Source organism: Sulfuricella sp. (genome assembly GCA_041651995.1).
Taxonomy (GTDB): domain Bacteria; phylum Pseudomonadota; class Gammaproteobacteria; order Burkholderiales; family Sulfuricellaceae; genus Sulfurimicrobium.
In genome coordinates, this window is record JBAZID010000008.1 from 57,295 (window position 1) to 112,270 (window position 54,976).

Annotated in this window: 52 protein-coding genes (1 of these 52 cut by a window edge); 41 read left to right on the plus strand and 11 right to left on the minus strand. The window is 59.9% G+C overall.

Translation table 11 applies throughout. The features are described 5' to 3' along the window. From dapF to WC392_11055, 6 genes are all read left to right on the plus strand, one after another. Positions 1-597 carry the 3' portion of a diaminopimelate epimerase gene (gene dapF, locus WC392_11030; protein ID MFA5242894.1) on the plus strand. 234 nt of this gene lie to the left of the window's left edge, so 597 of the gene's 831 nt are visible here — the last part of the coding sequence; the start codon falls outside the window, past its left edge; its stop codon occupies positions 595-597. Positions 598-615: 18 nt separating this feature from the next. Continuing rightward, positions 616-1,290, plus strand: a complete 675-nt coding sequence (locus tag WC392_11035; GenBank protein ID MFA5242895.1) for a DUF484 family protein — start codon at positions 616-618, stop codon at positions 1,288-1,290. Then, positions 1,290-2,201, plus strand: a complete 912-nt coding sequence (gene xerC / locus WC392_11040) for a tyrosine recombinase XerC (GenBank protein MFA5242896.1) — start codon at positions 1,290-1,292, stop codon at positions 2,199-2,201. Before WC392_11035 ends, xerC begins: the two co-directional genes overlap by 1 nt. Positions 2,202-2,314: 113 nt before the next feature. Further along, positions 2,315-2,884 (plus strand): alkyl hydroperoxide reductase subunit C, encoded by a 570-nt coding sequence (gene ahpC / locus WC392_11045; GenBank protein ID MFA5242897.1) that lies wholly within the window; start codon positions 2,315-2,317, stop codon positions 2,882-2,884. A gap of 105 nt (positions 2,885-2,989) precedes the next feature. Next, positions 2,990-4,534 (plus strand): alkyl hydroperoxide reductase subunit F, encoded by a 1,545-nt coding sequence (gene ahpF / locus WC392_11050; GenBank protein ID MFA5242898.1) that lies wholly within the window; start codon positions 2,990-2,992, stop codon positions 4,532-4,534. 167 nt (positions 4,535-4,701) lie between these two features. Further along, complete coding sequence (locus tag WC392_11055) at positions 4,702-5,196, plus strand: Dps family protein (GenBank protein MFA5242899.1); 495 nt, start codon at positions 4,702-4,704, stop codon at positions 5,194-5,196. Here the strand turns inward: WC392_11055 and WC392_11060 are convergent. The 6 genes from WC392_11060 to WC392_11085 form a co-directional block, all read right to left on the minus strand. After that, entirely contained in the window at positions 5,193-5,801 is a 609-nt protein-coding gene (locus WC392_11060; protein ID MFA5242900.1) for a class I SAM-dependent methyltransferase, read from the minus strand. The genes WC392_11055 and WC392_11060 overlap by 4 nt on opposite strands. A 3-nt stretch (positions 5,802-5,804) precedes the next feature. Then, positions 5,805-6,533 carry a DsbC family protein gene (locus tag WC392_11065; protein ID MFA5242901.1) on the minus strand — a complete coding sequence of 243 codons (729 nt, stop codon included), beginning with the start codon at positions 6,531-6,533 and terminating at the stop codon, positions 5,805-5,807. 45 nt (positions 6,534-6,578) lie between these two features. Next, positions 6,579-7,754, minus strand: a complete 1,176-nt coding sequence (locus WC392_11070; protein ID MFA5242902.1) for a UbiH/UbiF family hydroxylase — start codon at positions 7,752-7,754, stop codon at positions 6,579-6,581. Further along, entirely contained in the window at positions 7,754-8,923 is a 1,170-nt protein-coding gene (locus tag WC392_11075; GenBank protein ID MFA5242903.1) for an FAD-dependent monooxygenase, read from the minus strand. The genes WC392_11070 and WC392_11075 overlap by 1 nt, the downstream gene beginning before the upstream one ends. 90 nt (positions 8,924-9,013) lie before the next feature. Next, positions 9,014-9,301, minus strand: a complete 288-nt coding sequence (locus tag WC392_11080) for a GIY-YIG nuclease family protein (protein ID MFA5242904.1) — start codon at positions 9,299-9,301, stop codon at positions 9,014-9,016. 84 nt (positions 9,302-9,385) lie between these two features. Beyond that, positions 9,386-10,765, minus strand: coding sequence for an aminopeptidase P N-terminal domain-containing protein (locus WC392_11085; protein ID MFA5242905.1), 1,380 nt, complete (start codon positions 10,763-10,765; stop codon positions 9,386-9,388). Between the two features lie 23 nt (positions 10,766-10,788). Between WC392_11085 and WC392_11090 the strand changes: the two genes are divergently transcribed. The 17 genes from WC392_11090 to hslU all read left to right on the plus strand — a co-directional run bounded on the left by WC392_11090 (position 10,789) and on the right by hslU (position 25,279). Continuing rightward, positions 10,789-11,760 (plus strand): septal ring lytic transglycosylase RlpA family protein, encoded by a 972-nt coding sequence (locus WC392_11090; protein MFA5242906.1) that lies wholly within the window; start codon positions 10,789-10,791, stop codon positions 11,758-11,760. Between the two features lie 78 nt (positions 11,761-11,838). Beyond that, positions 11,839-12,801 carry a Fic family protein gene (locus tag WC392_11095; protein MFA5242907.1) on the plus strand — a complete coding sequence of 321 codons (963 nt, stop codon included), beginning with the start codon at positions 11,839-11,841 and terminating at the stop codon, positions 12,799-12,801. Positions 12,802-12,859: 58 nt separating this feature from the next. Beyond that, positions 12,860-13,993: a D-alanyl-D-alanine carboxypeptidase family protein gene (locus tag WC392_11100; protein MFA5242908.1), complete on the plus strand. Its 1,134-nt coding sequence runs from the start codon at positions 12,860-12,862 to the stop codon at positions 13,991-13,993. Further along, positions 13,990-14,844, plus strand: coding sequence for a D-amino acid aminotransferase (locus WC392_11105; protein ID MFA5242909.1), 855 nt, complete (start codon positions 13,990-13,992; stop codon positions 14,842-14,844). Before WC392_11100 ends, WC392_11105 begins: the two co-directional genes overlap by 4 nt. Continuing rightward, complete coding sequence (locus WC392_11110; protein MFA5242910.1) at positions 14,841-15,107, plus strand: DUF493 domain-containing protein; 267 nt, start codon at positions 14,841-14,843, stop codon at positions 15,105-15,107. Before WC392_11105 ends, WC392_11110 begins: the two co-directional genes overlap by 4 nt. A 24-nt stretch (positions 15,108-15,131) precedes the next feature. Beyond that, positions 15,132-15,860 (plus strand): lipoyl(octanoyl) transferase LipB, encoded by a 729-nt coding sequence (gene lipB, locus WC392_11115; protein MFA5242911.1) that lies wholly within the window; start codon positions 15,132-15,134, stop codon positions 15,858-15,860. Positions 15,861-15,872: 12 nt separating this feature from the next. Further along, a complete protein-coding gene (gene lipA / locus WC392_11120) occupies positions 15,873-16,802 on the plus strand; it encodes a lipoyl synthase (protein ID MFA5242912.1) in 930 nt (309 codons plus the stop codon). A gap of 36 nt (positions 16,803-16,838) precedes the next feature. Beyond that, complete coding sequence (locus WC392_11125; protein ID MFA5242913.1) at positions 16,839-17,321, plus strand: DUF1456 family protein; 483 nt, start codon at positions 16,839-16,841, stop codon at positions 17,319-17,321. Continuing rightward, complete coding sequence (locus WC392_11130) at positions 17,318-18,166, plus strand: PA4780 family RIO1-like protein kinase (GenBank protein MFA5242914.1); 849 nt, start codon at positions 17,318-17,320, stop codon at positions 18,164-18,166. The genes WC392_11125 and WC392_11130 overlap by 4 nt, the downstream gene beginning before the upstream one ends. A gap of 115 nt (positions 18,167-18,281) precedes the next feature. After that, positions 18,282-18,572 carry a YkgJ family cysteine cluster protein gene (locus WC392_11135; GenBank protein MFA5242915.1) on the plus strand — a complete coding sequence of 97 codons (291 nt, stop codon included), beginning with the start codon at positions 18,282-18,284 and terminating at the stop codon, positions 18,570-18,572. Positions 18,573-18,611: 39 nt separating this feature from the next. Beyond that, positions 18,612-18,932: a DUF2946 family protein gene (locus WC392_11140; GenBank protein MFA5242916.1), complete on the plus strand. Its 321-nt coding sequence runs from the start codon at positions 18,612-18,614 to the stop codon at positions 18,930-18,932. Between the two features lie 62 nt (positions 18,933-18,994). Then, complete coding sequence (locus WC392_11145; GenBank protein MFA5242917.1) at positions 18,995-20,356, plus strand: hypothetical protein; 1,362 nt, start codon at positions 18,995-18,997, stop codon at positions 20,354-20,356. Positions 20,357-20,365: 9 nt separating this feature from the next. Next, positions 20,366-21,274, plus strand: coding sequence for a zinc ABC transporter substrate-binding protein (locus tag WC392_11150; protein ID MFA5242918.1), 909 nt, complete (start codon positions 20,366-20,368; stop codon positions 21,272-21,274). Then, a complete protein-coding gene (locus WC392_11155) occupies positions 21,271-22,053 on the plus strand; it encodes a metal ABC transporter permease (GenBank protein ID MFA5242919.1) in 783 nt (260 codons plus the stop codon). The genes WC392_11150 and WC392_11155 overlap by 4 nt, the downstream gene beginning before the upstream one ends. A gap of 29 nt (positions 22,054-22,082) precedes the next feature. Continuing rightward, positions 22,083-23,276 carry an STAS domain-containing protein gene (locus WC392_11160; GenBank protein MFA5242920.1) on the plus strand — a complete coding sequence of 398 codons (1,194 nt, stop codon included), beginning with the start codon at positions 22,083-22,085 and terminating at the stop codon, positions 23,274-23,276. A 60-nt stretch (positions 23,277-23,336) separates the two neighbouring features. Continuing rightward, entirely contained in the window at positions 23,337-23,873 is a 537-nt protein-coding gene (gene hslV / locus WC392_11165) for an ATP-dependent protease subunit HslV (GenBank protein ID MFA5242921.1), read from the plus strand. Positions 23,874-23,965: 92 nt separating this feature from the next. Continuing rightward, the gene (gene hslU / locus WC392_11170) at positions 23,966-25,279 is read left to right on the plus strand and encodes an ATP-dependent protease ATPase subunit HslU (GenBank protein ID MFA5242922.1); all 1,314 of its coding nucleotides are present in this window, start codon (positions 23,966-23,968) and stop codon (positions 25,277-25,279) included. A 37-nt stretch (positions 25,280-25,316) separates the two neighbouring features. Here the strand turns inward: hslU and WC392_11175 are convergent, their stop codons facing one another. Next, positions 25,317-26,003, minus strand: coding sequence for a carbonic anhydrase (locus WC392_11175; GenBank protein MFA5242923.1), 687 nt, complete (start codon positions 26,001-26,003; stop codon positions 25,317-25,319). Between the two features lie 242 nt (positions 26,004-26,245). On the opposite strand from WC392_11175, the gene WC392_11180 reads away from it, so the two are divergent. Both WC392_11180 and WC392_11185 read left to right on the plus strand, forming a co-directional pair. After that, positions 26,246-26,590, plus strand: a complete 345-nt coding sequence (locus WC392_11180) for a hypothetical protein (GenBank protein ID MFA5242924.1) — start codon at positions 26,246-26,248, stop codon at positions 26,588-26,590. A 182-nt stretch (positions 26,591-26,772) separates the two neighbouring features. After that, positions 26,773-27,552 carry a hypothetical protein gene (locus WC392_11185; GenBank protein MFA5242925.1) on the plus strand — a complete coding sequence of 260 codons (780 nt, stop codon included), beginning with the start codon at positions 26,773-26,775 and terminating at the stop codon, positions 27,550-27,552. Positions 27,553-27,753: 201 nt separating this feature from the next. Here the strand turns inward: WC392_11185 and WC392_11190 are convergent, their stop codons facing one another. Beyond that, positions 27,754-29,610, minus strand: a complete 1,857-nt coding sequence (locus WC392_11190; GenBank protein ID MFA5242926.1) for an ATP-binding cassette domain-containing protein — start codon at positions 29,608-29,610, stop codon at positions 27,754-27,756. A 230-nt stretch (positions 29,611-29,840) separates the two neighbouring features. Between WC392_11190 and WC392_11195 the strand changes: the two genes are divergently transcribed. After that, entirely contained in the window at positions 29,841-30,419 is a 579-nt protein-coding gene (locus WC392_11195) for a cytochrome b/b6 domain-containing protein (protein ID MFA5242927.1), read from the plus strand. Here WC392_11195 and WC392_11200 read toward each other — a convergent pair. The 3 genes from WC392_11200 to WC392_11210 form a co-directional block, all read right to left on the minus strand. Beyond that, positions 30,383-33,034, minus strand: a complete 2,652-nt coding sequence (locus WC392_11200; GenBank protein ID MFA5242928.1) for a diguanylate cyclase — start codon at positions 33,032-33,034, stop codon at positions 30,383-30,385. The genes WC392_11195 and WC392_11200 overlap by 37 nt on opposite strands. 87 nt (positions 33,035-33,121) lie before the next feature. Then, a complete protein-coding gene (locus tag WC392_11205; GenBank protein MFA5242929.1) occupies positions 33,122-33,679 on the minus strand; it encodes a response regulator transcription factor in 558 nt (185 codons plus the stop codon). Then, the gene (locus WC392_11210) at positions 33,676-34,950 is read right to left on the minus strand and encodes an ATP-binding protein (protein ID MFA5242930.1); all 1,275 of its coding nucleotides are present in this window, start codon (positions 34,948-34,950) and stop codon (positions 33,676-33,678) included. Before WC392_11210 ends, WC392_11205 begins: the two co-directional genes overlap by 4 nt. 161 nt (positions 34,951-35,111) lie before the next feature. On the opposite strand from WC392_11210, the gene WC392_11215 reads away from it, so the two are divergent. From WC392_11215 to WC392_11285, 15 genes are all read left to right on the plus strand, one after another. After that, the gene (locus WC392_11215) at positions 35,112-35,582 is read left to right on the plus strand and encodes a tetratricopeptide repeat protein (GenBank protein MFA5242931.1); all 471 of its coding nucleotides are present in this window, start codon (positions 35,112-35,114) and stop codon (positions 35,580-35,582) included. A gap of 205 nt (positions 35,583-35,787) precedes the next feature. After that, positions 35,788-38,079: a TonB-dependent receptor gene (locus tag WC392_11220; protein MFA5242932.1), complete on the plus strand. Its 2,292-nt coding sequence runs from the start codon at positions 35,788-35,790 to the stop codon at positions 38,077-38,079. 11 nt (positions 38,080-38,090) lie between these two features. Further along, the gene (locus WC392_11225) at positions 38,091-39,620 is read left to right on the plus strand and encodes a PepSY domain-containing protein (GenBank protein MFA5242933.1); all 1,530 of its coding nucleotides are present in this window, start codon (positions 38,091-38,093) and stop codon (positions 39,618-39,620) included. Positions 39,621-40,086: 466 nt separating this feature from the next. Continuing rightward, on the plus strand, positions 40,087-42,531 hold the full coding sequence (locus WC392_11230; GenBank protein MFA5242934.1) for a TonB-dependent receptor: 2,445 nt from the start codon (positions 40,087-40,089) through the stop codon (positions 42,529-42,531). An 11-nt stretch (positions 42,532-42,542) separates the two neighbouring features. Beyond that, a complete protein-coding gene (locus WC392_11235; protein MFA5242935.1) occupies positions 42,543-43,757 on the plus strand; it encodes a sialidase family protein in 1,215 nt (404 codons plus the stop codon). A gap of 11 nt (positions 43,758-43,768) precedes the next feature. Beyond that, complete coding sequence (locus tag WC392_11240; protein ID MFA5242936.1) at positions 43,769-44,227, plus strand: hypothetical protein; 459 nt, start codon at positions 43,769-43,771, stop codon at positions 44,225-44,227. 280 nt (positions 44,228-44,507) lie between these two features. Next, positions 44,508-45,158: a TonB family protein gene (locus WC392_11245; GenBank protein MFA5242937.1), complete on the plus strand. Its 651-nt coding sequence runs from the start codon at positions 44,508-44,510 to the stop codon at positions 45,156-45,158. 7 nt (positions 45,159-45,165) lie between these two features. After that, positions 45,166-45,822, plus strand: a complete 657-nt coding sequence (locus WC392_11250; protein MFA5242938.1) for a MotA/TolQ/ExbB proton channel family protein — start codon at positions 45,166-45,168, stop codon at positions 45,820-45,822. 10 nt (positions 45,823-45,832) lie between these two features. Next, positions 45,833-46,237 carry a biopolymer transporter ExbD gene (locus WC392_11255; GenBank protein ID MFA5242939.1) on the plus strand — a complete coding sequence of 135 codons (405 nt, stop codon included), beginning with the start codon at positions 45,833-45,835 and terminating at the stop codon, positions 46,235-46,237. A 26-nt stretch (positions 46,238-46,263) separates the two neighbouring features. Next, positions 46,264-48,537, plus strand: a complete 2,274-nt coding sequence (locus WC392_11260) for a TonB-dependent receptor (protein ID MFA5242940.1) — start codon at positions 46,264-46,266, stop codon at positions 48,535-48,537. A gap of 342 nt (positions 48,538-48,879) precedes the next feature. Next, positions 48,880-50,151 (plus strand): glutamate--cysteine ligase, encoded by a 1,272-nt coding sequence (gene gshA, locus WC392_11265; protein MFA5242941.1) that lies wholly within the window; start codon positions 48,880-48,882, stop codon positions 50,149-50,151. 469 nt (positions 50,152-50,620) lie between these two features. Next, on the plus strand, positions 50,621-52,378 hold the full coding sequence (msbA, locus tag WC392_11270) for a lipid A export permease/ATP-binding protein MsbA (GenBank protein ID MFA5242942.1): 1,758 nt from the start codon (positions 50,621-50,623) through the stop codon (positions 52,376-52,378). After that, a complete protein-coding gene (locus WC392_11275) occupies positions 52,375-53,481 on the plus strand; it encodes a glycosyltransferase family 4 protein (protein ID MFA5242943.1) in 1,107 nt (368 codons plus the stop codon). Before msbA ends, WC392_11275 begins: the two co-directional genes overlap by 4 nt. Beyond that, entirely contained in the window at positions 53,478-54,302 is an 825-nt protein-coding gene (locus WC392_11280) for a polysaccharide deacetylase family protein (protein ID MFA5242944.1), read from the plus strand. Before WC392_11275 ends, WC392_11280 begins: the two co-directional genes overlap by 4 nt. A gap of 40 nt (positions 54,303-54,342) precedes the next feature. Continuing rightward, positions 54,343-54,976, plus strand: a 634-nt coding sequence (locus tag WC392_11285) for a hypothetical protein (GenBank protein ID MFA5242945.1), incomplete at its 3' end; no start/stop codon positions are given.

Sequence of the window (54,976 nt, forward strand, 5' to 3'; positions counted from 1 at the left end):
GCGCGCTGCTTTGTACGCTTCGTGCACGACAAGGGGCTGACGCAGAAAACCGAAATCAGCGTCGAAACCGCTTCAGGCACCATTTACCCGCGTCTGGAAGCGGATGGACAGGTCACGGTCAACATGGGCGCGCCGCGCTTCGAGCCGGAGCAAATTCCTTTTGCCGCGCCCCAGCGAGCGCTGACTTACCCGCTACCGGTGGATAATCGGACACTGGATATCAGTGCGCTTTCCATGGGCAATCCGCATGCGGTGCTGGTGGTACATGATGTGGATTCCGCGCCGGTCGGCGAACAAGGGCCGCGGATCGAAAACCACCTGGCTTTTCCGGCACGGGTCAATGTTGGCTTCATGCAAATCGTGGATCGCAGCCATATCCGGCTACGGGTATTCGAACGCGGCACGGGCGAAACCCTGGCCTGTGGAACGGGCGCCTGTGCCGCGGTGGTTGCCGGCATCACGCGCGACCTGCTGGATTCGCAAGTCACCGTCATCACGCGAGGCGGCGAACTTGTCATCCGCTGGCAGGGAGAGGGGCAGGCCGTGTGGATGACCGGTCCGGCTGAAACCGTATTTGAAGGCGAAATCCATCTTTAATCTTTTAGGATCAAAAAAATGAATTTGAGTGCAGAAGCCATTGTTGAATTCCTGCAGGAGAACCCGGCGTTCTTCGAGGACAAACCCGGCCTGCTGGAGCAGATCGTCATCCCCCATCCGCACGGCGGACGCGCCATTTCCCTGGCCGAGCGGCAGCAATTGCAGTTGCGCGAGAAAAACAAGCTGCTGGAATCCAAACTGCGCGAGCTGCTGCAATTCGGCGAGGAAAATGACGCCATCGGCGAGAAAGTTCATCGCTTCAGCCTCTCCCTGCTGACCGCGCGCACAATCGAATCCCTCCTGCCGACCATTACACTCAGCCTGCGCGACGATTTCGCCGTGCCGCATGTCGCCCTGCGCATCTGGGCTGCACCGGCACAAGTCACCGGGCAGGTCGAGTTTTCCGATGTCAGCGCCGACCTCAAGGCTTTCGCCGATACGCTGGTGCGCCCTTATTGCGATACCCAGCCTCCGTTTGAAGTCGCCTCATGGTTCGGCGATGTGGCCACCCTGCTGCAATCTTTTGCCGTGGTTGCCCTGCGCAGCGAGCACGCGTTTGGCCTGCTGGTGCTGGCGAGCGAGGATGCCCAGCGTTTCTACCCGGAAATGGGCACGCTGTATCTGAAACGCATCGGCGAACTGGTCACGGTTGCCCTCATGCCCTATATCAACGAGGACCGGGACGCCGCCTGATGAATACGGGAGAGGGCGGAGCTGCCGGTCACGGACTGCTGCAGGCCTACCTCTCCCATCTTCAGTACGAACGCCGCCTGTCGCCGCTGACGAGCAAAAACTATGGGCGCGACATCGAGGCGCTGCTTGGCCTGGCGGGTGAAACCCCGCTTGACCAGCTGCAAATCCACCACATCCGCCGTTTTGCCGCCCAGCTCCATGCCTCGGGCCTCGGCAGCCGCACCCTGGCGCGCATGCTTTCGGCGTGGCGCGGTTTTTATCAATATCTGGGCCGCCAGCACGCCTTTTCGCACAATCCCTGTGCCGGTCTCAGCGCGCCCAAGGCCGCAAAAACCCTGCCCCAGGCACTCTCCCCGGAGCAGGCCGCGCATCTGATGGAAGTGGAAGAGGACGGGCCGCTGGCCGTGCGCGACAAGGCCATGCTGGAACTCTTTTACTCCTCCGGCCTGCGTCTGGCCGAACTGGTCGGCACCAATCTGGAGGATATGGATTTCACCTCGGGCGAGATACGCGTGACCGGCAAAGGCAGCAAAACGCGCATCGTGCCGCTGGGGCGGCTTGCCATCGAAGCCGTCCAGGCCTGGCTGGCCTGCCGGACACAACTTGTTGCAGCAGGCGAACGGGCCGTGTTTATCGGCCAGCGCGGCACCCGGCTCTCGCCGCGCGCGGTGCAGTTGCGGATCAAGCAATGGGGCATCAAGCTTGGCATCAACGCCAGTGTCCACCCCCACATGCTGCGCCACTCCTTCGCCACTCATGTACTGCAATCCAGCGGCGACCTGAGGGCCGTGCAGGAAATGCTGGGGCACGCCAACATCTCGACTACCCAGGTCTATACCCATCTCGACTTCCAGCATCTGGCCAAGGTTTACGACGCGGCACACCCGCGGGCGAAAAAACGTCCAAAGTAATAGTCCTTGGCTATTGATTTAATATATACAATCAATTGGAGTTATTAAATCAAGGCGTTTAACATTCGTTTCAGCGTAGTGATTTATTTCAACCCAACCCAAGGAGAGTCCTGATGAATACCACCATGATCAACACCGAAGTTCAGCCATTCAAAGCCACCGCCTTCCACAACGGCAAGTTCGTGGATGTCACCGAAGCCTCGCTCAAGGGCAAGTGGTCGGTGATGTTTTTTTACCCGGCAGACTTCACCTTTGTCTGCCCGACCGAGCTGGGCGACCTGGCCGACAATTACGCCGAATTCCAGAAAATGGGGGTGGAAATTTACGCGGTCTCCACCGACACCCACTTCACTCACAAGGCCTGGCACGATACTTCCGAAACCATCGGCAAACTCCAGTTTCCGATGATCGGTGATCCGACCGGCACCATCAGCCGCAACTTTGGCGTGATGATCGAGGAAGCGGGTCTGGCAGAACGCGGCACCTTCGTCATGGATCCGGATGGCAAGATCCAGATCATCGAGATCAACGCCGGTGGCGTAGGCCGCGATGCGTCCGAATTGATCCGCAAGATCAAGGCCGTTCAATATGTTGCGGCACACCCGGGTGAAGTCTGCCCGGCCAAGTGGAAAGAAGGCGCGGCCACGCTGGCTCCGTCCCTGGACCTGGTCGGCAAGATCTGATCTGTTTTGCAGTTCCCGGAGTAAATTCCGGGAACTGGATTTCAACGCAAAGGCGCCAGTGCCGTAGCGGCGCCTTTCCATTGCAATCCACGTAGGGAGAAAATCATGCTCGATGCCACCGTCAAGACCCAGCTCGCCGCTTACCTCGAAAAACTTCAGCACCCCATCGAGCTCGTCGCCACGCTTGATGACAGCGATGCCGCGCTCCAGATGCGCGAGCTGCTCGCCGATATCGCCGCGCTTTCGCATCTCGTCAGCCTGCGCGAAGATGGCCATGATGCGCGCAAGCCTTCATTCACGGTCGGACGTTCCGGTGAGGCTGCGCGTATCCGCTTTGCCGGCATCCCCATGGGGCACGAATTCACCTCGCTGGTGCTGGCGTTGTTGCAGAGCGGCGGTCATCCGCCCAAGGTCGAGCCTGCGCTGATCGAGCAGATCAAGGCGATCCCCGGCAGCTTCCGCTTCGAGACCTTCATTTCCCTGTCCTGCCACAACTGCCCGGACGTGGTGCAGGCCCTGAACCTCATGGCCGTGCTCAATCCCGGTTTCGAGAGCGTGATGATCGATGGCGCGTTGTTCCAGGACGAAGTGAATACGCGCCAGATCATGGCCGTACCCAGCGTGTTCCTCAACGGCAAATCTTTCGGCCAGGGCCGCATGACGGTCGAGGAAATCGTTGCCAAGCTGGATACCGGCACGGCGGCTCGTGACTCAGAAAAACTGGACGCAAAAGAAGCTTTTGACGTGTTGGTCATCGGCGGCGGCCCCGCCGGCGCCGCGGCGGCGATCTATGCCGCACGCAAAGGCATTCGCACCGGCGTGGTGGCGGAGCGCTTCGGCGGCCAGGTGCTCGACACCCTGGCGATCGAGAATTTCATTTCCGTGCAGCACACCGAGGGCCCGAAGCTCGCCATGGCGCTGGAGCAGCATGTCAAGGAATACGAAGTGGATATCATGAACCTGCAACGTGCCGAGGCGCTGATCCCCGGCGAGGGCATGCACCAGGTGCGCCTTGCCAGTGGCGCCACCCTCAAGGCCAGGACCGTGGTGCTTGCCACCGGCGCGCGCTGGCGCGAAATGAATGTGCCGGGCGAGCAGGAATACCGGGGCAAGGGCGTGGCCTACTGCCCGCACTGCGACGGCCCGTTATTCAAGGGCAAGCGCGTGGCGGTGGTCGGCGGCGGCAACTCGGGCGTCGAGGCGGCGATTGATCTTGCGGGCATCGTGGCGCATGTCACCGTGCTCGAGTTCAACGACAAACTGCGCGCCGACGCGGTGCTGCAGAACAAGCTGAACAGCCTGCCCAATGTCACGGTGATCAGGAACGCCCTGACCAGCGAAGTTACCGGCGATGGCAACAAGCTCAATGGCCTGGTCTATACTGACCGGGTCAGCAAGGAAAGCCATCGCATTGAGCTTGAAGGTGTCTTCGTGCAGATCGGACTCTTGCCGAACACCGACTGGCTCAAGGGAACGCTCGATCTCTCCAGGTTTGGCGAGATTGAGGTTGATGCGCGCTGCCAGACTTCGCTGCCCGGTGTCTTTGCAGCAGGCGACGCGACCACTGTGCCCTACAAGCAGATCATCATCGCCATGGGCGAGGGCGCCAAGGCCAGTCTGTCGGCTTTTGACCACCTGATCCGCACCTAGGCACACCGTAGTTATTGACCTGGCCCTTAATGTCAGGGGATGTAGGAGGCCCGCCCCGGGCCGATCCAAGCGGCCAATCGCGGCGAGGGCGCCGCTCCTACCCGTGAATTTGGCGGCCAGGTTAATCAGCAATTTATGTGTTTTATTCTGACCAGGAGGACTGAATCATGGCTACCAAGAAAATCAAGACCCCTTCCATCGACATCGGCATCAATGCCGCCGACCGGGAGAAGATTGTGCGCGGCCTGTCGGTGCTGCTTGCCGACAGCTATACGCTTTACCTGATGACCCATAATTTCCACTGGAACGTGACCGGCCCGCAATTCAACAGCCTGCACCTGATGTTCATGGCGCAATACACGGAACAGTGGAATGCCCTTGACCTGATCGCCGAGCGCATCCGCGCGCTGGGACATCCCGCGCCCGGTACCTACAAGGAATTCGTCAAGCTGGCGTCGATCAGGGAAGTGGAGGGCGTACCCAGGGCCGACGACATGATTCGCCATCTGGTCGCGGCACAGGAAGCGACCGCGCGAACCGCACGCAAGATTTTCCCCGTGGTAAGCGCCGCCGATGACCAGCCGACGGCGGATCTGTTGACACAGCGCCTCGAAGTGCATGAAAAAACGGCGTGGATGCTGCGCAGCCTGCTCGAAGATTAAGCCGGTTTTTTACGCGCCACCAGGTCCACCAGCGCCGACATGCCGCTGTGGCCTGGGCCCTCGCTGATTTCCATATCGTGTTCGCGCAATTGCAGGATTTCCATGGCGCCAAAATCACGCCGCAGATCTTCTGCCGTATACAGGTTGTCGATATTGGAAGGGCCGCCGGTCCTGTATTCGAGCTGTTTCGGCGTATAGCCCTGCAGCAGCAGCAAGCCGCCCGGTTTGAGCGCCTGCTGGATGGCGCGATGCAGGGCAGGGCGCTCCTGCGATGAGGCGAACTGGATGAAAATCGCCACGATCACGTCGAAACGTTTTTCACCCCAGTCCCAGGTGTGCACATCGACCAGTTCAGTCTTAAGCGACACGCCGCGGGAAGCTGCCAGACGGCGTGATTTCTCCAGCGCCTGCTCGGAAAAATCCACCGCCAGCACATCCAGCCCCTGCTCCGCCAGCCACACGCCATTGCGCCCCTCGCCATCGGCTACCGAGAGGACGGACTGCTCCGCCCGTAGCAGATGTTTTTGGGAAGCCAGGAAGGCGTTCGGCTCGGTGCCGTAGAAATACTCGGCACCGCCGAAGCGTTCGTTCCACAGCGCTTTCATGAATTACTTCTTGGCAGCTGGCTTTCCGGCTAGGAGTTGTTCCAGTTTTGCAGCCGGGATCATGCCGGGAACACGGCGTCCGTCGGCAAAAATGATGGTAGGCGTGCCCTGAACTCCCAGCTTCTGTCCCAGCTGGACGGTTTTGGCCACCGGGTTGTCGCAGCTGCCGTCGTTCTTGGGCAGCGTACCTTTCAACATCCAGTCATCCCATGCCTTGACCTTGTCGGGCGAGCACCAGATCTGCCTGGATTTCTTGCCTGCATCGGGGTGCAGCTGTTCAAGCGGCATGAGAAAATTGTAAACCGTGATGTCGGTCACATTGACCAGTTCCTGCTCGAATTTCTTGCAATAGGGGCAATCCGCGTCGGAAAACACCGCAATCTTGCGGCTGCCGTTGCCTTTCACCACCTTGATGGCGTCGCCCAGCGGCAGGGTGTCGAATTTGACCGCAGTCAGCTTCTGCATGCGTTCTTCGGTCAGATTTTTCTGCGCATCAAGGTCGAGCACCGCGCCCATGAAGACATATTTTGCCTTGTCGTCGGAATAGATCAGTTGCGGGCCGTCCACCAGCACCTCATACAAACCGGCGTAAGGCGTCTTGGTCACGCTTTGCACCTTGGCGCCGGGAAATTTGGCCTCGATGTTTTTCTTGATGGCGGCGTCATCGGCGTGCGCGGTGGCTGCAGCAAGACCGAACAGCAGGGGGAGGGCAAAGCGGTGGAGAGAAAGCATGAGGTTTCCTGAGATAGAGATTGAAATGATAAAGACTGCCGGAGTTTACCCGAGTTCCCCGATGGCATGGCGCATGAGCCGGTTTTTCAGCCCGCCGAGGTGATTGGTCAAGCTCAGGCCGGTGTTGCGTAGCGTCCGCAGCAGCGGGTCCGGGTTGTTGAAAAGTTTCTGCAAACCATCGGTGACCAGCTGCATGGCCAGGATATCCTCCTTGCGCGCGCGCTCGTAGCGGCGCAGCAGGAGATGGTCGCCGCAGTCGCGCTGCGGCTCCCTTTGCAGCAGCACCCGGGCGAGTTGCTGCGCATCCTGAAAACCCAGGTTGACGCCCTGCCCGGCCAGCGGATGGACGTTGTGCGCGGCATCGCCGATCAGTGCCACGCGCGGCTTGACCAGTTGTTCAAGATTGAGCAGGCGCAGCGAAAAGGCGGCGGGCGGGGTGATCAGGCGCAGCTGGCCGAGGGTGTTCCTGCCTGCTTCCTGCACGCGGCGGCAGAACTCGTCCGGCGGCAGCGCCATCAGCTCCTGCGACAGGGCATCGAAGGCCGACCAGACAATGGAGATGCGGTTGCCGGGCAGCGGCAGGCAGGCGAGGATGCCGTCCTCCCTGAACCACTGGTAAGCGCAGTTGCGGTGCGGCTTTTCCGTTGCGAAATTGGCCACCACGCCATCCTGCCCATAGGCGCGCGGACTGGCTTCGATGCCGGCGTTAGCGCGCACCCAGGAGTCGCGCCCGTCGGCGCCGACGATCAGTTTGGCATGCAGCGTGCGGCCATCCTGCAAGGTGAGCATGGCGGCGTCCTCGCTCACATCCAGCGCAGCGCAGGCGGCGGGGCAGAAAATCTCCACATTGGACTGTTCCTGCAATGCCCGCCACAAGCCGTCCTGCATCAGGCGGCTCTCGGCGATGAAGGCCAGCTCTTCCACCCCGGCCTGGTAGGCGCTGAAATCCAGCTTTGCGGCCGCATCATCGCCCCAGATGTGCATCTCGTGCACCGGCGCGATGCGGCTCTGGTCCAGGCTGCTCCATACTCCGCCCTGGTCGAGGAAGCGTGCATTGGCGGGGTTGATGGCATAGATGCGATTGTCCCAGCTTTCGTCCTGGGGAAGGGCCGCCGGGGCGCGGCCCTCGATCAGGGCGATACGCAGGCCGCTGTCTTTCAGCGCCACGGCCAGGGAAGCGCCCACCAGGCCCGCGCCAACGATAATGACATCAAAATCCATCAGCCTTTTGCTCCAAAAATCATCTTGCGCGCCACCAGGCGCTTCGCCGCCGGCAGCAGATCCAGCGCCGCCAGGCCCAGGCCGCGGCCGATATTGATGCCATGGTAGTCATTGGAAAACACCCGTATCAAGGCATCGGTAAACAGGATGCTGCCCGTCGTATCCGGGCCGCGGCCTTCGCGGTAGCGCGCCAGCATCGCGGCATTGCCGATTTCAGCGCGCGGCACGCGCATGATGGCTTCGCCCAGCTCCCAGGCATCGCGCAAGCCCAGGTTGAATCCCTGCCCCGCCACTGGATGCATGGTCTGCGCCGCATTGCCGATCAGGGCCATGCGCTGCGCCGTGACCGGGCGGGCATATTTCAAACTCAAGGGAAAACTGGCGCGCCGCCCGGCGCTGGTGAAGGCGCCGAGGCGGTCGCCGAAGCGTTCGTGGAGCTTGGCCAGGAAAGCCGGATCATCGAGCTGGAGCAGGGCCTCGGCCTCTTCCGGCACGGCCGTCCATACCAGGTCAAAACCCTCGCCCGAAGGCAGCAGCGCCAGCGGCCCGTAAGGCGTAAAGCGCTCGTAAGCGGTATTGCGGTGCGGCAGCGCGGTGGTGACGTGGCAGATCACCGCTGTCTGGCCGTAATCCACCACCTGCCGTTCCACGCCATGCACCTGGGCCAGGCTGCGCCCGCCGTCGGCCAGCACCAGCAGACTGGCGGTCACTTCGTGCTGCTGGCCGGCGTGGCTGAATTCGGCCAGCGCGAAGCCCGGCGTGCTCTTCACCGCATGCACCGTGGCGCCGGTCAGGTAATGTGCGCTGTTTGCCGCCAGGGCCTGGCGCAGCGCCATGCTCAGGGCGGAATAATTGACCACATGGCCGAGGGCGGGCAGGCCGCATTCCGATGCCTGCAGCACGGCACGCCCGAAGCCGCCGCGCTGGGAAATATGGATGGTCTCAATCGGGGAGGGCGCCTCGATGGCGCCCCACACTCCCAGGCGCTGCAGCAGAATTTTTGCACCCTGCGACAAGGCCAGGGCGCGCGGGTCGGCGGGACGGGAAAAATCGCTATTGGCTTCCAGCACCATCACCGCCAGGCCGCTGTCTTTCAGCGCCAGCGCCAGCGCTCCTCCCGCCGGGCCGCCACCGGCAATGAGCACGTCTACGTGATTTGGAATTGTCATTGCGAGGAGGCGCCAGCCGACGAAGCAATCTCGTTTTTCTCCAGGCACACAAGAAGCGAGATTGCTTCGCTACGCTCGCAATGACAGGCATTAAATATCATCATACAAATCTTTCCAGTCCGGGTTGAAATCCTTGATCAAATCCAGCTTGTCCTGCCTCGAACCACCCTTGATCTGCTTTTCGCGGCTGATCGCACCGTAAGCTTCCTCTCCGACTTCAAAATATACCAGCTTATGCACGCGGTAGCGTTTAGTGAAGCCTTCATGAACATCCGTTTTATGCTCATACACCCTGCGTTTCAGATCATTGGTAACGCCGGTGTAAAGCACTTTGTTGTTTTTATTGGTGAGAATGTAAACAAAGAACTGGCGCGGCACTCTCCCCACTCCGCCGTCATTGCGAGGAGCAAAGCGACGAAGCAATCTCGTTCTTCGGCCGCAGAGAAAAACAGGATTGCTTCGTCACTGCGTTCCTCGCAATGACATTAGAGCCTCGATCTCCGCGACAGTCTTGGGCGCGCCGTGGGTCAGCACCTCGCAGCCCTGCTCGGTCACCACCACATCGTCCTCGATGCGGATACCGATATTCCAGAAGCGCTCCGGCACGTCGTCAGCAGGGCGGATGTAGCAGCCCGGCTCCACCGTCAGCGCCATGCCCGGTTGCAGCAGACGCCACTCGCCGCCCTGCTTGTATTCGCCCACGTCGTGCACGTCCATGCCCAGCCAGTGGCCGGTGCGGTGCATGTAGAAGCGCTTGTAGCTTTCCTGCTCCAGCACCTCGGCCAGCGTGCCCTGGCACAGGCCCAGGTCGATGAAGCCCTGCGCCAGCACTTTCACTGCGGCATCGTGCGGCGCATTCCAGTGGCTGCCGGGGCGGACCTGCTCGATGGCCGCGGCCTGCGCCGCCAGCACCAGTTCATACACCGTTTTCTGCGCGGCACTGAATTTGCCGTTGACCGGGAAAGTGCGGGTGATGTCGGCGGCGTAACCATCCAGCTCGCAGCCGGCGTCGATCAGCAGCAGTTCGCCACTTTTAAGCGGGGCATCGTTGAACACGTAATGCAGCACGCAGGCATTCGCCCCGCCCGCCACGATCGAGCTGTAGGCCGGCGCCTGCGCGCCGTGGCGGCGGAACTCGTGCAGCAGTTCAGCCTCGATCTCGAATTCGCTGCGCCCTGGCCGGGTCTGGCGCATGGCACGCACATGGGCCGCGGCGGAAATCTCTGCGGCGCGGCGCATGGTGGCAATCTCTGCGGCATCCTTGATCAGGCGCATCTCGTCCAGAACAGCGCGCACGTCCAGGATCGCCCCTGGCGCGCTGATGCCGCTCCTGACCTGCTCGCGCACGCTGTTCAGCCAGCCCACGGCGCGGGCGTCCCAGGCGCTGTCGGCGCCAAGGTGGAAATGCAGGCTGGGCTGATCGGCCAGCAGTTTGGGCAGCATTTCGTCCAGCTGGGCAATGGGGTAAGCCTCGTCGAAACCGAAAGCCTCTTTCGCGCCTTCCGGGCCATGGCGGAAACCATCCCAGATCTCGCGTTCCAGGTTCTTTTCACGGCAAAACAGGATGCTTTTAACTTTTCCATCGCGTAGCGGTGGCACTGCATCCCCCTCGCCCGCAGGCGGGAGAGGGCTAGGGGAGAGGGCAACACCCGCTACCAGCACCAGCACGGCTTCCGGTTCGACAAACCCGGTCAGGTAATGAAAATAGCTGTCGAAGCGGTAGGGATAGTGGCTGTCGCGGTTGCGCGGCCGCTCCGGCGCGGTGGGAATGACGGCGACACCGCCGCCCATGGCAGAGGCAAGCCGGATGCGACGTTGCTGGTATAATTGGAAATTATGCATGAACTGAAATGGAGAGAATTCTCATGATTATTCAGGATTTACCCGGCAAAAGCAAAATGGCGGTGGCCTGGCAGGCGGGCTTCCTGATTTTCTCCGCGGCGGCGCTCCTGCTCTCCGGCTGCTCTTCCGTCGCGCCGCGCAGCGAACGCGCCGCATCCGCCCCGGTTGCCAGCAAGCCCGCCAAGGGCGGCGGCTATTACCTCGATGACGGCCCCGGTGACAACCCGCCCGCCAATCTCGACGCCATTCCTGATGCCGAACCCAGGGCCGAAGCGCTGCACAAATTCGCCAACCGGCCCTACACCGTGCTGGGCCAGAGCTATACCCCCGCCACCCGGCTAGCCCCTTACAAGGTGCGTGGCATCGCCTCGTGGTACGGGCGGCGCTACCACGGCCAGAAAACCGCGACCGGCGAAACCTACGACATGTACGCCATGAGCGCCGCGCATCCCACCTTGCCGATTCCGAGCTTCGCCCGCGTGACCAACACCGGCAACGGCAAATCGGTGATCGTGCGCGTCAACGACCGTGGCCCGTTCCTCAGCAGCCGGCTGATCGATCTTTCCTACACCGCCGCCTACAAATTGGGCGTGCTCAATGGCGGCACCAACAAGGTTGAAGTGGAAAGCATTGATCCATCCGATTCTCAACTCGCCGCCGCGCAGCCTCAGCCGCAACCCATACAAGCCACGCCGCTTGCTGTAGCGCTTCCAGCAACGCCCATCGCCGCCACCCCGGAAGCCACCCCGCCCGTCAGCGGCGGCGACGGCAACGTATTCCTGCAACTGGGCGCATTCAGTTCGCGTGACAACGCCGAGAATTTCAGCAACCGCATGAAGCTGAGCCTCGGTGCCATGGTGGAAAAACTGCACATCAGCGGCAGCGGCGGAATGTTCCGCGTGCGCCTCGGCCCTTACGCCAGCCGCGGCGAAGCAGGTCAGGCGGCTTCGCAGATCAGCCAGGCGGCGAATATTTCTCCCGTCATTGCGCGTTAGCTGGAGCCCGTATGACGGCCCCTGCTGAGCGCAAAACAACGACACCATGCACAACTTAAACGCCATGATGGGCGCGGCATGAGTTACCAGCCGCCCTTTACCATCACCCCGGCGATTTTGCAGCAGGCGGCCGATATCTGCGAGTTGCTGGGCAGGTGGTCGGTAACGGCCGATGCCGCGCTGTCTCCCCGCTTGCGCCGCGACAACCGCATCCGCACGATTCAGGCCTCCCTCGCCATCGAGAACAACACGCTCAGCCTGGAGCAGGTGACGGCTGTGATTGAAGGCAAGCGCGTGCTGGGCTTGCCGCGCGAAATCCAGGAAGTGCGCAACGCCTTCACGGCTTACGAACATCTTGTGGACTGGCGGGCCGACCGGATTGATGATCTGCTAGCCGCGCACGGGAAGCTGATGGCGGGGCTGACCGACGATGCCGGCGTCTTTCGCGCGGGTGGCGTGGGCATTTATCGCGGCCGGGAGCTGGCGCACATGGCGCCGCCGCCGGGCCGCGTGCCGCACCTGATGGCGGATTTGCTTGCCTGGGTGGCGCGCGCCGACGTTCACCCCCTGATTGCCAGCTGCGTCTTCCATTACGAATTCGAGTTCATCCATCCCTTTTCCGATGGCAACGGGCGTATGGGGCGGCTGTGGCAAACCTTGATCCTGAGCGAATGGCAAGCCCTGCTGGCCTATCTGCCGGTCGAGACCGTGATACGCGACCGGCAGGCGGATTATTATCGCGCCCTGGGCGAGGCCGATGCGGCCGCCGACGCCACGCCATTTGTGGCTTTCATGCTGCAAGCCTTGCTCGCGGCGATGCGCGAGGCCGTGACGCAAGCAGGTTCGGAGAAAAGTTCGGAGAAAAGTTCGGAGAAAATCCTCGCCTGCCTGCGCCAAACGCCAGGCATGTCAGCCCGGGACATCGCCATGAAGCTGGATCTGAGCCCGCGCGCGGTGGAAAAACAGATTGCCGCGCTCAAGCAATCCGGCCGCCTGCGCCGGGTCGGGGCGGCCAAGGGCGGATATTGGGAAGTGTTGTGAACCCGGACGCCGGATGGTGGTCTGCTATAATTCCGCTTCCCCGAATCCAGGAAACCCCATGAAACATCTGCTGTTGCTGTTCACCCTTTTCTTTTCCTTCAATGCCGTGGCCGAACAGGTCCTGCCGCTCCCGCCCGCGCCGCCCATCGCCGCGCGCGCCTATCTGCTGGCCGATTTTTCCAGCGGCCGCCTGCTGGTTCAGCAAGGCATCAACGATCGGGTCGAGCCCGCCTCCCTGACCAAATTGATGACCGCCTACCTGACTTTCACCGCCATCAAGCAGGGCAGGCTGAAAATGAACCAGGTGCTGCCGGTTTCGGAAAAATCCTGGCGCACGGAAGGCTCGCGCATGTTCATCGAGCTGGACCGGCCGGTCACGGTGGATGAATTGATCCATGGCATGATCATCCAGTCCGGCAATGATGCCTGCGTCACGCTGGCGGAAGGCATTGCGGGCAGCGAGGAGGTGTTTGCCCAGATGATGAACCAGCAGGCGGCGCGATTGGGGATGAAAAACACCCATTACATGAATTCGACCGGCCTGCCGCACGCGCAGCACTACACCACGGCTTACGATCTTTCGCTGCTGGCGGCGGCGATCATTCGCGACTTCCCCGAGGATTTCAAGTACTACTCGATGAAGGAGTACCGCTACAACAACATCACCCAGCCCAACCGCAATCGCCTGCTGTGGCTGGACCCCAGCGTGGACGGGATGAAGACCGGGCACACCGAATCCGCCGGCTACTGCCTCATCGCCACCGCGAAGCGCGATCCGATGCGGCTGATCTCGGTGGTGCTGGGCGCCTCCTCCGACAATGTGCGCGCGACGGAAAGCCAGAAATTGCTGAATTACGGCTTCCAGTTTTTCAGCAGCCATCGCGTCTATGCCAAGGGGCAGACCGTTTCCAGTCTGCCGGTGTGGAAGGGAAAGGAAAAAATCCTCAAGACGGGCGTCAGCCAGGATCTTCTCCTGACCTTGCCGAAAGGCCACTACAGCCGGGTCAAGGCTAGCGTGGTCAGCAAGCAGCCGCTGCTTGCCCCGATCTCGGCGGGTCAGGCCGTGGGCACTCTGCGGCTCACCCTGGATGATAAACCGCTGGTGGAATACCCCCTGGTCGCCCTGGAAGAAATGCCGCTCGCCAACATCTTCAGCCGCACTTTGGACAGCATCAGGCTATGGTTCAAATAGTCCATCTCAACGGGCAGTTTCTGCCCCTGGAAGAGGCCCGCGTCCCGGTGCTGGACCGCGGCTTCATCTTCGGCGATGGCGTGTATGAAGTTATTCCGGTCTATTCGCGCCACCCGTTTCGTTTGCAGGATCATCTGACACGTTTGCAGTACAGCCTGGACGGCATACGTCTCGCCAATCCGCATAGTGATGCGGAATGGGCCGCGCTGGCGGGTGAGCTGGTCGCCCGGAACGAGGGCGAGGATCAGTACGTTTACCTGCACATCACGCGCGGCGTGGCTAAACGCGATCATGCTTTTCCCAGGGATACGCCGCCCACGGTGTTCATGATGAGCAACCCGCTGCTGCCGCCCGACCCGGCCTTGCGGCAAAACGGCGTGGCAGCCGTCACGGCGGTGGACAACCGCTGGCTGCGCTGCGACATCAAGGCTATTTCGCTGCTGCCCAACGTGCTGCTGCGACAGCAGGCGGTGGATGCCGGTACGGCGGAAACCGTGATGCTGCGCGACGGCTTTTTGAGCGAGGGCTCGGCCAGCAATATTTTCGTGATCAAGGATGGCGCGCTGCTGGCACCGCCGAAAGGGCCGCTCATGCTGCCCGGCATCACTTACGACGTGGTGCTGGAGCTTGCCGCCGCAAACGGCATCGTGTTTCACGTGGAACCCATTGCCGAAAGCACCCTGCGCAGCGCTGACGAGATCTGGCTCACCTCGTCCACCAAGGAAATCCTGCCCGTCACCCTGCTGGATGGCCATGCCGTCGGCAGCGGCGCTCCAGGGCCAATCTATCGCAAGCTGGACCAGCTCTATCAGGACTACAAGGCCACCATCATGCGCCAGCCATCACCATGAACGAGCCGGAAACCCTGCTGGAATTTCCCTGCGCCTTCCCCATCAAGATCATGGGGCGGACAGAGGACGGCTTCGCCAATGCCATGCTGGAAATGGTGCTGCGTCACGCCCCGGACTTCGACGCCGCGCTCATGACAATGAAGGTCAGCAGCGGCAACAAATATCTCTCCCTCACCTGCACCATCAATGCGACCTCGAAACAGCAGCTGGACGATCTGTACCGGGAAATCACGGCGCATCCGATGGTGGTGATGGCGCTGTGAAACGTGAGGGGTGAGGGGTGAGGGGTGAGGGGTGAGGAGGAAAAACCACTGGTGGATGGCTTACCGCTCACCCGTCGCTTGGGCCTGGTGGATTTCCTGCCCACCTTCGAGGCCATGAAAGCCTTCACGGCGCAGCGCGGGCCGGATACGCCGGACGAGATCTGGCTGTTGCAGCACCCGCCGGTCTATACCCTGGGCCTGGCCGGCAAGCCTGAGCACCTGCTGCGCGGCACGGACATCCCGGTGGTGAATATCGATCGTGGCGGTCAGATCACTTACCACGGGCCGGGCCAGGTCGTGGTCTATCTGCTGCTGGATCTGAAGCGGCGCGGCATCGGCGTCAAGGAGCTGGTGCGGCGCATGGAGCAGGCCATCATCGACCTGCTGGCAGAATATGGCATCCATGCCGTGCGGCGCGACAAGGCGCCAGGCGTGTATGTCAACGATGCCAAGATCGCCGCCCTGGGCCTCAGAATCAGGAACAACTGCAGCTACCACGGCCTGTGCCTCAACGTGGACATGGATCTCGCCCCCTACGCCAGCATCAATCCCTGCGGCTACGCCGGGCTGCAAGTCACGCAGACGCGCGACCACGGCATCCATGCCGCTGCGGCTACGCTGGCAGAAGAACTGGCGCGGCAGTTGCAGTTGCAGTTGGGATATACTGGAAAACCGATTAACCACGGAGGACACGGAGAGCACGGAGATTCTTCCATGCAAAACTCCGTGTCCTCCGTGCTCTCCGTGGTTTAAATCAAATATCACATGGCAGACCCCAAACTTCATAAGGGCGCGGCCAAGACGTCGCGCATCCCGATCAAGATCGTGCCCCAGGAACCGTTGCGCAAGCCGGCCTGGATTCGCAGCAAAATATCGTCCGGCGGGAAATTCGGCGAGATCAAGCAGATTCTGCGCGAGAACAATCTGCACACGGTGTGCGAGGAAGCCGCCTGCCCCAATATCGGCGAGTGCTTCAGCCACGGCACTGCCACCTTCATGATCCTCGGCGATCTGTGCACGCGGCGCTGCCCGTTCTGCGACGTGGGCCACGGCAAGCCCCTGCCGCCCGATGAAAATGAACCGGCGCAACTGGCGCGCACCATTGCCGCCATGAAGCTGAAATACGTGGTCATCACCAGTGTTGACCGCGACGACCTGCGTGACGGCGGGGCAGGGCATTTCGCCGCCTGCATCCGGGCCGTGCGCGAAGCGTCGCCAAACACCCGCATCGAGACCCTGGTGCCGGACTTCCGTGGCCGTCTGGAAAAGGCACTGGAGATTCTCGGCAACGAGCCGCCGGACGTGCTCAACCACAACCTCGAAACCGTGCCGCGCCTCTACAAACAGGCCCGTCCCGGCGCCGATTACATCCACTCGTTGCAACTGCTGCGCGACTTCAAGCAAGCCCACCCCGCCATCCCCACCAAATCCGGCCTGATGGTCGGCCTGGGCGAAACCGACGAGGAAATTCTCGAGGTCATGCGCGATCTGCGTGCCCATGAGGTGGACATGCTCACCATCGGCCAGTACCTGCAGCCCTCGCGCCACCACCTGCCCGTCACGCGTTTTGTGGCGCCGGAGCAGTTCGATGCTTTTACCCGGGCGGCCAGGGAAATGGGTTTCAGGAATGCTGCCTGTGGGCCGATGGTGCGTTCGAGCTACCATGCTGACTTGCAGGCGCATGATGTGGCCTGACTACAGTGTTCATTTGCGCAAAGCCCGGAGTAAATAGTGATTAACAATGATGTATTACGCAGTATCCGCTATGCGCTGGACCTCAGCGATGCAAAAGTCGCGGAGATGATCCGGCTGGCCGAGCGCGAAATCGCTTTATCCGACGTCGAGAACCTTCTCAGGAAAGAAGACGAAGAAGGTTTTGTCGAGTGTGGTGCAGATGTTCTGGTGTCATTTCTGGATGGCCTGATCGTTCACAGAAGAGGCAAGATGGAGCCCCGGCCGGAAGAACAGGCCAAGAAGCCGGAACGGCGTCTGACCAATAACGCCATCCTGAAAAAGCTGCGCGTGGCCTTTGAACTGAAGGAAGAGGACATGCATAAAACGCTGGAACTCGCCGGATTCAGTGTTTCCAAGCCGGAACTGAGTGCCCTGTTCCGGCAAAAGGGGCATAAAAACTACCGTACGTGCGGCGATCAGCTTCTGCGTAATTTCTTGAAAGGCCTGGTCATCCGGCACAGAGGCAGTCAAGCGCAATGAAAATTCCCAACAGACTCCAGCCGCTGGTCGACGATGGCCTGGTCGACGATGTCGTCCGCCAGCTCATGAGCGGCAAGGAGGCGATGGTCTTCGTAGTGCGTTGCGGTGAAGAGGTTCGCTGTGCCAAGGTTTACAAGGAAGCCAATAAACGCAGCTTCCGCCAGAGCGTGGATTATACCGAAGGCCGCAAGGTCAAGAACAGCCGCAAGGCGCGCGCCATGGAGAAGGGCTCCCGCTATGGCCGCAAGGCGCAGGAAGAGGCCTGGCAGAGCGCAGAGGTGGATGCCATGTACCGCCTCGCTGCCGCCGGCGTGCGCGTGCCCAAGCCCTACAATTTCCATGAGGGCGTGCTGCTCATGGAACTGGTGACCGATATCGACGGCAATGCCGCGCCACGGCTGAATGATGTGGTGCTGACGGAGGAGCTGGCGCGCGCCTACCATCACGCCCTGCTTCGGGAAGTGGTGCGCATGTTGTGCGCCGGAGTTGTTCACGGCGACCTGTCCGAATTCAACATCCTCGTCGGTAGCGACGGGCCGGTCATCATCGACCTGCCGCAAGCAGTTGACGCCGCTGGCAACAAGCACGCCAGCAGCATGCTGGAACGGGACGTTGAAAATCTGGCGAACTATTTCGGGCGTTTTGCTCCCGATTTGCGCAAGACGGATTATGGCAAGGAAATCTGGTCTCTCTACGAGAGTGGCGAGCTGCATACCGAGGTCAAGCTGACCGGCCGCTTCGAGCGTATCGAAAAGCCGGCCGACCTTGGTGGCGTGATGCGGGAAATCAATGCCGCGCTTGCCGCCGAGGCGGCGCGACAGCGCCCGCAGGAAACGGAGCAATAAATCCCAAAAAATCGGTTATTAACCCGGCCCTTGAATATCCGTGGGTGTAGGAGGCCCGCCCCGGGCCGATCCAAGCGGCCAATCGCGGCCTACCCCGTTCCCTTTGCGGTAAAGAATGAATACAACCACTGATCCCGCAGCCGTCACCTGCGCTACCTGCGAAGCCTGCTGTTGCCGGCTGGAAGTGTTGCTGCTGGCTGGCGACGACATCCCGCTGCGGTTGACGGCAGAGAACCCGTGGGGCGGGCAGGTGATGGCGCGCCTGGAGGATGGCTGGTGCGCGGCGCTGGACCGAAGCACCATGCTGTGCAGGATTTACGGGCAGAGGCCGGGGATCTGCCGCGATTATCAGGCGGGGGAGCCCGACTGTCTCGAACAGCGCGCCCAGCTTGGCTCTCGCGCATGACATTGTCGCAGCAAAAATAATCGTGTAGGGTTAGGCCCCATGAAATCCCGCTTGACACTCCTGCCACTTCTGCTGCTGGTCTTCGCCTTGCTGTTCAGCCAGCAAGGCGCGGCGATTCACGCCCTGTCGCACCAGGGCGAGTCTCTGCCCGGCCACTCCCGGCAGGATAAACAACTTCCGCACTCGCCCGCCTGCGATGAATGCCTGGCCTATGCTGGCGTCGGCAATGCCGTTGCGGCCAGCAGCCTGTTTATCCCCTCCGCAACCGTTCACCGCCAGCAGGTTGCGGCAAACCATCCGTCACCGCTGTTTCAGCCAGTTCGCCTTTACCGCGCCAGAGCCCCGCCTGTCCTCGTCTGAGTAACATCTTCAAACGGCCTTGATGGCCTTGTATTGAACCTTTGTTGTGACGAGGTACCCCCATGTTTAGACACAAACTTATTGTGTCCGGCATCTCATTGATGCTGGGCGCTCCCTTGTCCGTGCTGGCCGCGGACAATACGGAAATTCTGCAAATCCGCGACGAAATAAAAGCTATGAAGCAGGGCTACGAGGCACGCATCGAAGCGCTGGAACAACGCCTGCAGCGCGCCGAAGCGGGTGCCGAAAAAGCAGAGACCCGAGCCACCCAGGCCGAGCCAGTCATGGCTCCAGCCACAGCCGGAAATGCTTTCAATCCGGCTATTTCGCTGATTCTGTCCGGCACTTATACCAGCCTGTCACAAGATCCGGCGGACTACCGCATTACCGGCTTCATGCCGGGCGGAGAGATTGAGCCGGGGTCGCGCGGCTTCAGCCTGGCCGAATCAGAGCTGATAGTGAGCGCCAACATTGACCCCAACTTCCATGGTTATCTGACTCTTGCCCTGTCACCGGAAAACACGCTGGGCGTGGAAGAGGCCGCGATCCAGACCACCACCCTGGGGCATGGTCTCACCGCCAAGGCCGGGCGCTTTTACTCCGGCATCGGCTACCTCAACGAACAGCATCCCCATGTGTGGGATTTCGTTGATGCGCCGCTCGCCTACAAGGCTTTTCTTGGCCGCCAGTATGGCAATGACGGGGTGCAACTGAAATGGATCGCGCCAACCGACACCTTCCTTGAATTTGGCGCCGAAGCCGGACGTGGCAGCAACTTTCCCGGCTCGGAGCGCAACAAGAACGGTGTCGGCTCCTATGCCCTGTTCGCTCATCTAGGTGATGATGCCGGTACGGATCATAGCTGGCGCGCCGGCATTTCCTGGCTACATAACACGGCCAAAGCACGCGAATACGAGGATCTCGACATTGCGGGCAATACGGTCACTAACGCGCTGGATGGCAGCAGCAAGCTGTGGCTGGCGGATTTTGTGTGGAAATGGGCGCCCAACGGCAATCCTGCCTATCGCAACTTCAAGTTGCAGGGCGAATATTTCCGCCGCCAGGAGGATGGTGACCTGACTTTTGACACCGCCAGCCTGGCAAGCATCGACCGCTACAGCGCAACCCAGTCTGGCTGGTACCTGCAAGGGGTTTACCAGTTCATGCCGCACTGGCGCGTGGGCCTGCGTGCCGACCGGCTCGATAGCGGCACGGTGGATTACGGCGTTGTCAATAGCGCGAATCTGAGCGGGTCCGCCTACAATCCATCACGCAACAGCCTGATGGTCGATTATTCCCCCAGCGAATACAGTCGCGTGCGCCTGCAACTGGCCCAGGACAAGTCGCGCGAGGGCGTCACGGATAACCAGCTTTTCCTGCAATACATCATGAGCCTGGGCGCTCATGGCGCGCACAAATTCTAGGGAGCAATCATGCTGAAGCAAATGCTGAAAATTTCACTGTTGCCCGTGCTGGCAGCCATTTCATTACCTGCGCTGGCAGGACTCAATATTGTTGCCTGCGAGCCCGAGTGGGGGGCGCTCGCCAGCGAATTGGGCGGCGACAGGGTAAAGGTATACAACGCCACCACCGCACAGCAGGACCCGCACCACATCCAGGCCAGACCCATCCTGCTCGCCCGCTCCCGCAACACTGACCTGCTGGTCTGCACGGGAGCGGAACTGGAAGCCGGCTGGCTGCCGATACTGCTGCGCCAGTCGGGCAACGGCAATATCCAGCCCGGCAAACCGGGTTATTTCGAGGCTGCGGCTTACGTGCCGAAACTGGAAATTCCGGCTCGCCTTGACCGTGCCGAAGGGGATGTCCATGCCGCGGGCAATCCCCACATCCACACCGATCCGCGCAACATCGCCCTGGTGGCGGATGCGCTGGCCAAGCGGCTGGCCCAGCTCGACCCCGCCAGTGCCTCGCACTATCAGGCACGTCACCAGGCCTTTGCCGGCAAATGGCAGGTAGCCATCCAGCGCTGGGAAAAACAGGCTGCCCCGCTCAAGGGTATGCCGGTCGTGGTGCAGCACAAGGCGTTTCCCTACCTCAGCCACTGGCTGGGGCTACAGGAAATCGCCGTGCTGGAACCCAGGCCCGGGGTTGAGCCCGGCAGCGGCCATTTGGGCGAAGTGCTGACACAGATCTCGCGGCAGCCGGTCAAAATGGTTCTGCGGGCGGCCTATCAGGATGGGCGGCCTTCGGAATGGCTGGCTGAAAAAGCCAAAATCCGGGCGGTGGCGCTGCCCTTTACCGTGGGCGGGTCGGAACAGGCGCGGGATCTGTTCAGCCTGTTCGACGATACCCTGCAGAAATTGCTGGCAGCCGCAAAATGAATATTGATTTGAGCCTGCTGCTGCCCGCCTTACTGGCGGGTCTGCTGGTGCTCGCTACCCACGTGCCCATGGGCATGCAGGTGCTGGCGCGGGGAATCGTCTTCATCGATCTCGCGGTGGCCCAGATCGCCGGTCTGGGCGTTATCGCGGCAGACCGCCTGGGCTTCGAGCCCCAGGGCTGGGCGGTGCAGCTTTCCGCCGTGAGCGCGGCGCTGGCCGGGGCGGCCATCCTCACCTATAGCGAGAAGCGCTGGCCGGAAGTGCAGGAAGCGCTGATCGGAACCCTGTTCGTTCTGGCCGCCAGCGGCGGGGCTTTGCTGCTGGCGGATAATCCACACGGCGGCGAGCACCTCAAGGATTTGCTGGTCGGACAGATTTTATGGGTCAATCCATCACAGCTGTGGCCGGTGGCGCTGCTGACCGCGCTGCTGCTGGTCGCATGGGGGCGCTGGCGGGATCGTCTGGGGAGCTTCGGGTTTTATGGGCTTTTCGCCTTTGCGGTAACGGCCTCGGTGCAGCTGGTTGGCATCTATCTGGTTTTTGCCAGCCTGGTCATTCCGGCGCTTGCCACCCGTCATTATCCGTCGCGCCAGCGCGTGCCCGTGGCCTACCTGCTGGGCGGCGCCAGTTATGCAGCGGGTTTGGCAGTTTCTGCCTGGGCAGACTTGCCGCCGGGCGCCGTTATCGTCTGGGTCATCGCCCTGTTTGGAACTTTTATCTACTGGGCCGGGCCGGATTCAGGCAATCCCCTATTGAGTGTACCGCCTGATCGGGCCTAGAATACCCTGCTAATTTGTTGGATAACATCGTGCTTTCATTTTTTCGTAAATCCAAACAGCAGGAACCCGCAGCCGCCAAGCCGGTGGCCGCCGTGCCCGCAAGGCCAAAGGCGGCGGAAGCCGCTCCCCCGGTTGCTCCGCCGCCGGTTGCCGCCCCACAAGCTGTGGCTGCAACACAGGTACAGTCCTGCGACGAGCTGGTGGTCTTTGAAAAAATCAGTGCCGAAACCGGCACGATCGTGGAAGAAGCCGCTGTTTATTACGCCAACAACATGGCTGCCCAGGCGGTTGCCGCCCTGAACCAATATATTCACGATTACCCCGACAAAAAGGAAATGCAGCCCTGGCTGATGCTGTTCGATCTTTACCAGCTAATGCATAACAGTCAGGCGTTCAACGAATTGTCGATGCAGTTCGTGGTCAAATTCGAGCGTTCGGCGCCGATCTGGAAGGCGCCCGCCGCGCCTGCGCCGGTCAAGAAGGCCGACGTGGCGCACAAGGACCTGATTTCCCTGGGTGTTCGTCTCGCGGCTGGCGCACAGATGGAGAAATTGTGCCAGCTTGCGCAAGGTTCCGGCACGGCGCGCGTCAATGCCGGCGATATTTCCTCGGTGGAGCTGGGCGGCTGCAAGCTGATGCAGGAAGGTCTGCTGGGCTGCCGAAAGAAGGGCAAGAGCGTCCAGATTGAAGGCGTGGAAAACCTGATCGAAACGCTGAAAAAGCAGATCGCGGCTGAAAGCCATAGCGATGAAGACAGGCAGGCCTGGCTGTTGCTGTTCGAGCTTTATCAATGGCTGAGCAGGGAAACGGAGTATGAAGACCTTGCGATTGAATATGCCGTCACCTTCGAAATATCGCCACCCGCCTGGGAAGCTGCCAAGGCGCCCCTGATTACCCAGAAAGCCCAGGTTGTTGCGGCTGCCGGAAAGGATGCCCCGGACGATGACCTATTTCCGCTGAGCGGCGTTATTTCGGAATCCAGCCAGTCCAGGCTGGATGAACTAATCAAATACGCAGCGGACAAACAGGAAGTTCGCATCAACATGGCCGAGGTGACACGCGTGGATTTCGTGGCGGTAGGCAACTTCATGGGCACGCTGATCAACCTCACCCAGGCCGGCAAGAAAGTACTGCTTGTGGAAGTCAACGAAATGGTACGAGCGCTGTTCCACATGATGGGCATCCATGAATTTGCCACCCTGATCCGCAAAAAACCGCGTTGATTTCACCCCGGCAAGGCCGGGTATAATTCCAGACTACCCAGTTAATCGCAGGAAATTTCAATGGAACAGTATCACGGCACCACCATTCTCTCCGTGCGCCGCGGCAGCAGCGTGGCCATGGGTGGCGACGGACAGGTGACACTGGGAAATATCGTGGTCAAGGCCACGGCGCGCAAGGTGCGCCGTCTCTACCATGACCGGATTCTGGCGGGTTTCGCCGGCGGTACGGCAGATGCCTTCACCCTGTTCGAACGCTTCGAAGCCAAGCTGGAAAAACATCAGGGCCATCTCCTGCGCTCCGCCGTCGAGCTGGCCAAGGACTGGCGCACCGACCGCATGCTGCGCCGCCTCGAAGCCATGCTGACGGTGGCCGACCGCGAGGCTTCCCTGATCATCACCGGCAACGGCGACGTGCTGGAACCGGAGGACGGCCTGCTCGCCATCGGCAGCGGCGGCGCCTACGCCCAGAGCGCGGCGCGCGCCCTGCTCGACCACACCGAACTGCCCGCCGCCGAGGTGGTAAAGAAGTCGCTCGTCATCGCCGCGGATCTGTGCATTTACACCAACCAGAATCACATTATCGAAGTGCTTGAATAAGTGTGGTGAGACGTTAAGAGGTGAGGGGTGAGGCGGAAATTCCCCCGAACCCGCGCCTCACCTCTCACCCCTAACTCCTCACGAGTATAACCATGTCCGAAATGTCCCCCCAGGAAATCGTCCACGAACTCGACAAGCACATCATTGGCCAGGATGCCGCCAAGCGGGCGGTCGCCATTGCGCTGCGCAACCGCTGGCGTCGCAGCCAGGTTGCAGAGCCGTTGCGCACCGAGATCACGCCCAAGAACATTCTCATGATCGGCCCCACCGGCGTGGGCAAGACCGAAATTGCACGGCGCCTCGCGAAGCTGGCCAATGCGCCTTTCATCAAGGTAGAGGCCACCAAATTCACTGAAGTGGGCTATGTCGGGCGCGATGTGGATTCGATTATTCGCGATCTGGTGGATATTTCCATCAAGCAGACGCGTGAGCGGGAAACCCGCAAGGTCCGCTTCCGTGCCGAGGAACATGCCGAGGAACGCATTCTCGATGCGCTTCTCCCGCCCGCCCGCGATGGCGGCGACACGGAAAGCGCAACGCGGCAGAAATTCCGCAAGATGCTGCGCGAGGGCCAGCTGGATGACAAGGAAATAGAGATCGAGATTTCCGCGTCACAGGCCCAGATGGAAATTTTTGCGCCACCCGGCATGGAAGATCTCACTTCACAGATTCAGGGCATGTTTCAGAACATCGGCCAGACCCGCAGCAAGACGCGCAAGCTCCTGATTCGCGATGCGATGAAACAGGTTACCGAGGAAGAAGCACTGAAGCTGGTCAACGAGGAGGAGATGAAGCTTGCCGCTGTCCGCAACGTGGAACAGAACGGCATTGTTTTTCTCGATGAAATCGACAAGATCACCAGCCGTTCCGAATCCACCGGTTCCGATGTTTCGCGTCAGGGTGTGCAGCGCGACCTGCTTCCGCTGGTTGAAGGCACCACCGTGACCACCAAGTTCGGCATGATCAGGACCGACCATATCCTGTTCATTTGCAGCGGCGCTTTCCACCTCGCCAAGCCATCGGACCTCGTACCCGAATTGCAGGGCCGCCTGCCCATTCGCGTCGAGCTCACCAGCCTCTCCGTGAGCGATTTCGAGCAGATTCTCACCAATACCGACGCCTGTCTCACGCGTCAGTATGAAGCCTTGCTGGAAACCGAGGGCGTCAAGCTGACCTTCAGCCCGGATGCGGTGCGCCGCCTCGCGGAGATCGCTTTCGAGGTCAACGATAGAACCGAAAATATCGGTGCCCGCCGCCTGCATACCGTGATGGAAAAACTGCTGGAAGAGATTTCATTCGATGCTGCCCGCCATAGCGGCCAAGCCTTTGCCATCGATGCGTCTTACGTCGACAGCCGCCTCAAGGAGCTGGCGCACAGCGAAGATCTGGCGAGATACGTGCTTTAAGCGTAAGCCATGCCTGTCCCGGATTCTCCCGGGCAGGTCATGCGGGCGTTGTGGCTGGGGCTTTCGGCAAGCTGTCCGCGAATGCTTCGCCTTCTTTCAGTGGTGCAAACACTTTATCCGTGGGGTCATACCCCAGCAGTTCGCCGTGAGCCAGATCGAAATACCAGCCATGAATGGAAATGTCGCCAGTGCTGGCCCGCTGTGCGATCCAGGGGAAGGTCAACAAATTCTCCAGTGACTGTAGAATCGCCCCCTGTTCGCAGGCATGGGACTGACGATCGAGGCTCTCCCCCGGCAATTCCCGGCGCACCTTCTCGCGAACGGGCTCGGCTATGCGCATCCATTTTGCGATATATTCCGAGCCTTCGCATTCTCCGGCATCCTGCATCAGCGCGCGGATACCGCCGCACTGCGAATGCCCCAGCACGATGATGTGCTCGACCCCAAGATGGCACACGGCAAACTCCAGGGCTGCGCTGACGCCGTGATAGCCGCCGCCGTATTCGCGCGGAGGCACCAGATTGGCCACGTTGCGCACCACGAAAATGTCGCCCGGTTCACTGCCGGTCAAAATGGCCGGGTCGACTCTGGAGTCGCAGCAGGCCAATACCAGCGCGCGCGGATGCTGGCCATGCTTGAGTTGCTCATACAAATTGCGATCCTCGCCGAAATAATTACCCTGAAAGCGTTTGAAGCCCGAAACGAATTTTTCGATATCCGACATTTTTTGTATCCTGGTTGTCAGCGACATAAGGTGTCCGTTGCAAGAATATTGAGTGCAAGGCCAAAGCATAAGGAATTTTAATGCAAGCATAAGCATTTACATAGTCGAATATATTTAACATACCGTACGAAAAAACCGGCATAACGAACTTCGTGGCTCGAACAGGCTAAAATGGCTGCTTAATCTGAAAAAAGCGGTGAAATGAGATTTGCAGGCTTAAATGAACACTCAGGATCAAACATATGAAATTCGTGGATCTGGATATTGGCCAGCAGTTCGAGATGGAAGGGGAGAGATATATTCGTACCGGCCCGCTGGTCGCTTCCCATGGCGAGAGCGGCAGGCAGCGTTTCATGGCGCGTTATATGGTGGTAAAGCCACTGGACGCGGCAACAGCAGAAGTGACGCGCAAGCCGGACTGGCTTTCATCGGATGCGGTAAACAGAGCCTTTGAAATTTTTAATGACCATTGTCTGAACCTGCTGGGGCAACTGGAGACGGAACTGCCCCCTGACCGGCTAAGCTCCATCCGCACCCAGCTCGATCAGGCCCGCCAGTCCTTTCTGGACAGCCTGCACAAAAAGTAAGTCCTGCCTCCCCGCCGTAGCGGCAATTTTCTGCTGCGGCCATAATTATTTCCATTGTATTCATTGCCTTGCTGATTATGGCGAGGCATGCACAAGCACGTCAGCAATAATCGGCATTGCATCTTTCATTTTATTAAATGATAATGGTTCTCATTAACAGACAATTTATTGGGAGCCAGATAATGAAATTTGCGGGATATGCATGCGGCGCACTTGCCATCACCCTGATCACCTTGACCGCCCCCGGTGCTGTGGCGGCACCGGACGAAATCCAGGTTTATACCGAGGAGATGAGCAATCCAGGTGAATTTGGCGTGGAACTGCACGTCAATTACGCCCTCAAGGGCGCAAAAGAGGCCAGCTACGAGGGCGAAAAACCGGGCCATCACATGCTGCAGGCCACGCCTGAATTTACCTACGGCGTGACCCGTACCTGGGAAGCAGGCCTGTACCTGCCCATGGCGCTCGATCCGGATGGAAATCTGTATAACAACGGCCTGAGGCTGCGCATGAAATACATCGCACCAAGCGAGGAGGGCACCCGTTTCTTCTGGGGGCTCAGTACCGAATTCGGCTATGCATCACGACGTGTTTCGGAAAGCCGCTGGGGCATGGAATTGCGCCCTATCATCGGCTACCGTGACGAAGACTGGCTGCTGAGCTTCAACCCGGTTGTGGATATGGATCTGTCCAATAACGTCAGCCGCGCACCCCAGTTCGACCCCGGCCTGAAAGTCACCCGCAAAGTCTCCGCGGGCATCCATGCCGGTTTCGAATACTATGGCGAATATGGGCCGCTGCACCAGATCCTGCCCGCTGATCAGCGCAGTCACGCCCTCTACGCGGTGATGGATGTCGAAAAGAAGAACTTCGATGTCAATTTCGGTATCGGGCACGGCTCCAGCGAAAATCCCGACAAGTGGGTGGCCAAGGCGATCATCGCCTTTCCATTCAACCTATAAAAAGCAGTTAACCACGGAGTTCACGGAGAACACGGAGTAAAAACCAAAGATTGCATGATGTTTGGCATTCACCCCTTGGGTGAGGCCATATATGACCGCAAACCGCCTTTGCGAGTTGGGCGACAAGTCGCCCATCCCTGCCTACCCCGCTTCTCCGTGTTCTCCGTGCCCTCCGTGGTTATCGAACTGAGGTTTCTAGGTTCAAATAGCTTCTTCCAGCGCCATTTCCAGTTCCAGCCAGTCTTCTTCCAGTTGCGCCACCCTTGTTTCCAGCTCCTCCCGCTTTTGATTCAGGCCTTGAACCAGCGCGGGGTCCGGGTTCTGGTACAGCCCCGGATCGGCAAGCTGCTCATTGATCGCGGCCAGGCTGGCCTGCGCCTGGTGCAATTCGGTTTCCAGCTTGCTCTGCCGGGAGAGCAAGGCTTTTTTGCGCGGGGCATTCTCACGCCGCGGCTTTTCCGGCGCAACAAGTGCCGCTGGGGCTTTATCAACCTGACGGCGCGTTTCCACCCATGAACGGTAATCTTCCAGGTCGCCGTCGAACAGTGCTGCCGTGCCATCGGCCACCAGCCACAGTTCGTCCGCTGTGGCGCGAATCAGGCTACGGTCGTGGGACACCAGCACCATCGCGCCGCCATACTCTTCCAGCGCCAGGGTCAGCGCATCGCGCATGTCGAGATCGAGATGGTTGGTCGGCTCGTCCAGCAGCAGCAGGTGCGGCTTTTGCCACGCCAGCAGGGCCAGCGCAAGGCGGCTTTTTTCGCCGCCGGAGAAGGTTTCCACTGGCCGGTCATCGCGCTCGCCCGCCAGACCGAAACGGCCGAGAAAATTGCGCAAATCCTGTGTCGTGGCCTGTGGCGCGATTCTGATCAGGTGTTCCAGTGGCGTGGCGGTACTGTCGAGGTGCTCAAGCTGATGCTGGGCGAAATAGCCGATGCGCAGTTCTGGCGCGGCTTCCCGGTTGCCCGCCGAAGGCTGCAACTCGCCCACCAGCAGCTTGATGAGAGTGGACTTGCCCGCCCCGTTGGGGCCCAAGAGGGCGATGCGCGCACCGGAGCGCAGCACCAGATTGATGTTTTCCAGCAGGACCTTGCCGTCATAGCCGCAACTGGCTTTTTCCAGCTTGAGCAGCGTGTCCGGGCTGCGTTCCGGCGCTTCGATTTCAAGTTCGAAATGACCGTGATCGACGTGTGACGGGGCGATGCGTTCCAGCCGCTCCAGCGCCTTGACGCGGCTTTGCGCCTGCTTGGCCTTGCTCGCCTTGGCGCGAAAGCGGCGGATGAAGTCCTCGAGATGCGCAATTTTCTCCTGTTGCTGCGCAAAAGCCTGATTCTGCTGCATGGCCCGTTCGGCGCGGGTGCGCTCGAAGTCATCATAACTGCCGCTATAGAGATCAATGATCTGGTCGTGCACATGGGCGATGCGGTTGACGCAGGCATTGAGGAACTCGCGGTCGTGGGATACCAGCAGCACGCTGCCGGGGTAGCGCGCGAGATACTGTTCCAGCCACAGAATGGCTTCGAGATCGAGGTGGTTGGTGGGCTCGTCCAGCAGCAGCAGATCGGCGCGGCGCATCAGGGCGCGGGCCAGGTTGAGGCGCATGCGCCAGCCGCCGGAAAAGCTCGTCACCGGGCGGGTCAGCTGCTCATTGGAAAACCCCAGCCCGTTGAGCAATTGCGCGGCACGGGAGGGCGCGGCGTAGCCTTCGATGGCCTCGAAGCGATGCTGGGCCTCGAACCAGGCGGCATCATGCGGCTCTTTGGCCAATACGCCCTCCAGCCGGCGCAGCTCGCTGTCGCCATCGAGCACGAATTCCAGCGCGGCACGCCCGGAGTTGTCGATTTCCTGCTCCACGAAGGCCAGGGTCTTGCCCTGCTGGAAGGAGATCTCGCCGCCATCGGGCCGGATCTCGCCGCGAATCAGACGGAAAAGGGTGGACTTGCCGCAGCCGTTCTTGCCCACCAGGCCGACGCGCTGGCTGGCAAAGATCTGCAGGTTGGCATTGTTGAGCAGCGGGGTGCCGCTCTGGAAGTAAATCAGGTTCTGGATCGTTAACATGGCGCGATAATACCAGAATGGGCTACGATGCCGCCCGAAGAGCAATCAACCTGAAAACTCAATTAACCACGGAGGGCACGGAGAGCACGGAGTAAAAATAATGAATTGTGCATTTCTGGGCATTCACCCGTTGGATGAGGTAATAAAAGGCTGTAAATTGCCCTTCTCCGTGTTCTCCGTGCCCTCCGTGGTTTCGAATTAAGGTTTTTTAGATCAATGGAGTAATGGCCATGACCAAAATTTACGTCTGGGATCTGCCGACCCGGCTGTTCCACTGGAGCCTGGTGGCGCTGCTGGCTTTTCAGTGGCTGAGCGGCGAATTCAGTGATGAACTGCTGGAATTTCACCTTCTCGGCGGCTACGCCATTCTCGCCCTGGTGGCCTTTCGCCTGCTGTGGGGCTTGGCTGGCAGCCGCTACGCACGCTTCAGCAGCTTCCTGCGCGGCGTGGGGCCGACCCTCGAATATGCGCGCGCGCTGCGTGCCAATGCCGCGCCGCGCTACCTTGGTCACAACCCGCTGGGTGGCTGGATGATCGTTGCATTGCTCGCCACGCTCGCGCTGCAGGGCATCACCGGCCTGTTTTCCAGCGACGATGTGATGACCAGCGGGCCGCTGCGGCATCTGGTGTCCGAACAGCTTGGCGACATACTGACGGAGCTCCACGAAGGCAGCTTCAACGTGCTGATGACGTTGGTGGTGGTGCATGTGGCTTCGATTGTGGCGCACCGGCTGTTCAAGGGCGAAGACCTGGTGCGGCCGATGCTGACCGGCTACAAGGATTCGGACGAGGCCCCAAAGAAACAGTAGTTGTTGCGTCCCTGTTGCTTGGCCTGGTACATCGCACTGTCGGCATATTTCACCAGCTGGTCGCAATCATCGGTGTCCAGCGGATAAAGAGCGATGCCGATGCTGGTGCTGATGCACAGTTCAAGGCCGTCGAGCAGGAAGGGTTCGCCAAACACCGCAATAACCTTGCGCGCCACGATGGCAGCGCACGCCCGGTCCGCAACCAGGGGCAGCAGCACGGTGAATTCATCCCCGCCCAGGCGCGCCACGGTGTCGGTTTCGCGTACAAAGGCGCGGATGCGCAGCGCTACTTCCTGCAGCAACAGATCGCCAATATGGTGGCCGTGGGTATCGTTCACCTCCTTGAAGTGGTCGAGGTCGAGAAACATCAGCCCGGCCCCGTGCCTGGCGCGCCGCGCCTGCGCCACCACCTGCGTCAGCCGGTCGTAGAACAGGGGGCGGTTGGGCAGATCGGTGAGGGCATCATAATGGGCCAGATGCTGGATGCGCGCCTCGATGGCCTTCTTCTCGCTGATATCTTCCAGGATGGAAATGAAATGCGTCACCTCGCCATCCGCGCCCCGGATCGGCGTGATGGTCTGCAGGGCAATGAATTCCGAGCCATCCTTGCGCTTCTCGACGGTTTCGCTGCTCCACACCTCGCCCTGCAATATGGTCTGCCAAAGCTTGTGGTAATAGTCAGCGTCCTGTTTGCCGGACTTGATAATGCGCGGGGTCTCGCCAAGCACCTCCTGTGACGGATAGCCGGTCATTCGGGTGAAGGACTGGTTCAGCCACTGGATGCGCCCGCGCCGGTCGGTGATGAATACCCCGTTGCTGGCGGAAGCCAGGGCCGTGCCCAGCAGGCGCAGTTGCTGCTGGTCCATGGCTTTTTCCAGTGCGGCACAGATGCGCCCGGCAATCATGCCCAGGCGTTGTGCCATGACGGGGTCGTCGAAAGCCTGTTCATGCCGTGAATACAGAGTGAAAGCGCCATACACCTCGCCACGGGTGATGAGCGGGATAGCCATGGCGGCTTTAAGGTGAAAGCGCTCAGTCATCGCACGCCATGGCAGGCAGGCCAGGTCAGAGCAATGGATAACCTGGGTCTGGCCCAGACGGATGGCCAGGCCCACGGGGCCGCGGCCCTGGGGGGTGTCATCCCAGCGCGTAGCGGTTTTTTCCAGTTCGAAGTGATAGTCTTCGCCCAGCCCGGCACTCGCGGCAATCGAAATTTCCCCGCCGCCCTCCTTGTGGCCGATCCAGACGAACTGGTAGCCCAGCAGGCGCGCCACCTCGCCGCAGATGAATTCGAGCAGGCGGGGCAGCGGCAGGCCGTGCAGCACCTGCTGATCGATTTCATTGAACAGCGTGTCGAGGGCCTGCAACTGCTCGCGCTCGGTCACATCGGCCAGGGTCAACAGCAGCCCTTCGACCTTGCCATCATCTCCCTTGACCGGCGTGAGATTCCAGTCCCAGTAGGTCATTGCCCGTTCGGGCTGGCCCGGATACTCGAATGGCTTGGCATGGGCAACATGGGCCTCGCCGCTTTCCAGTACGCGCCGGAAAATTTCCTCATTTTCGGCATTGGGGTAAAGTGCAAAGTGGTTTTTTCCCGCAAAAAAATCAGGTGTGCGCTGCTGGTCGGCCGCAGCGTAGTTTTCGTTGACGCGGATGAAGTTGAAGCTGGTGTCGAAATAAGCCACCAGCACGTGGATATTGGAAAAAATCCGCTCCATGAGCTGGTTGGCCAGTTTCAGTTCTTGCGCCGCAACGCGATAGCGCTGCTCGCTCAGGGCCAGCGCCTCGCCCTTGCGGTTCAGGTAAATGCCCAGCACAAAAAACATGGCCATGATTATGCTCACCCATGCCAGTGCCAGCAACGCGCTCTCCGGGCGCTCGCCATAATAGCTGAACCCCATGCCCACCATGGCAAGCAGGATCAAGCCATTACCTACAAGCAGCACCACCGGCACGACGAAGCGCAGCAGCGCGCCTCCCGGCCCCTTGCCGAGCAGGAGGGCCGCCAGCCCTTCATTGGAGCGCAGGAACAGCGCGCCCGCGCCCAGCAGCAGAAAGCATAATGATGCGGGGAAAGCCATGCCCGGCGCCACGTCGCCGGCAGGCAGCGCATTCAGGCGGAAAACAACGCCCATCATGGTCTGGAGCGCGATAGCCACCACGGCTAGCGCCAGCGCCTGGGCAAAAAAAGCCCGGCGCGCGCCAGCCCCGCCCAGAAGCAGCAAGGCCGCGCCCAGCAGGATAAAAGCCAGTACCGCATGGGGCAGCATGTGCGTCGCGGCCTGCGTGGGCGCAGCCAGGAACAGGCGCGAAACCGTCTCCTGAATACCCAAACCGGTTTCCGTCAGACCCAGCACGCCCAGTACCAGCACCGCAGCCCCAAGCGCCGCGGCCAGCGCCAGCAACTGGCGCTGGCGCTGGCGCAACAACCACAGGGCAGCACTGCTCGTCAGCAGCAGAAGGGCGGTGGGAACGGGGGTGGGCGGCCCACCGGCGATGAAGACGGTAAGTGCGGGCATGCCAAGCGTCCATCCCAGCAGCACCAGGACACCGGACAGCGCGGTGAAGCCGCAGGCAAAGGCGGTCAGGCGGGAAGAAAAGGCGGTTGCATCCATGAATTACACCAAAATAATTGCAGCAGAAAATTCGGCACGGTGCAGGGGTAAGGAACCGCCGCCGAGAATTCTAACGCAACTTTCCGGCTATTCACGCACCGGGTGCTTCGACAATTTCCTTTGCAGAGTGCGGCGATGCATCTTCAGTGCACGCGCCGTAGCTGAAATGTTGCCCTGGTGCTCCGCCAGCACGCGCTGGATATGTTCCCACTCGAGGCGGTCCACGGATAGCGGCTGGGGCGTGACCGGCACTTCCTCGTCGCCGCCCTCGCGCTCGAACGCCGCAATGATCTGGTCCGCATCGGCCGGTTTGGCGAGATAGTGGGTCGCGCCCAGCTTGATCGCTTCCACCGCGGTCGCGATGCTGGCGAAGCCGGTCAACATGACAATGCGCGTTTCCTCGTCCAGCTCCTTGAGGCGCTTGACCAGCACCAGGCCAGACGGACCGGGCATTTTCAGGTCCACCACGGCGAATTCGGGCGGGCTGGATTCGGCCAGGGAAAGTGCCGTTTCCACCTCATGCGCCACCGTCACGTCGAAGCCGCGCCGCGTCAGCGCCTTCTTTAGCACGTGGCAGAAGGTTTCGTCATCATCCACCAGCAACAGGCTGGGGTGGTCATTCGGGAATTGGGTTTCGTTGGTCATGGTTTGATCAGCAGTTTAGTCAGGGGTAAAGAGATCCGGGTCAGCGCGCCGCCACCCTCACGGTTGGTCAGCAGCACCTTGCCGCCAAAGCGCTCGATGGTCGCGTTGGCAAGAAACAGCCCGATGCCGAAGCCGTGGCCCTTGGTGGTGAAGAAAGGCTGCCCCGCCCGCTGCTGCACTTCCGGCGCGAGGCCCGGCCCGCGATCGCGGATTTCCATCCGCAGCTCATTGTCCTGCCAGTGGCCGAGGATTTCCACGCTGTGAGGCGAGGCATCGGCGGCATTGTTGAGCAGATTGATCAAGGCCTGCGTCAGGGTCTGGTCGGCGATGATCCTCGGCGCAGGCAGGGCCCCCTGCCACTCGGCTTCCATGGCCACACCGGGTCTGACCAGCTGCCATTTCTCAAGCAGATCGTCGAAGTAATGGTTCAGCGGCTGTGCCGCCGCATCCTCGGCCCGTCCCTGCCCGGCGGCGGCGAGCATGTTGGAGAGGATGTGCTTGCAGTTGTCCACCTGCTGCCGCAGCAGGCGCAGATCTTCCACCAGCGCCGGTTCGGCGGCATAGTCCTGCTGCAGCTCGGTAGTCACCACCGCCATGGTCGCCAGCGGCGTTCCCAGCTCGTGCGCCGCCCCGGCCGCCAGCGTTCCCAGCGCCACGATGCGCTCGTTGCGCAGGGTCTCCTCGCGCGCCGCAGCCAGCGCCCGGTCGCGCTCCTTGACCGCATTGGCCATACGCACCACGAAAAAGGCAATCAGAAAGGCGGAGAGCACGAAGGTCAGCCACATGCCGGTCAGGTGCAGATAGACCGCCGTGTTGAAATCGCCATTCCTGGGCATGAGCGGATAGTAGTTGAACATCAGCAGGGTATAGCAGGCCGCCGTGAGCACCGCCATGGACCAGGTATACATGCCGGGAAGCGTGATCGCGGCAATCACCAGCGGCACCAGGTAGAAGGACACCAGCGGATTGGTCGAGCCGCCGGCGTAATACAGCAGCACCGTGATGGCCAGCACGTCCACCAGCAACTGGGCAAAAAACTCTGCGTCCGCCACCGGCCAGTGCTGGCGCAAGCGCCACAAGCTAAACAGGTTGACCAGCGTCAGCAGGGCGATCACCGCAAACAGGGGCGGCAGCGGCAAAGGCAATTCCAGCACCCGGACAGCCAGCACCCCGGCCAGCAGCAGGCCGCCGATCATGAAGCTGCGCAGCACCAGGATGCGACGCAAATTGCTGCTTGAGGGCGCCGGCATGGGCGCGTCTTGTCCGAACATGCTTGGATTCCGCTAAAAACGGGTGAATTGTAATCTCAAGGCCAGGCTTTGTGCGCCGTGGCATTTTGTCACGCGGCATCAGGTCATATTTTGCCTATACCCCGACCCCGCTATGATTTCCGCTTGCCAATCAACCTGCACAGATTAAGGAGATAGCCAAAATGATCCCGCCCCGCCTTGCCCGCCTGCTTGCCTTTGTACCACTTCTACTCGCTCTGGGTGCAACAGCCGCCCATGCCGGCACCGAAGAGGATTTTGACCGCGGCGCTGCTGCGCACCGGCAACAGGACTACAAAACCGCTTTCAAGATCTGGCTGGGCCTGGCCGAAAAAGGGCAGGCAGATGCCCAGTACAACGTGGCGCGCATGCTGCAGGACGGTGATGGCGCGGCACAGAACCCTGTCGAAGCCATGAGATGGTACCGCAAGGCGGCAGAGCAGGGCGACCAGGAATCCCAATACTACCTCGGCCTGATGTACCTGCGCGGTGAAGGCGTGGCCGTGAATGAAGCGGAAGCGCAAAAATGGTTCGCCATGAACCGCAAGCATCACACCATGCATCACAACCATGCGCAGTGGGAAAAATGGCAGCGGCAGTTGGCGGAGATGAACCGGGGCATACTGCGCCAATAAGTAGCACGGGGCAAATCCTGGCAGCAGAAAAATGATCCTGATCAAGTTTTCTTAACGCCGCTCCCGCAAGCGCACCAAAAACATGCGACTTGTTGTCGCGCGGCACCATGCCGCATTTTTTTAGGGAACTTTCGCCTTTAACATGCGACGCTTGAAATAAGGATATGCACATCCACAAAATAACGCTAATTTTACGGAGAAAAAAATGCCCAACATAAAACCCAGCAGCCGCCTTATCGCGGATGTTTATGCCGGAGCAGTATGGAGTGTCATTGCCTATGGCGATCGTGTCAAAACCCACACGAGAAGAAATCCTGCAAAATTCAGCATCAAACCACTCGCTGTTGCATTGCTGGGCACACTGCCTATAGGAGTATTTGCCCAGCCAGCGATTGGGGATACTGTTGTGACGCTGCCCGAGGTGACAGTCAAGAGCACAGTCTCCAGCGAAAAACTCTTGATCGACGAGCCATCGACGACCGGCTCCAGACTTGGACTTACGCCGAGGGAAACGCCGGCCTCGGTCACCATCGTTGATCGTGACACAATCGAGCAACGGGGGGCCACGGATACCCAGGAAATTCTGAAAAGCATTCCTGGTGTCACGGCCGCATCGCCTCCTGGGTCTGCCGGTTCCGTGTTTTACCGTGGGTTCGGCGCATCATCGCTCACCCAGCTATTCAATGGCATCACGGTTCAATACGATGCGATTGCGGCCCGGCCGGTCGACAGCTGGATTTACGACCGCGTCGAGGCGATTGGCGGCCCCTCCACCTTCCTGTTTGGAGCTGGCGCTGTAGGCGGTTCGATCAATTACATCACCAAGCTGGCGAGTCGCGAAGGAGACTTCACACAGGCGCGTGCAAGTTACGGCTCATATGACACAACCCAACTTTCTCTCGGAGTGAACCGGCGGCTGGGGAGTGGTGAGGGGGTAAAGAACTACTTGCGCGCGGACGTCAATCGTTCCGCCTCAAACGGGTATGTCGATGGAAACAAGCGCGAGGCCTGGACAAGCGCGTTTTCATTGTTGACCGACATTACTCCACGGCTTTCGCACACCCTGGCTCTGGAGTATCAGAGCGAGAATGTCGACCGCCCCTATTGGGGAACGCCGCTGCTGAATCCGACCACCGGCGATGGCCGCATCAATCCGGACACGCGCTTCGAGAACTACAACTCGGCGGACGGCATATACGAGCAAACAGTGAAATGGACGCGCTCGCTTCTCGACTACCACTTTTCCGATGCCACCTCGATTCGTAACACGCTTTATCACTATGACGCCCTGCGTGATTACCGGAACGTGGAAGTTTACAAATACAACCCCACCAACACGGCCGTCATCCGGTCTGCCGCATATCTGACCCGCCACGATCAGGAATTGACCGGCGATCGGGTTGAATTGACGCACAAATCCCAGCTCGCGGGCATGCCTTCGGACTGGGCCGCCGGATTTGACTACAGCGTCAACAACCAGACCCGTTTTCCACGCTCAGTTTCCGGGACGGTCAGCACCGTTGACCCGATCAACTTTACCACCGAGTCTTTCTTCAGCATTCCGGGGATGATTCCGGGATTTAATCCGGACCGGAGCAACAAGGTAACAACGCTCGCGCTTTTTCTCGAAAACCGGACGAAACTTTCAAACACGCTTTCGCTGGTTACCGGGCTGAGGCATGATCAGATCGATCTTGAAGTAACCAATCATCGCACCGTTACCGCGACGGACCCCGCGTACTTCAAGCAAACCTATAGCCCGACAACCGGTCGTGTCGGCCTGGTCTATGACATTACCCCGACAGCCAACGCCTACGTCCAGTACAGCACCGCCGCCGACCCACCCGCCGGCATCCTGACGACGGCAAGCTTCAGTCAGGTGCAGAATTTTGACCTGACCACCGGCGATCAGCTTGAAGTCGGCAGTAAGTTCGATTTCCTTCAGGGACGAGGAGTGGCCACGATCGCAGCCTACGAAATCACACGGAAAAATATTGCGATCACCGATCCCAATAATCCGGGAACAACAATCCCGGTAGGACAGCAATCTTCACGCGGGATTGAACTGGCCGCCTCCCTGAAAGTGACCCGTGACTTGACGGCCCAGGGTAACTTATCCTTTGTCGACGCGCAGTACGATGACTTCATGGAAAAAGTGGGTGCTGTTGCGGTTTCGCGCGCAGGCAACACGCCAACCAACGTTCCCGCACGCGTCGCCAATCTCTGGCTGACTTACAGCTTCACCCCTGAGTGGCAGGCGGGCATCGATGCACGCTATGTATCGTCGCGTTATGGCAACACCGCAAATACCATCAGCGACCCGGCCTATACACTGTACGGCGCTTTTGCGTCTTACCGGCTCCAGAAGAACAGCAGCCTGACAGCCCGTATCCGTAATCTGACCGACGAGGTGTACGCTGCATCGGTCACGGGATCGCCCATGTTCTATCTCGGGGCGCCGCGCACATTTGAAGTTGCCTACCAAGGCAACTTCTGAGCAAGTCGGTTGTGAAGCGCTACCTCTTTCTGACGCACCGCTGGCTTGGAATCGCATTGTGCCTGTTTATGGCAATGTGGTTCCTTTCTGGCGTCGTCATGATGTATGTGGGCTATCCCAAACTCTCCGCTTCGGAGCGACTAGAGCGCTTGCCGGCTCTTGATTCGACAGGCTGTTGCATAAGCCTTGGCGAAGCAATGGCGGCAACCGGGAAAGACGAGAATCCGAAAGGAGTACGCTTGACGTCGGTTGCCGACGTGCCACGCTTCATTTTCACATTCGACAAACAGCGAGTCGTTTCGGTCAATGCGCAGAATGGAAAAGGGATAAACGACATATCAGCATCTGAAGCGGTTGAAGCGGCCTCTGTTTTTTCGAAAGGGCAGAAAGTAAAGTATCTGGATCTGGTTCAGGAGGACGCATGGACTCACTCAAAGGCTCTTGATATACACCGCCCGTTGCATCGAATCGAGGTGCAGGATGAAGACGCAACGATGCTTTACGTTTCCTCACGCACCGGAGAGGTCATTCGTGACGCAACCGCGGTTGAGCGGGGCTGGAATTGGGTTGGGGCCTGGATACATCTCCTCTACCCATTTCGGGGTGGTGCGCTTGACAAGCACTGGCACGACATTGTCGTGTATACCTCCCTGCTTGCGACGGTTCTGGCTGTCAGCGGGCTCGTAATCGGCGTAATGCGATGGCGGTTCACAGGGTGTTACAGCAATTCATCAAAATCTCCTTACCGCGCACCGTTCATGCGCTGGCATCATCTGTTTGGCCTGGCTTTCGGGGTATTTGCAATCACCTGGATTTTTAGCGGGCTGATGTCGATGAACCCATGGAAAGTATTTGATTCCGGAGGGAAACCTCTGAATGAACTGGCGTATTCCGGCGGTGCAATCGAGGCGGAAAATTTTCCGGTCGATTTGCATGGACTTCTGAAAAACCCCCAATTGCAAGACAGACCCGCGCGCGAAATCGAGTGGCGAATATTCGACGGCAAGGGCTACCTTATCGCTTTTGACGGCAGTAACCGGACAAGCATCATTCCCGTCTCAAAGGATGAGCCCCCTCTTGCCATGTTTCCGCTGGACCGTCTGGAATTGGCGGGGGCCCGGCTGATTCCGGGCGCTCGAATCGCAAGCAGCGAAATTCTTCGCGAGTATGACTTTTACTATTACCCCCGGGCTTCTCAGGCAATGCTTGGGCACATGGATAGACGCCTGCCTGTCATGCGTTTGAAGTTTGATGATCCCAATTCGACCTGGGTGCATCTTGATCCCTACACCGGAACTGTCGTCGGAAAACTGGACACGTACCAGCGAGTCAAACGCTGGCTCTTCACCCTTTTGCACAATTGGGATTGGATGCCCCTGCTGGACCGGCGCCCGCTTTGGGACGTGCTTCTTATCGTGCTGAGCCTCGGAGGCTTCTTGGTGAGTTGTACTGGAATCGTGATTGGCTGGCACAGGCTGAAACGAAAGCAGGGGAAGCCTGACCGCAAAAATCCTCCCATAACGGACACCAGCAATGCGTAAAAACTCTCGTTGTTGTTGGGAATCTGGCCGGAACAAACCCAGCAGGCGCAGTATTTTTGGATATAAAAAATGATCCTGATCAAGTTTCCGCTACTTAACCCTGCTTCCTGATCCCATCGCGGTGCGGCATATTGCCGCGCGACGCCATGCCGCATGTTTTTAGGGAACTTTCGCCTTTAACATTCGCCGCTCGATTGCGGATATACCGCTCCCGATAACAGGGCGCCGCTTTCCGGGAGAGGAAATGCCGCACAACAAAACAATTAAGTCAAATCACAGGACACTGCGCGCCAGTCAGGTATTTGCACGCCGGCCGGGCCACGCCCTGCCAAAAGGCAGGCCGATATTCTCGCCCTGGCGCAGCGGGCGGGGGGATGAAGATCGCTTTTGTTGCCGAAGCTGCGCGTATAGAGGCCCAGATGGCGCATAGAGAACCCAAGCAAATACTAAAGAGGAGTTAAGTACCATGATTCGCAAAACCCATGCCGCTGCCGCCATTGGCATACACCGCCCGCTGTCCGTCGCTATCGCGGCTGCTCTTGGGGCTTTCTGCTCCGGCAATGTCAGCGCCGAGGAAACCGATGTCCAGCTCACGGAAATTTCTGTCTCGGCCGAATCCACTAAACCGGCGACACCAGATAATGTCCCCTCAACGACAGAAAGCGTGACCAAGAAGCAGATTGCCGAAAGCGTCAATTCGGTGTCATCGGCCGGGGCGCTTCTGTACCTGCCGAGTGTTCACGTTCGCGAACGCTTTATTGGCGACGTGAACGGCGGCTTGGCAATGCGGATGTATGGCGTCAATTCCAGCGCCGAAACCATCGTCTATGCGGATGGCCTCCTGCTCTCGAACCATCTGGTCAACAGCTGCTGCCCTGGACCACGCTGGGGCCTGGTATCCCAGGACGCCATCGACCGGGTCGATGTCATGTATGGCCCGTTCTCCGCGCTTTATCCCGGAAATTCAGTGGGTGGCGTGGTGCTGATGACAACGCACATGCCCACCCAGTTCGAAGCGCATGCGAAGCTGGATGTTTTTGGCCAGAATTTCAAGCTATACGGAACGGACAAGAACTTTACCGGGGAACACGGCTCCGCAAGCATAGGAAACAAGGTGGGCGACTGGTCGTACCGCTTGAGCGCCGATCGCCTGGATAACCACAGTCATCCGACGGATTTCACTTCTGCCAGGGCCAAGACGGGAGCGGCTGCCGCAGCGGGGCAATATACGGTTGTTACCGGCGCGCATTTCGACCGCGATATCGCCAACAATCCGAGGGTCGTCACCGCCGCCACCAGTATGGATCACACCGTGAAGGACGATGGCACCCTCAAGGTGGCCTATGACTTCTCGCCAACGGTTCGCGCCACCTATACCGGGAATATCTGGCAAAACACCTCGGATAAAAGCAACGCCAGCTATCTGCGGGATGCGGCCGGGAACACGATCTACGGAACCAACAGCACGACAGCGCTACCTTACCGGTATGTTCGTATCAACGGCCAGGACTATACCGTGACGGCGCCAAGCAAGAGTCACGCTGACGCTGAGTATTACATGCACGGCCTGTCCGTGAAATCGCAGAGCGGCGGAACCTGGGACTGGGAGGCAACGGCAAGCCACTTCAATCAGGACAAGGATGTCACCCGCGCATCCTCCGGTAACTTTGGCACCACACCCAGTGCCGATGCTACTGCGGGAACCATTACTTTCGCCGATGGAACGGGTTGGCAGAATCTTGACCTGCGCGGCGACTGGCGCCCCGATGGCAGTCTGAAAAGCCGGCACCAGGTGAGTTTTGGCTTCCACACCGATACCTACAAGACCAAGTCGGATCAATACACACTTGCGGCGGGAAACTGGATGACCAGCAGTGCAGGGGCGTTGAATACAAATTCCAGGGGCACCACTACGACCCAGGCGATCTACGTGCAGGACGCATGGCAATTCGCTCCCGCCTGGAAATTGGTGCTGGGCGGCCGCCAGGAAAAGTGGGAAGCTTCTGAGGGAAGCAACTACGTCGGCGGAACGACTTATGTCTATGAGGACAAAACCGTGTCCGCATTTTCACCCAAGGGATCGCTGTCCTGGCAGGCATCCGACGTCTTGGCGCTGCGCGGTTCCGTTGGCCGGGGTACACGCTTCCCGACCGTCGGCGAACTTTTCAAGAACTTCGGCATAACACCAATTGGTTCCAGTACAGCCCTGACCAGCGCGCAAATCATAGCCGCCGGGTTTCCTGCGCCTTATAACACCGGGCTGACCAACAATCCCAACCTGAAGCCGGAAACCGCTGACTCCTGGGAGTTCACGGTTGAGCGCTCCTTGAGCAATGGCCTGTGGCGAACCTCCTTGTTTGGGGAGGAGAAACAGGACGCGCTCGTTTCGCAAACCGACATCACGACCCTGCCTAATTATAGCGTTAGTAGCGTTCAGAACGTCGACAAAGTCCGCACCTACGGGATCGAAACGGCTTTGCAGACCAGCGACATGCTGATACGCGGGCTGGATCTTTCCGGCAGCATTGCCTACATCCATTCGCGAATCGTGGAGAATGCGGCAAACCCTGGGCTGGTGGGCACGGAACTGCCGCTTATCCCGGTCTGGCGCGCATCGTTGCTGGGTGTCTACCATGCATCGGACAGACTCTCGTACAGCCTGGGCTATCGTTACAGCGGAAGACAGCACAGCGGCCTGTTCAACACGACGACCATGCAATATCCCGACCCCAATCCGGACACCTATGGCGGGCGTAGCTCTTTCGGCGTTGTTGACGCCAAGGTGCGCTACAAGGTCGCCAAGCAGTGGTCCGCCTCCGTCGGCATCGACAACATCGGCGACGTCAAGTATTACACCTTGTATCCCTATCAGCAGCGCACCTATTTTGCCAGTTTGAAGTTCGACTATTGAGAGCAGGCTTGATGACACACTTTCACAAGTTGGGCGCTGCCGCTGCGCTGGCAATGGCCGTTTCTGTCCTGCCTGGCCCTGTATCCGCCGCCACTACGGCAGAGAAGGCCGCGATGCCGGGCATGGCAGGCATGGCGAAAAAGGCGCGCACCGAGCTGGCCAGTTCGGCGGCGTTTGCCGCGGATGGCCGGTTGCTGGCCGTTGCCAAACAAGGCGAGCATCTGATGCTTTATCGCAGCGACGATCAAGGCGCTAGCTGGTCGGCGCCGGTTATCGTCAACGCCCAGCCGGAAGCCATTTCCGGCGATGGCGAAAACCGCCCCAAGATCGTTTTTGCGCAGGATGGCGGTGTGCTGGTCTCCTGGACCAAGCCGCTTGGCAAACCCAACACCGGCGAAGCGCGGCTGGCCCGTTCGGATAATGGTGGCGCCAGCTTTGCGGCGCCGATTACCGTGCACCGCGATCGACAGGAAATCACCCATCGTTTCGAGGCGATAACGGTGGGCGGTGATGGACGTGTTTATATCGCCTGGATCGACAAGCGCGATCTCGAATCGGCCAGGGCGGCGCAGAAGCCGTATCGCGGTGCCGCCATCTATGCGGCGGTGTCGGAAGATGGCGGCAGAAGCTTCAGGCCTGAAGTGAAAGTCGCCGACCATTCCTGCGAATGCTGCCGCATCACCGCAACGGTGGATACTGACGGCGCGCCCCTGTTTCTCTGGCGCCACGTATTCGAACCCAACGAGCGCGATCACGCGCTCGCAAAACTCAAGACCGACGGCACGCCGGCAAGCTTTCAACGGGCGACTTTCGATCGCTGGAGGATCGATGGCTGCCCACACCATGGGCCGTCACTGGCCGTGGCGCCAGATGGAACGCGACACGCTGTCTGGTTCAACCAGAAGGATGGCGATGGCCGGGTGTTCTATGGCCGCCTGACAGCGAACGGCGTCGATGGCCAGCGCTTTGTTGGCGGCGACAAGGCCGCCCACGCTGACCTTGTCGTCGCAGAGCGCCGCGTAGCCATCGCATGGAAAGAATTTAACGGCGAGACGACGCAATTGCATGCCGAGGTGTCCGAAGATGGCGGGGTCAGCTTCAAGCCGCGAGTGCTTGCGGCCACCGGCGGCGCCTCCGACCAGGCCCGTGCGATCAAGCGGGGTAACGATCTGTTCGTCTTCTGGCGTACAGAACGCGAGGGCATGCGAGTGTTCGAGTTGCGATGAGATATTTCTGCTTGCTGTTGTTGCTCCTACTGGCAGGCATGAAGGCCGCCGCAGCCGGGCCGTTTCTCGTCCTCGACCGGCAAGGCGCACGCAACCTGGTGGAGGTGAAATCACATTCGACGCCGGCCATCATCGCCTTGTGGTCCTCCGACTGTTCCCACTGCAAAAGCAACCTCAAGCTGTTCGCTCGGATGGCAACCGCTAATCCTCGCCTGCGCTTGATCACCATTGCCGTTGAGCCCTTTTCGGAAGAGCTCGCCGCGCCGCTGGATCATTTGGGCGTTCCCGGCACCCGCTATGCCTATGGCGCGGAATCCCCCGATGCCCTTGCCCACGCGCTCGACCCCAAATGGCGGGGCGAACTGCCGCGCACCCTGCTATTCGACGGGAACGGCGGCAAAGAGACGGTTTCCGGCGTGATGGATGAACATGCCGTGCGCCGCCATCTCGGATTAACGGCAAAGCCATAGCCTGATGGGGTGAGCGTGTTTTTTGCCCATGCGGAAATAAGCTGCGCTTACAACGGCACTGCGGCATTTTGCCGCGCGCTACAACGCGCCGGATACTTTAGTATCCCTGTCACATTTGAAGCGTTTAACCCAGATTATCCGTTAGAGATTTGACATGAAGGAAATCAACAGTTTGTAGGTCGGGCTTCAGCCCGAGATTTCGGGCTGAAGCCCGACCTACAATTTAATGGATTATTTGGGTTTAACGTGAAATGCACTACTAGAATTATTCAGGCTGGAAATGGAAAAGCAATATGCAACAAAATGGCTGCCGGCCATGGGCCTGGTGATGCTTGCCCACGCCGGGGCGTGGTATGGCCTGAGCCAGTTGAAACAGGACATCATTCCCCCCATGCCGCTGAAAGTGATCGAAGTGGCATTGCTGCCACCCCCTCCACCGCCGCCCAAGGTCAAGCCAGAGCCGCCAAAACCCGAACCCAAGCCCAAAGCGCAACCCAGGGTCAAGCCTGTGCCGCGCCCGTTATTGCCGCCACAGCCGGTGGCGGAAAGAGTCATGGAACAGGCGCCTGAACCAGCGCCGCTGGCCGTGGCCCCAAGCCCGCCCGCGCCTGTCACGGAAGCACCGCCCAAGGCGCCCGAGCCGGTAGTGGAAGCCCCGAGCTTCAACGCCGCCTATCTCAACAACCCGAAGCCGGTTTATCCCCTCCCGGCGCGCCGCAGAGGCATCGAGGGACGCGTTCTGGTACGGGCCGAGGTGCAGGCGGACGGCTCATGCAGCCGGGCGGAGCTGAAAAAGACCAGCGGCTCCGAGCTGCTCGACCAGGCGGCGCTGGAAGCAGTCAGGAAGTGGCACTTTGTTCCGGCAAAAAAGGGCGCCCAGGCCATCACCGCCTGGGTGGAAGTACCGATCACATTCAAATTGGAAAACTAGGAAAAATATGTTTGGACATGCAACCTCACCTATCGTGGCCGCGACCCTGTGGCTCCTGATTGCATTCTCGGTGGTCTCCTGGACGCTGATCGTGATGAAGGGCTGGCTGCAATTCCGCCTGTCGCGGCAGAACAGCGCCTTCATCAAAACCTTCTGGAGCGCCCGCAACCTGACGGAAGCGGAAGCCGCCGCGCAACAGGCGCAAGGCCCCCTCGCGCAGCTGTGCCGCTCGGGATTCGCAGTGCTGCGCGAAATCGAGAAGGATGGTACGCACAGCCTGCAGAACAGCGGCGACCGACAGGATGTGCTGGAGCGCCGCCTGCGTGCCGAGGTGCAGAAGGAAGTGCACAAGCTCGAAAGCGGCCTGATGGTGCTGGCCAGTGTCGGCTCGACGGCGCCTTTCGTGGGGCTGTTCGGCACGGTGTGGGGCATCATGCACGCCCTGCAGGACATTTCCCGTACCGGCTCGGCCGGGCTGGACGTGGTGGCGGGGCCGATCGGCGAAGCCCTGATCGCCACTGCCGTCGGCATCGCCACCGCTATTCCCGCGGTGCTGGCCTACAACTACGGCCTGCGCCAGGTACGGCTGTATAGCGCGGAGCTGGAGGAGTTTGCCAACGACTTCCTGCACCTCGCGCTCAAATCCGGTTTCAGCGTGAAATAGGAAGCTCCCCATGGCCCTGCATACATCTTCCGAACAAACCGCCATGTCGGACATCAATGTCACGCCGCTGGTGGACGTGATGCTGGTGCTCTTGATCGTGTTCATCGTCACCGCGCCGCTGCTGATGCAGGCGGTCAAGATTGATCTGCCCAAGACGGCCCCGGTCGCTCCGCTCAAGCAGACCCACACCATCCAGCTGGCCATCAACGCCCAGGGCACGGTGTATATCGACCAGCGGGCGATTCATTTCGATATTCTCGAAAACGAACTGAAAGGCATGCGTGCCGCTACGCCCGACATTAACGTCCAGCTCCACGCCGACGAGAACGTCAAATACGGCCGCGTGGCCCAGGTCATGGCGGCGGTCAACCGCGCCGGCATCGCCAAGCTCGGATTCATCACCATTCCGCAATAATAATTTTTAACCAAGAAGGAGGTACCATGAAACACCAGCTACGCATCATCCCCCTCGCCGTCGCGCTGGCCTTGCCGCAACTGGCCCTGGCCGCGGACGATAAAACCACCACGCTGCCGGAAGTTACCGTCAGCGCTTCCAAGGCTGAAAGCCTGCCGCTGGGCGCAAGCCAGGTTGACAAGGCCGGCATGGCCCGCATGGGAGCGGCCACCAGCGATAGCGCCAGCCTGCTCCGGGACATGCCGGGCGTCAGCCTGTATGGCGCTGGCGGTGTTTCCAGCCTGCCGGTGATCGATGGCCTGGCGGACGACCGCCTGCGCATCAAGGTCGACGGCATGGACCTGATTTCCGCCTGCGGCAACCACATGAATCCGCCGCTTTCCTACATCGACCCAAGCAACGTGGGCAGCATCCAGGTTTATTCCGGCATCGCTCCGGTGAGCGTGGGCGGCGACAGCATTGGCGGCGCTATCCAGGTGAAATCTCCGGATCTGGAATTTGCCGCGGCAGGGCAGAGTATGCTGCTCAAGGGCCAGGCCGGCGCCTTCTATCGCAGCAACGGCAATGCCACCGGAGGCAATCTCTCGGCAACCATCGCGAGCGAAAAGCTGAGCATGACCTATAGCGGTTCCACCGCAGAGTCCGAAAACTACAAGGCAGGCGGGGACTTCAAGACGGCTGGACTGGCGGCAGCGGGCAGGAACTGGCTGGCTGGGGACGAGGTCGGCTCGACCATGTATAAATCAACCAACCAGTCCCTGGGCCTTGCACTGCGCCATGAAAATCATCTGGTCGAGTTGAAGCTGGGCATTCAGGATATTCCCTACCAGGGCTACCCCAACCAGCGCATGGACATGACCGGCAACGACAGCGAGCAGATCAATCTGCGCTACAAGGGGGATTACAACTGGGGCAAGCTGGAAGCACGTGCCTACAACGAGCACACGCGGCACAAGATGCAGTTCTTTGACGACAAGCTCTACTGGTATGGCAATGGCACAACGATTCCCGATGGGACGGTCTGCACACCGGCCGGCGGCACCACTGGCTGTGCAGCAGGCATGCCGATGGACACCGAAGGCGACAACACCGGCGTTGCCGTCAAGGCGGACATTGTCTTGTCAGCGCGCGATCTTCTGCGCGTGGGCGGTGAAACCCAGAAGTACCGTCTGGATGACTGGTGGGATCCTTCCGGCAAAGGGATGTGGCCCAACGTGTTCTGGAACATCCGTGATGGCGAACGCGACCGCCTTGCCGCTTTTGGTGAATGGGAGGCGCAGTGGAATCCGCAATGGCTGACGCAATTCGGCATGCGCTACGAAAAGGTGGACATGGACACGGGCGATGTGCAGGGATATAGCTCGACTTACGATGCCACTGCCCAGGCCGCATTCAATGCCGCCGATCACAAGAAAACCGACCACAACATCGACCTGACCATGCTGGCCCGCTTTGTTCCCGATGCCGGGAAATCCTTTGAGTTCGGCTATGCCCAGAAGACCCGCTCGCCCAACCTGTACGAGCGCTACACCTGGTCCACCCACGGCATGTCGATGCGCATGATCAACTGGGCCGGTGATGGCAATGGCTATGTCGGCAATCTCAACCTGAAGCCGGAAGTGGCTCACACCCTCAGCGCAACAGCGGACTGGCATGACGAGGCCAAAGAAAAATGGGGCCTGAAAGTCACGCCTTACTACACCTACATCGATGACTATATCGATGCGGAGCGCTGCGACACGAATCCGGACGGCAATGCCTGCAAGAATTCGAACCTGACAGCCACGAATGCGTTTGTCTATCTCCGCTTCGTCAATCAGTCGGCTCGCTTGTATGGCATCGATATTTCCGGCCACTATGCCTTGGGCAATACCCAGGGGTTTGGCAACTTCACCGCATCCGGCATGTTGAATTATGTTAACGGCAGGAATGAGTCCACCGGCGACAATCTTTACAACATGATGCCGCTTAATGCGAAGTTGGCTCTCGTGCAGCGTCTCGGCAACTGGACCAACACCGCGGAAGTTCATCTGGTGGGTGCCAAGGAAGATGTCTCGCAAGAGCGTAACGAAGTCAAAACCGAGGGCTACGGCTTGCTGAATCTGCGTACCAGCTATGCATGGAAACAGGCCCGGTTTGATGTTGGCGTCGAAAACGTTTTCGACACGTTCTACAACTATCCACTGGGTGGGGCGTATACCGGTCAGGGCAAAACCATGTCGGGAACCGATGTCCCTTGGGGCACCCCTGTTCCAGGCATGGGCCGCTCGATCTATGCCGGTGTGAACGTGAAGTTCTAATCCAGTCTTGAGCCATACTGAAATGGGCGCTGCGGCGCCCATTTTTTTGTGCCCTGCATCTCCCCGGTAACACATTGTTACATCCCCGTGCCGGGAAGAAATGTTTTTGTAACCCGGCAGGCGCATGATGCTTTCCATGCAGCAAGTTCATCTCACCGCCGTTACCGGCATCTAGTTTCCTCCTCTCTACCATTCCAATGGTAGTTTCAGACGGGCACCTCGGTGCCCGTTTTTTTTGGTGTTGCTTATGGCCCGGCGCTGGCTCATGGATTGATTTCCCCGCCTGACGAAACAAGCCACATCCGCTACAATTAGCGGGATCCTTCACCCGGCATTCAGTCTATGGTCCCGCACCTCACCACCGCCCTTACCGGCCCGCTGCTCGATCTCGAACAGCACATGCTTGACGCCCAGCCGCGCATCGAACAATGGCTCCGCGCCAAATGGCAGGAGCACGATGCCCCTTTTTATGCCTCGGTGGACCTGCGCAACGCCGGATTCAAGCTGGCGCCGGTGGACACCAACCTGTTTCCCGGCGGCTTCAATAACCTGAATCCGGATTTCATGCCGCTATGCGTGCAGGCAACGATGTCGGCGGTGGAAAAAGTCTGCCCGGTGGCACAGCGCTTTCTGCTTATCCCGGAAAATCACACGCGCAACACCTTCTATTTGCAAAATGTTGCCACGCTTGCGGGTATCCTGCGTCATGCGGGCCTGTCGGTGCGCATCGGCAGCCTGTTGCCGGAAATCACCGGCCCCACCGTGATGGACTTGCCGGGCGGCCAGAGCCTGACGCTGGAGCCTGTAAGGCGCGAAGGAGACAAGCTCAGGCTGGATGGTTTCGAGCCGTGTGCTGTCCTGCTCAACAACGATCTTTCCGCGGGCATACCGGAACTGCTCAAAGGGCTGAAGCAGCCCGTTATCCCGCCGCTGCATGCCGGCTGGGCGACACGGCGCAAAACCCATCATTTCAGCGCTTATGATCAGGTGGCGGCGGAATTTTCCAGCATCATCCACATGGACCCCTGGCTGATCAATCCCTTCTTCGACGATTGCCATGAAATCAATTTTCAGGAGCGCAATGGCGAGGAATGTCTGGCGGCAAAAGTGGACGAGCTGCTTCAGGATATCCGCGAAAAATACCGCGAGTATGGCGTGAAGAACGCCCCCTTCGTCATCGTCAAGGCCGATGCGGGCACTTACGGCATGGGGGTCATGACGGTCAAGGATGCCTCCGAGGTCAGGGGGCTCAACCGCAAGCAACGCAACAAGATGTCGGTCATCAAGGAAGGCCAGCAGGTCAGCGAAGTCATCATTCAGGAAGGCGTCTATACCTTTGAGAGCATCAACGAAGCGGTGGCCGAGCCGGTGGTGTACATGATGGATCACTTCGTGGTGGGCGGTTTTTACCGCGTCCACACCGGGCGCGGCCAGGACGAAAATCTCAACGCTCCGGGCATGCACTTCGTGCCGCTGGCATTCGACACCTCCTGTTCCCTGCCCGATTATGCCGCCGGGCCGGACACTCCACCCAACCGCTTCTATGCCTACGGCGTGGTAGCGAGGCTGGCGCTGCTGGCGGCGGCAATCGAGCTGGAAAACGCAGCGCGATAAGCTGTTGCCGGGCGGGGGCATTTTATCGTGCCCGGCTGACCGGCTTCAGGATTTCCCGCCCTTATTGGCGATCGCAAGCGGAAATTCGCCATCAAGTCCCAAGTAGGTTGGGTTGAGCTGTTTTGCGAAACCCAACAAACCCAAACTTCAACACCGGCGCTTGGATGATTTGGGTTTGTTGGGTTACGGCGCAAAAAACCGCGCCTAACCCAACCTACATGAGGCGCGTCGTTCAGTCGATGCGTATCCGGATTTTCAGTCCGTAATTCAAACCCACCTGCTTTAGCGGGTGGTTGTTTACTCAAGGCGCGCGCGGCTGGCGCTTGAATCTTGCGCCGCCTCCGGCAAGAAGTCGCTGAAAATCCGTTATAATCCGCGTCTTACTCTGCATCCAAGTACTGGTTGTTAATCATTTATTACTATGACCCCCCGCAACAGGGCATCCCGATTGCGGTCTGGCAGGCTGGACGTGACGAAAACCGAACTGAGCAGCAAAACGCTGTATTTCAGGCTTCTACGCTATATTCTTCCTTATTGGCGCGTCTTCGCCATATCGGTCGTCAGCACCATCTTAGTCGCCGCTACCGAGCCTGCTCTACCCGCGCTTCTCAAGCCTCTGCTGGATGGCAGCTTCGTCCAGCGGGATCCGGCCATGATCAAGCTGATCCCGCTCGCACTGGTGGGCCTGTTCCTGTTGCGAGGGCTTTTTACCTTCATCAGCAACTACACCATCAACTGGGTTTCTTCCCGCTTGGTGATGGATCTGCGCAACCTGATGTTCGATCGCCTGGTCACGCTGCCGACCCCTTTTTACGACAACATTTCGTCCGGTACGGTGGTTGCCAATGTGGCATTCAACGTCATGCAGGTGACTTCGGCCGGGGCGAATATCGTCACCGTGCTGGTGCGTGACAGCTTTACCATCCTTGGTCTGCTCGGCTGGCTCTTTTACCTGAACTGGAGGCTGACCCTGATCGCATTGGTCATGATTCCCCTGATCGCATTCACGGTCAGGCTATTCAGCCAGCGCTTGCGGCGCATGAGCAGGGGTGCGCAAAGCACCATGGGAGACATCACCCACGCCCTGGAAGAGACCCTGAGCGGCCACAAGGTGGTAAAAATCTTTGGCGGGCAGGAATATGAAAAAGAGCGCTTCCATGCCGCGACCAATCGGATGCGCACCTTCAACATGAAGGAAACCGTAGCCTCCGGCCTGAATGTTCCGCTGGTGCAACTGTTTGCCGCCATAGCCCTGGCCGTCATCATCTATTTCGCGACCCTCGATTCAGCGGGAAACCAGGTCAGTGTCGGCACCTTTGTCTCTTTCATTACCGCCATGCTGATGCTGCTCGCTCCCCTCAAACGCCTGACCGGCGTGAGCGAATCGCTGCAAAAGGGTCTGGCGGCCGCCGAAATCATATTTGAAATGCTCGATCGGGTGCCGGAGCCGGATCATGGCACAGTGGAAATTTCCCGTGCAAAAGGTGAACTGGAACTCCGCAACGTCACCCTGCGCTACGAGGCGGATGCCTCGCTTGCGCTCAACAATGTTTCCCTCAAGATCCTTCCGGGCGAAACCATTGCCCTGGTCGGGCAGTCGGGCGGCGGAAAAACCTCGCTGGTCAACCTGATCCCGCGTTTTTACCACCCCAGCAGCGGGGAAATCCTGCTCGACGGCCACAATATCGAAGATATCAGGCTGACCAGCCTGCGCGACAACATCGCATTCGTGAGCCAGGATGTCGTGCTGTTCAACGATACGGTTGCAGCCAACATCGCTTACGGCCGCGAGCGCGGCGCCAGTGAAACGGAAATCGTCGCCGCGGCGGAAGCTGCCCACGCCATGGAATTCATCCGCGAAATGCCGCAAGGCCTGCAAACACTGGTGGGCGAAAACGGCGTCAAGCTCTCCGGCGGGCAAAGGCAGCGCCTCGCCATCGCGCGCGCCATTCTGAAAAACGCCCCCATCCTGATCCTCGACGAAGCCACCTCGGCGCTGGACACCCACTCCGAGCGCCATGTTCAGGCCGCTCTGGAAACCCTGATGCAGAACCGTACCACCCTGGTCATTGCTCACCGCCTCTCCACCATCGAGAAGGCGGACCGGATCGTGGTCATGCAAAAAGGCCAGGTGGCGGAGGCGGGCACGCACCAGGAATTGCTGGCCCGCAACGGCATTTACGCCAACCTCCATCGCATCCAGTTTGCGCTGGAGGGCAAGCCGTGACGTTTACGGTGCTGCATACCGAATCGTCCAAGGGCTGGGGTGGTCAGGAGAGCCGCATTCTGCACGAGGCGATCGGGCTCGGAAAACTTGGCGCGCGCGTGATCATCCTGGGCCAGCCCGGCAGCGGATTGACGCAGCGGGCTGCGGAACATGGCATCGAAACCCGGCATGTAGCCATGCGCAACAGCTTTGATTTCGCCGCGATTCGCGCCATGCTCAGGATAATCCGGGCAGACAGGGTGGATGTGATCAACACCCACAGCGGGCGCGATACCCTGCTGGCCGGCCTCGCCGGGCGCCTGAGCCGCAGTCGGCCCCTCATCGTCAGAACCCGCCACCTGGCATTGCCGATCACCTCCAGGTGGACTTACAGCATCCTGCCCCACAAGGTGGTGACCGTCAGCAATTATGTGCGCGAATATCTGCTCGGTACGGGCGTCAAGCCCGGGCAGGTGGTCACGATTCATACCGGCATCAGTTTCGACCGTTTTCAGCCCGGGGACGAGCATGCCAGCCTGAAAGCCGAACTGGGATTGCGCGAGGATACGCCCCTGATCGCAACGGTTGCGATCCTGCGCAACAAGAAGGGCCACCAGGTGCTGCTGGAAGCCATACCCCGGGTATTGGCTGAATTTCCGTCGGCTGTTTTCATATTTGCCGGGAACGGCCCGCAGCAACAGAATATCGAGCGGACCATCCGCGAGAAAGGGCTGGGCGACAGGGTGCGCCTGCTGGGCCTGAGAAAAGATGTGCCGGCGATCCTGAAATCCTGCGACATGTTTGTCCTGCCCACCCTGGAAGAGGCGCTGGGCACTTCCTTCATCGAAGCCATGGCGATGGAAAAGCCGGTCATCGGCTGCAATGTTGGCGGGGTGCCGGAAGTCATTCGCGATGGGGTCAACGGTATCCTGGTCAAGGCTGGAGATCCAGGCGATCTGGCGCAAGCCATTATCCGCCTGCTGCAAGACCCGGCCGCGGCGCGCAAAATGGGCTCGGCGGGAAAGGCTGTCGCCAACGCCGAGTATTCGGTGGAGACCATGTGCCAGCGGATGTTTCAGCTCTACCAGGATATGCTCCAGCAACGCGTGCAGAGGTTGCCTTGAGCCGGGCTTCAGCCGTTCCCGTATTGATGTATCACCATGTCAGCCCGAATCCCGGGCTGGTGACCGTCTCTCCCGAAACATTCGCCGCACAGATGGAATACCTTGCCGCAAGAGGATATACGACGCTCGGCGCCGACGTGTTTGCTGCATTCCTGCGCGGCGAATGCGAGGTGCCGGAGAAAAGCGTGCTCATCACCTTCGATGACGGTTACCTCGACAACTATGTCCACGCCTACCCCATCCTGCAAAAATTCTCGCTCCATGCCGTGCTGTTTATCGTGACGGGCTGGATCGGCGAGGGCCCGGCGCGCTCCCATGCGGGCATGCAGGCGCCCATCCCGGATTGTCCAGATCACCGTGGCTGCATGAGCGAAATCGAGGCCGGGCGGAAGGACAAGGTGATACTGCGCTGGTCAGAAATCGAAAGCATGAAGCAGGCCGGGGTGTTCGAGTTTCACTCCCATACGCACAGCCATGTGCGCTGGGACAAGGAATACGCCGATCCGGAGCAGCGGATTGCCGCGCTCGGCAAGGATTTGCTGGATTCGCGCGCGACCCTGGCCCGGCGTCTCGGCAACGATCAGCCGCAGCTCTGCTGGCCCTGGGGCTACTACGAACCGGCCTATGTCGATGCGGCCCTCGCCGCCGGGTTCGGCACGCTCTACAGCGTGACCAAGGGCGCGGCCAGGCGGGGCACGTCACCGCATGCCATCCCGCGCATCGTGGTCAAGGACAAGCCCGTGAACTGGTTCGCCCGCCGCCTGTGGATCTATTCGCATCCATTGATCGCGGCGCTTTACACCCGCTTGCGCGGCGACTGATGCGTTACACCGCAGAGATTGGGAGCCAGTGGTGAAAGCCTTGCTGAATCAGCTCCTTCGGCTTGTTGTTGCCATTTACACACGGCTCCGGCGGGAAAAGATTCAAAAGATCGACGCGCCCTGGCATCCGGCGACCGCGCCCCGGTCTATCCTGGTGTTTTCCAACACGGCCCTCGGCGACACGCTGCTTTCAACCCCGGCCATCGTTTCCCTGCGCAACGCGTTCCCGGATGCCCGGATCACCTTTTTTACCGGCAAAGCCTTTGCCCCGCTATTTGCCAGTTTTGAGGCCGTCGACAGCATGGTGCTCTATCATGGCGGCTACAGGCGATTTCTGCGCACCGTCATGGAGTTGCGCAGGCAGAAGCCGGAGATCGCCCTGCTGTTGCACTCGAACGCGCCGCAAGACATTCCCCTGGCCGTTCTGAGCGGAGCCCGCGTCATTCTCAAGACGCCGACCAAAAGCGAATACCGGAAATACCTTTCCTGCGAGTTTCCCTCCAGGACGCAACACACCATCGAGGAGCGCCTCGACCTCGTCCGCGCCATCGGCGCCACGTCGCTTACCCGGCGCATGTCCCTGCCGCGGCGTTACGGCCCGGCAACCGGCATGGCCCCATCTGGAGCAGGCCGCTTCAAGGGGGTAACCACCATAGGCTTCAGGCCGGGGCGGC

Bases quoted from the DNA above. Each gene is read 5' to 3' on its own strand.
- WC392_11035 (MFA5242895.1), top strand. From the start codon at position 616: ATGAATTTGAGTGCAGAAGCCATTGTTGAATTCCTGCAGGAGAACCCG.
- xerC (MFA5242896.1), top strand. From the start codon at position 1,290: ATGAATACGGGAGAGGGCGGAGCTGCCGGTCACGGACTGCTGCAGGCC.
- ahpC (MFA5242897.1), top strand. From the start codon at position 2,315: ATGAATACCACCATGATCAACACCGAAGTTCAGCCATTCAAAGCCACC.
- ahpF (MFA5242898.1), top strand. From the start codon at position 2,990: ATGCTCGATGCCACCGTCAAGACCCAGCTCGCCGCTTACCTCGAAAAA.
- WC392_11055 (MFA5242899.1), top strand. From the start codon at position 4,702: ATGGCTACCAAGAAAATCAAGACCCCTTCCATCGACATCGGCATCAAT.
- WC392_11060 (MFA5242900.1), bottom strand. From the start codon at position 5,801: ATGAAAGCGCTGTGGAACGAACGCTTCGGCGGTGCCGAGTATTTCTAC.
- WC392_11065 (MFA5242901.1), bottom strand. From the start codon at position 6,533: ATGCTTTCTCTCCACCGCTTTGCCCTCCCCCTGCTGTTCGGTCTTGCT.
- WC392_11070 (MFA5242902.1), bottom strand. From the start codon at position 7,754: ATGGATTTTGATGTCATTATCGTTGGCGCGGGCCTGGTGGGCGCTTCC.
- WC392_11075 (MFA5242903.1), bottom strand. From the start codon at position 8,923: ATGACAATTCCAAATCACGTAGACGTGCTCATTGCCGGTGGCGGCCCG.
- WC392_11085 (MFA5242905.1), bottom strand. From the start codon at position 10,765: ATGCATAATTTCCAATTATACCAGCAACGTCGCATCCGGCTTGCCTCT.
- WC392_11090 (MFA5242906.1), top strand. From the start codon at position 10,789: ATGATTATTCAGGATTTACCCGGCAAAAGCAAAATGGCGGTGGCCTGG.
- WC392_11095 (MFA5242907.1), top strand. From the start codon at position 11,839: ATGAGTTACCAGCCGCCCTTTACCATCACCCCGGCGATTTTGCAGCAG.
- WC392_11100 (MFA5242908.1), top strand. From the start codon at position 12,860: ATGAAACATCTGCTGTTGCTGTTCACCCTTTTCTTTTCCTTCAATGCC.
- WC392_11110 (MFA5242910.1), top strand. From the start codon at position 14,841: ATGAACGAGCCGGAAACCCTGCTGGAATTTCCCTGCGCCTTCCCCATC.
- lipA (MFA5242912.1), top strand. From the start codon at position 15,873: ATGGCAGACCCCAAACTTCATAAGGGCGCGGCCAAGACGTCGCGCATC.
- WC392_11130 (MFA5242914.1), top strand. From the start codon at position 17,318: ATGAAAATTCCCAACAGACTCCAGCCGCTGGTCGACGATGGCCTGGTC.
- WC392_11135 (MFA5242915.1), top strand. From the start codon at position 18,282: ATGAATACAACCACTGATCCCGCAGCCGTCACCTGCGCTACCTGCGAA.
- WC392_11140 (MFA5242916.1), top strand. From the start codon at position 18,612: ATGAAATCCCGCTTGACACTCCTGCCACTTCTGCTGCTGGTCTTCGCC.
- WC392_11145 (MFA5242917.1), top strand. From the start codon at position 18,995: ATGTTTAGACACAAACTTATTGTGTCCGGCATCTCATTGATGCTGGGC.
- WC392_11150 (MFA5242918.1), top strand. From the start codon at position 20,366: ATGCTGAAGCAAATGCTGAAAATTTCACTGTTGCCCGTGCTGGCAGCC.
- WC392_11155 (MFA5242919.1), top strand. From the start codon at position 21,271: ATGAATATTGATTTGAGCCTGCTGCTGCCCGCCTTACTGGCGGGTCTG.
- hslV (MFA5242921.1), top strand. From the start codon at position 23,337: ATGGAACAGTATCACGGCACCACCATTCTCTCCGTGCGCCGCGGCAGC.
- hslU (MFA5242922.1), top strand. From the start codon at position 23,966: ATGTCCGAAATGTCCCCCCAGGAAATCGTCCACGAACTCGACAAGCAC.
- WC392_11175 (MFA5242923.1), bottom strand. From the start codon at position 26,003: ATGTCGGATATCGAAAAATTCGTTTCGGGCTTCAAACGCTTTCAGGGT.
- WC392_11180 (MFA5242924.1), top strand. From the start codon at position 26,246: ATGAAATTCGTGGATCTGGATATTGGCCAGCAGTTCGAGATGGAAGGG.
- WC392_11185 (MFA5242925.1), top strand. From the start codon at position 26,773: ATGAAATTTGCGGGATATGCATGCGGCGCACTTGCCATCACCCTGATC.
- WC392_11190 (MFA5242926.1), bottom strand. From the start codon at position 29,610: ATGTTAACGATCCAGAACCTGATTTACTTCCAGAGCGGCACCCCGCTG.
- WC392_11195 (MFA5242927.1), top strand. From the start codon at position 29,841: ATGACCAAAATTTACGTCTGGGATCTGCCGACCCGGCTGTTCCACTGG.
- WC392_11200 (MFA5242928.1), bottom strand. From the start codon at position 33,034: ATGGATGCAACCGCCTTTTCTTCCCGCCTGACCGCCTTTGCCTGCGGC.
- WC392_11205 (MFA5242929.1), bottom strand. From the start codon at position 33,679: ATGACCAACGAAACCCAATTCCCGAATGACCACCCCAGCCTGTTGCTG.
- WC392_11210 (MFA5242930.1), bottom strand. From the start codon at position 34,950: ATGTTCGGACAAGACGCGCCCATGCCGGCGCCCTCAAGCAGCAATTTG.
- WC392_11215 (MFA5242931.1), top strand. From the start codon at position 35,112: ATGATCCCGCCCCGCCTTGCCCGCCTGCTTGCCTTTGTACCACTTCTA.
- WC392_11220 (MFA5242932.1), top strand. From the start codon at position 35,788: ATGCCCAACATAAAACCCAGCAGCCGCCTTATCGCGGATGTTTATGCC.
- WC392_11230 (MFA5242934.1), top strand. From the start codon at position 40,087: ATGATTCGCAAAACCCATGCCGCTGCCGCCATTGGCATACACCGCCCG.
- WC392_11235 (MFA5242935.1), top strand. From the start codon at position 42,543: ATGACACACTTTCACAAGTTGGGCGCTGCCGCTGCGCTGGCAATGGCC.
- WC392_11245 (MFA5242937.1), top strand. From the start codon at position 44,508: ATGGAAAAGCAATATGCAACAAAATGGCTGCCGGCCATGGGCCTGGTG.
- WC392_11250 (MFA5242938.1), top strand. From the start codon at position 45,166: ATGTTTGGACATGCAACCTCACCTATCGTGGCCGCGACCCTGTGGCTC.
- WC392_11255 (MFA5242939.1), top strand. From the start codon at position 45,833: ATGGCCCTGCATACATCTTCCGAACAAACCGCCATGTCGGACATCAAT.
- WC392_11260 (MFA5242940.1), top strand. From the start codon at position 46,264: ATGAAACACCAGCTACGCATCATCCCCCTCGCCGTCGCGCTGGCCTTG.
- gshA (MFA5242941.1), top strand. From the start codon at position 48,880: ATGGTCCCGCACCTCACCACCGCCCTTACCGGCCCGCTGCTCGATCTC.